The 54,358-nt window shown below is 69.1% G+C and carries 66 protein-coding genes (2 of these 66 cut by a window edge); 4 read left to right on the top strand and 62 right to left on the bottom strand.

All coding sequences use genetic code 11. From position 1 onward, the window contains the following. The 8 genes from rimI to glmS form a co-directional block, all read right to left on the bottom strand. Positions 1-187, bottom strand: partial view of a ribosomal protein S18-alanine N-acetyltransferase gene (gene rimI / locus QRN49_RS08490; RefSeq protein WP_111023299.1) — the 5' end (the start) only. It extends 359 nt beyond the left edge of the window; the window shows 187 of its 546 coding nt (coding positions 1-187); its start codon is at positions 185-187; the stop codon falls past the left edge of the window. Then, on the bottom strand, positions 184-819 hold the full coding sequence (tsaB, locus tag QRN49_RS08485) for a tRNA (adenosine(37)-N6)-threonylcarbamoyltransferase complex dimerization subunit type 1 TsaB (RefSeq protein WP_284755125.1): 636 nt from the start codon (positions 817-819) through the stop codon (positions 184-186). The genes rimI and tsaB overlap by 4 nt, the downstream gene beginning before the upstream one ends. A gap of 31 nt (positions 820-850) precedes the next feature. After that, a complete protein-coding gene (locus QRN49_RS08480) occupies positions 851-1,897 on the bottom strand; it encodes a Fic family protein (RefSeq protein ID WP_258366982.1) in 1,047 nt (348 codons plus the stop codon). 273 nt (positions 1,898-2,170) lie between these two features. Next, positions 2,171-2,680, bottom strand: a complete 510-nt coding sequence (gene tsaE, locus QRN49_RS08475; protein ID WP_284755124.1) for a tRNA (adenosine(37)-N6)-threonylcarbamoyltransferase complex ATPase subunit type 1 TsaE — start codon at positions 2,678-2,680, stop codon at positions 2,171-2,173. After that, complete coding sequence (alr, locus tag QRN49_RS08470) at positions 2,677-3,843, bottom strand: alanine racemase (RefSeq protein ID WP_164941159.1); 1,167 nt, start codon at positions 3,841-3,843, stop codon at positions 2,677-2,679. The genes tsaE and alr (QRN49_RS08470) overlap by 4 nt, the downstream gene beginning before the upstream one ends. After that, on the bottom strand, positions 3,840-4,943 hold the full coding sequence (alr, locus tag QRN49_RS08465) for an alanine racemase (RefSeq protein ID WP_182709125.1): 1,104 nt from the start codon (positions 4,941-4,943) through the stop codon (positions 3,840-3,842). The genes alr (QRN49_RS08470) and alr (QRN49_RS08465) overlap by 4 nt, the downstream gene beginning before the upstream one ends. Then, a complete protein-coding gene (locus QRN49_RS08460; RefSeq protein ID WP_284755123.1) occupies positions 4,940-5,335 on the bottom strand; it encodes a holo-ACP synthase in 396 nt (131 codons plus the stop codon). The genes alr (QRN49_RS08465) and QRN49_RS08460 overlap by 4 nt, the downstream gene beginning before the upstream one ends. Before the next feature lie 8 nt (positions 5,336-5,343). Beyond that, on the bottom strand, positions 5,344-7,191 hold the full coding sequence (gene glmS, locus QRN49_RS08455) for a glutamine--fructose-6-phosphate transaminase (isomerizing) (RefSeq protein WP_284755122.1): 1,848 nt from the start codon (positions 7,189-7,191) through the stop codon (positions 5,344-5,346). A 116-nt stretch (positions 7,192-7,307) separates the two neighbouring features. Between glmS and QRN49_RS08450 the strand changes: the two genes are divergently transcribed. From QRN49_RS08450 to coaA, 3 genes are all read left to right on the top strand, one after another. Continuing rightward, positions 7,308-8,495, top strand: a complete 1,188-nt coding sequence (locus QRN49_RS08450; protein WP_111032253.1) for an ATP-binding protein — start codon at positions 7,308-7,310, stop codon at positions 8,493-8,495. 10 nt (positions 8,496-8,505) lie between these two features. Beyond that, complete coding sequence (locus QRN49_RS08445; protein WP_071245463.1) at positions 8,506-8,991, top strand: glutathione peroxidase; 486 nt, start codon at positions 8,506-8,508, stop codon at positions 8,989-8,991. Between the two features lie 105 nt (positions 8,992-9,096). Beyond that, entirely contained in the window at positions 9,097-10,041 is a 945-nt protein-coding gene (gene coaA, locus QRN49_RS08440; protein ID WP_111046473.1) for a type I pantothenate kinase, read from the top strand. A 93-nt stretch (positions 10,042-10,134) separates the two neighbouring features. Here coaA and glmM read toward each other — a convergent pair whose 3' ends face one another. From glmM to infA, 13 genes are all read right to left on the bottom strand, one after another. After that, positions 10,135-11,508, bottom strand: a complete 1,374-nt coding sequence (gene glmM / locus QRN49_RS08435; protein ID WP_071406153.1) for a phosphoglucosamine mutase — start codon at positions 11,506-11,508, stop codon at positions 10,135-10,137. Positions 11,509-11,530: 22 nt separating this feature from the next. Next, positions 11,531-12,016, bottom strand: coding sequence for a 30S ribosomal protein S9 (gene rpsI / locus QRN49_RS08430; protein ID WP_027466716.1), 486 nt, complete (start codon positions 12,014-12,016; stop codon positions 11,531-11,533). A gap of 37 nt (positions 12,017-12,053) precedes the next feature. Further along, on the bottom strand, positions 12,054-12,500 hold the full coding sequence (gene rplM / locus QRN49_RS08425; protein ID WP_027466717.1) for a 50S ribosomal protein L13: 447 nt from the start codon (positions 12,498-12,500) through the stop codon (positions 12,054-12,056). 329 nt (positions 12,501-12,829) lie between these two features. Continuing rightward, entirely contained in the window at positions 12,830-15,925 is a 3,096-nt protein-coding gene (locus QRN49_RS08420) for an ExeM/NucH family extracellular endonuclease (protein ID WP_284755121.1), read from the bottom strand. A gap of 84 nt (positions 15,926-16,009) precedes the next feature. Continuing rightward, a complete protein-coding gene (locus QRN49_RS08415; RefSeq protein WP_111092225.1) occupies positions 16,010-16,753 on the bottom strand; it encodes an MBL fold metallo-hydrolase in 744 nt (247 codons plus the stop codon). Then, on the bottom strand, positions 16,750-17,658 hold the full coding sequence (gene truA, locus QRN49_RS08410) for a tRNA pseudouridine(38-40) synthase TruA (protein ID WP_284755120.1): 909 nt from the start codon (positions 17,656-17,658) through the stop codon (positions 16,750-16,752). The genes QRN49_RS08415 and truA overlap by 4 nt, the downstream gene beginning before the upstream one ends. Positions 17,659-17,734: 76 nt before the next feature. After that, the gene (locus QRN49_RS08405) at positions 17,735-18,871 is read right to left on the bottom strand and encodes an FUSC family protein (protein ID WP_181243000.1); all 1,137 of its coding nucleotides are present in this window, start codon (positions 18,869-18,871) and stop codon (positions 17,735-17,737) included. A gap of 122 nt (positions 18,872-18,993) precedes the next feature. Then, the gene (rplQ, locus tag QRN49_RS08400; protein ID WP_284755119.1) at positions 18,994-19,572 is read right to left on the bottom strand and encodes a 50S ribosomal protein L17; all 579 of its coding nucleotides are present in this window, start codon (positions 19,570-19,572) and stop codon (positions 18,994-18,996) included. Positions 19,573-19,635: 63 nt separating this feature from the next. After that, positions 19,636-20,631, bottom strand: coding sequence for a DNA-directed RNA polymerase subunit alpha (locus QRN49_RS08395; RefSeq protein ID WP_017885506.1), 996 nt, complete (start codon positions 20,629-20,631; stop codon positions 19,636-19,638). Positions 20,632-20,836: 205 nt separating this feature from the next. Beyond that, positions 20,837-21,235: a 30S ribosomal protein S11 gene (gene rpsK / locus QRN49_RS08390; protein WP_017885507.1), complete on the bottom strand. Its 399-nt coding sequence runs from the start codon at positions 21,233-21,235 to the stop codon at positions 20,837-20,839. 9 nt (positions 21,236-21,244) lie between these two features. Next, a complete protein-coding gene (gene rpsM, locus QRN49_RS08385; RefSeq protein WP_017885508.1) occupies positions 21,245-21,619 on the bottom strand; it encodes a 30S ribosomal protein S13 in 375 nt (124 codons plus the stop codon). Between the two features lie 186 nt (positions 21,620-21,805). Continuing rightward, positions 21,806-21,922 (bottom strand): 50S ribosomal protein L36, encoded by a 117-nt coding sequence (gene rpmJ / locus QRN49_RS08380; RefSeq protein ID WP_022903266.1) that lies wholly within the window; start codon positions 21,920-21,922, stop codon positions 21,806-21,808. Positions 21,923-21,992: 70 nt separating this feature from the next. Then, on the bottom strand, positions 21,993-22,214 hold the full coding sequence (gene infA / locus QRN49_RS08375) for a translation initiation factor IF-1 (protein WP_017885509.1): 222 nt from the start codon (positions 22,212-22,214) through the stop codon (positions 21,993-21,995). A 294-nt stretch (positions 22,215-22,508) separates the two neighbouring features. Here infA and QRN49_RS08370 point away from each other — a divergent pair, with 294 nt between their 5' ends. After that, positions 22,509-23,804, top strand: coding sequence for an LCP family protein (locus tag QRN49_RS08370; protein WP_284755118.1), 1,296 nt, complete (start codon positions 22,509-22,511; stop codon positions 23,802-23,804). Between the two features lie 143 nt (positions 23,805-23,947). Here the strand turns inward: QRN49_RS08370 and map are convergent, their stop codons facing one another. The 41 genes from map to QRN49_RS08165 all read right to left on the bottom strand — a co-directional run. Next, the gene (map, locus tag QRN49_RS08365; protein WP_502868993.1) at positions 23,948-24,781 is read right to left on the bottom strand and encodes a type I methionyl aminopeptidase; all 834 of its coding nucleotides are present in this window, start codon (positions 24,779-24,781) and stop codon (positions 23,948-23,950) included. Positions 24,782-24,786: 5 nt separating this feature from the next. Then, positions 24,787-25,377: an adenylate kinase gene (locus QRN49_RS08360; protein ID WP_110863215.1), complete on the bottom strand. Its 591-nt coding sequence runs from the start codon at positions 25,375-25,377 to the stop codon at positions 24,787-24,789. Next, positions 25,374-26,696, bottom strand: a complete 1,323-nt coding sequence (secY, locus tag QRN49_RS08355; RefSeq protein WP_027466722.1) for a preprotein translocase subunit SecY — start codon at positions 26,694-26,696, stop codon at positions 25,374-25,376. The genes QRN49_RS08360 and secY overlap by 4 nt, the downstream gene beginning before the upstream one ends. Positions 26,697-26,843: 147 nt before the next feature. Next, the gene (gene rplO / locus QRN49_RS08350) at positions 26,844-27,308 is read right to left on the bottom strand and encodes a 50S ribosomal protein L15 (RefSeq protein ID WP_027466723.1); all 465 of its coding nucleotides are present in this window, start codon (positions 27,306-27,308) and stop codon (positions 26,844-26,846) included. Then, the gene (rpmD, locus tag QRN49_RS08345; RefSeq protein WP_017885515.1) at positions 27,305-27,490 is read right to left on the bottom strand and encodes a 50S ribosomal protein L30; all 186 of its coding nucleotides are present in this window, start codon (positions 27,488-27,490) and stop codon (positions 27,305-27,307) included. The genes rplO and rpmD overlap by 4 nt, the downstream gene beginning before the upstream one ends. After that, positions 27,490-28,338: a 30S ribosomal protein S5 gene (gene rpsE, locus QRN49_RS08340; protein ID WP_071406161.1), complete on the bottom strand. Its 849-nt coding sequence runs from the start codon at positions 28,336-28,338 to the stop codon at positions 27,490-27,492. The genes rpmD and rpsE overlap by 1 nt, the downstream gene beginning before the upstream one ends. After that, positions 28,335-28,709, bottom strand: coding sequence for a 50S ribosomal protein L18 (gene rplR / locus QRN49_RS08335; protein WP_284755117.1), 375 nt, complete (start codon positions 28,707-28,709; stop codon positions 28,335-28,337). Before rplR ends, rpsE begins: the two co-directional genes overlap by 4 nt. Positions 28,710-28,711: 2 nt before the next feature. Continuing rightward, complete coding sequence (gene rplF, locus QRN49_RS08330; protein ID WP_017885518.1) at positions 28,712-29,248, bottom strand: 50S ribosomal protein L6; 537 nt, start codon at positions 29,246-29,248, stop codon at positions 28,712-28,714. A 6-nt stretch (positions 29,249-29,254) separates the two neighbouring features. Further along, complete coding sequence (gene rpsH, locus QRN49_RS08325; RefSeq protein WP_017885519.1) at positions 29,255-29,653, bottom strand: 30S ribosomal protein S8; 399 nt, start codon at positions 29,651-29,653, stop codon at positions 29,255-29,257. A 153-nt stretch (positions 29,654-29,806) separates the two neighbouring features. Continuing rightward, positions 29,807-30,397: a 50S ribosomal protein L5 gene (gene rplE / locus QRN49_RS08320; RefSeq protein WP_042537502.1), complete on the bottom strand. Its 591-nt coding sequence runs from the start codon at positions 30,395-30,397 to the stop codon at positions 29,807-29,809. After that, the gene (gene rplX, locus QRN49_RS08315; RefSeq protein ID WP_017885522.1) at positions 30,397-30,756 is read right to left on the bottom strand and encodes a 50S ribosomal protein L24; all 360 of its coding nucleotides are present in this window, start codon (positions 30,754-30,756) and stop codon (positions 30,397-30,399) included. The genes rplE and rplX overlap by 1 nt, the downstream gene beginning before the upstream one ends. A 3-nt stretch (positions 30,757-30,759) precedes the next feature. Further along, positions 30,760-31,128, bottom strand: coding sequence for a 50S ribosomal protein L14 (rplN, locus tag QRN49_RS08310; RefSeq protein WP_017885523.1), 369 nt, complete (start codon positions 31,126-31,128; stop codon positions 30,760-30,762). A gap of 31 nt (positions 31,129-31,159) precedes the next feature. After that, a complete protein-coding gene (gene rpsQ, locus QRN49_RS08305; RefSeq protein ID WP_017885524.1) occupies positions 31,160-31,444 on the bottom strand; it encodes a 30S ribosomal protein S17 in 285 nt (94 codons plus the stop codon). Next, the gene (gene rpmC, locus QRN49_RS08300; RefSeq protein WP_017885525.1) at positions 31,444-31,764 is read right to left on the bottom strand and encodes a 50S ribosomal protein L29; all 321 of its coding nucleotides are present in this window, start codon (positions 31,762-31,764) and stop codon (positions 31,444-31,446) included. The genes rpsQ and rpmC overlap by 1 nt, the downstream gene beginning before the upstream one ends. Further along, on the bottom strand, positions 31,764-32,183 hold the full coding sequence (gene rplP, locus QRN49_RS08295; RefSeq protein WP_017885526.1) for a 50S ribosomal protein L16: 420 nt from the start codon (positions 32,181-32,183) through the stop codon (positions 31,764-31,766). Before rplP ends, rpmC begins: the two co-directional genes overlap by 1 nt. Positions 32,184-32,185: 2 nt before the next feature. Next, positions 32,186-32,998: a 30S ribosomal protein S3 gene (rpsC, locus tag QRN49_RS08290; protein ID WP_017885527.1), complete on the bottom strand. Its 813-nt coding sequence runs from the start codon at positions 32,996-32,998 to the stop codon at positions 32,186-32,188. Then, positions 32,998-33,390 carry a 50S ribosomal protein L22 gene (gene rplV, locus QRN49_RS08285; protein ID WP_035809257.1) on the bottom strand — a complete coding sequence of 131 codons (393 nt, stop codon included), beginning with the start codon at positions 33,388-33,390 and terminating at the stop codon, positions 32,998-33,000. The genes rpsC and rplV overlap by 1 nt, the downstream gene beginning before the upstream one ends. 25 nt (positions 33,391-33,415) lie before the next feature. Next, complete coding sequence (gene rpsS, locus QRN49_RS08280) at positions 33,416-33,697, bottom strand: 30S ribosomal protein S19 (protein ID WP_017885529.1); 282 nt, start codon at positions 33,695-33,697, stop codon at positions 33,416-33,418. An 11-nt stretch (positions 33,698-33,708) separates the two neighbouring features. Further along, the gene (gene rplB / locus QRN49_RS08275) at positions 33,709-34,548 is read right to left on the bottom strand and encodes a 50S ribosomal protein L2 (RefSeq protein ID WP_027466728.1); all 840 of its coding nucleotides are present in this window, start codon (positions 34,546-34,548) and stop codon (positions 33,709-33,711) included. 18 nt (positions 34,549-34,566) lie between these two features. Beyond that, positions 34,567-34,866 carry a 50S ribosomal protein L23 gene (rplW, locus tag QRN49_RS08270; protein ID WP_027466729.1) on the bottom strand — a complete coding sequence of 100 codons (300 nt, stop codon included), beginning with the start codon at positions 34,864-34,866 and terminating at the stop codon, positions 34,567-34,569. Further along, positions 34,863-35,522 (bottom strand): 50S ribosomal protein L4, encoded by a 660-nt coding sequence (gene rplD, locus QRN49_RS08265; RefSeq protein ID WP_027466730.1) that lies wholly within the window; start codon positions 35,520-35,522, stop codon positions 34,863-34,865. The genes rplW and rplD overlap by 4 nt, the downstream gene beginning before the upstream one ends. Positions 35,523-35,524: 2 nt before the next feature. Then, a complete protein-coding gene (gene rplC, locus QRN49_RS08260; protein ID WP_027466731.1) occupies positions 35,525-36,181 on the bottom strand; it encodes a 50S ribosomal protein L3 in 657 nt (218 codons plus the stop codon). Positions 36,182-36,193: 12 nt separating this feature from the next. Next, the gene (gene rpsJ / locus QRN49_RS08255; protein ID WP_017885534.1) at positions 36,194-36,502 is read right to left on the bottom strand and encodes a 30S ribosomal protein S10; all 309 of its coding nucleotides are present in this window, start codon (positions 36,500-36,502) and stop codon (positions 36,194-36,196) included. Positions 36,503-37,022: 520 nt separating this feature from the next. After that, positions 37,023-37,850 (bottom strand): DarT ssDNA thymidine ADP-ribosyltransferase family protein, encoded by an 828-nt coding sequence (locus QRN49_RS08250; protein WP_084741336.1) that lies wholly within the window; start codon positions 37,848-37,850, stop codon positions 37,023-37,025. Positions 37,851-37,930: 80 nt separating this feature from the next. After that, the gene (locus QRN49_RS08245) at positions 37,931-38,908 is read right to left on the bottom strand and encodes a DNA topoisomerase IB (protein WP_284755112.1); all 978 of its coding nucleotides are present in this window, start codon (positions 38,906-38,908) and stop codon (positions 37,931-37,933) included. Between the two features lie 173 nt (positions 38,909-39,081). Beyond that, positions 39,082-40,269, bottom strand: coding sequence for an elongation factor Tu (gene tuf, locus QRN49_RS08240; protein ID WP_027466734.1), 1,188 nt, complete (start codon positions 40,267-40,269; stop codon positions 39,082-39,084). A 147-nt stretch (positions 40,270-40,416) separates the two neighbouring features. Continuing rightward, entirely contained in the window at positions 40,417-42,534 is a 2,118-nt protein-coding gene (fusA, locus tag QRN49_RS08235) for an elongation factor G (RefSeq protein WP_027466735.1), read from the bottom strand. An 87-nt stretch (positions 42,535-42,621) separates the two neighbouring features. Next, the gene (gene rpsG, locus QRN49_RS08230; protein WP_017885539.1) at positions 42,622-43,092 is read right to left on the bottom strand and encodes a 30S ribosomal protein S7; all 471 of its coding nucleotides are present in this window, start codon (positions 43,090-43,092) and stop codon (positions 42,622-42,624) included. A gap of 5 nt (positions 43,093-43,097) precedes the next feature. Then, entirely contained in the window at positions 43,098-43,466 is a 369-nt protein-coding gene (gene rpsL / locus QRN49_RS08225) for a 30S ribosomal protein S12 (protein WP_017885540.1), read from the bottom strand. Positions 43,467-43,694: 228 nt separating this feature from the next. Then, entirely contained in the window at positions 43,695-44,900 is a 1,206-nt protein-coding gene (locus QRN49_RS08220) for a hypothetical protein (protein WP_284755111.1), read from the bottom strand. Between the two features lie 37 nt (positions 44,901-44,937). Then, complete coding sequence (locus QRN49_RS08215) at positions 44,938-45,453, bottom strand: DUF6121 family protein (protein ID WP_209129698.1); 516 nt, start codon at positions 45,451-45,453, stop codon at positions 44,938-44,940. A gap of 27 nt (positions 45,454-45,480) precedes the next feature. Next, positions 45,481-46,056, bottom strand: a complete 576-nt coding sequence (locus QRN49_RS08210; RefSeq protein ID WP_284755110.1) for a CBU_0592 family membrane protein — start codon at positions 46,054-46,056, stop codon at positions 45,481-45,483. A gap of 176 nt (positions 46,057-46,232) precedes the next feature. Then, the gene (locus QRN49_RS08205) at positions 46,233-46,943 is read right to left on the bottom strand and encodes a hypothetical protein (protein WP_284755109.1); all 711 of its coding nucleotides are present in this window, start codon (positions 46,941-46,943) and stop codon (positions 46,233-46,235) included. A gap of 1 nt (position 46,944) precedes the next feature. Continuing rightward, positions 46,945-47,721 carry a PilN family protein gene (locus tag QRN49_RS08200; RefSeq protein WP_111038485.1) on the bottom strand — a complete coding sequence of 259 codons (777 nt, stop codon included), beginning with the start codon at positions 47,719-47,721 and terminating at the stop codon, positions 46,945-46,947. Next, entirely contained in the window at positions 47,718-48,770 is a 1,053-nt protein-coding gene (pilM, locus tag QRN49_RS08195) for a type IV pilus assembly protein PilM (RefSeq protein WP_209080914.1), read from the bottom strand. The genes QRN49_RS08200 and pilM overlap by 4 nt, the downstream gene beginning before the upstream one ends. A gap of 59 nt (positions 48,771-48,829) precedes the next feature. Next, positions 48,830-49,687, bottom strand: coding sequence for a prepilin peptidase (locus tag QRN49_RS08190; protein WP_284755108.1), 858 nt, complete (start codon positions 49,685-49,687; stop codon positions 48,830-48,832). Between the two features lie 2 nt (positions 49,688-49,689). Further along, positions 49,690-51,558, bottom strand: a complete 1,869-nt coding sequence (locus QRN49_RS08185; RefSeq protein WP_194653249.1) for a hypothetical protein — start codon at positions 51,556-51,558, stop codon at positions 49,690-49,692. After that, complete coding sequence (locus tag QRN49_RS08180) at positions 51,555-52,208, bottom strand: PilW family protein (RefSeq protein WP_259570534.1); 654 nt, start codon at positions 52,206-52,208, stop codon at positions 51,555-51,557. The genes QRN49_RS08185 and QRN49_RS08180 overlap by 4 nt, the downstream gene beginning before the upstream one ends. Then, entirely contained in the window at positions 52,208-53,551 is a 1,344-nt protein-coding gene (locus tag QRN49_RS08175) for a prepilin-type N-terminal cleavage/methylation domain-containing protein (protein WP_284755107.1), read from the bottom strand. The genes QRN49_RS08180 and QRN49_RS08175 overlap by 1 nt, the downstream gene beginning before the upstream one ends. An 89-nt stretch (positions 53,552-53,640) precedes the next feature. Then, entirely contained in the window at positions 53,641-54,069 is a 429-nt protein-coding gene (locus tag QRN49_RS08170) for a type II secretion system protein (RefSeq protein ID WP_276514721.1), read from the bottom strand. Between the two features lie 185 nt (positions 54,070-54,254). After that, on the bottom strand, positions 54,255-54,358 hold the final stretch of the coding sequence (locus tag QRN49_RS08165; protein WP_111023277.1) for a type II secretion system F family protein. 1,129 nt of this gene lie beyond the right edge of the window; 104 of the gene's 1,233 nt are visible here — the last part of the coding sequence; its start codon lies off the right edge, out of view; it ends in the stop codon at positions 54,255-54,257.

Below are 54,358 nucleotides of genomic sequence, written 5' to 3'. Positions count from 1 at the left end.
CCAGCGGCGCGGACGTGTCGTCGGCCGTCTCGATCACGACGTAGTACCCGTGCGGTGAGTACAGCTCACCGGACATCTGCGACGCCGACCAGGCGTCCGTCGGGAACGAGACGTGCTCGAGCCACATGATGTCGTCGAGGTCCTGCGGGTGTGCTCGCCGCAGGCGGAGCCCGTCCGGCAGGGTCACTGCTTCACCCGCTTGGGCGCACCCGGCACCGTGACGTCGGGGTCGCGCAGGTACAGGGGCGTGTCCTGGTCGAACGCCGCACCGGACGCGAGCCGGTCCGCGGCGAGCGAGCCGAGCCTCCAGGCCGGGATGGACGCGACCGTCACGCGGTCCCAGCCCACCGCTGCGGGCCGGGAGTCGCGGATCGCGTCGTCGAGATCGGCGGGCTTGGCGAGTCCGGGGCCGGCCACGCGGACGCCGTCGGCATCGTAGGCGCTCCAGTAGACCTCGCGGCGGCGTGCGTCCGTGAGGACGACGAACGGTCCGGCGGTGCCCGAGTCGCGCTGGTCGAGGGCCACCGCGTCGTGGCTGACGATGGGCAGGACGGGGACGCCGCGGGCCGCGGCGAAGGTGCGGGCGGCGGCGATGCCGACGCGCAGGCCGGTGAAGGGGCCCGGGCCCATGCCGGCGACGACCCCGGTGACGTCGGAGCCGGTGATGCCGGCCTCGGCGAGGGTCTCGGCGAGGAACGGGCCGATCACCTCGGCGTGCCGGCGGCTGTCCTCGGTGTCGCGGGTCGCGAGGGCCTGGCCGGTGGCCGGGTCGACGACGGCGACGGAGGTCCCGGCGGAGGTGTCGATCGCGAGCAGCACCCGTCCATCGTAGGCGGGGCGGGGCAAGGCGTCAGTCCTCGTCGAGACTGCCAGCGACCGCGTTCCAGATCTCGTCGGCACGCCAGCGCTCGCGACCGCCTCTGCCCGCTCGCCCGAGTGACCGGAGCCAGCCGTACTCCTCGGCTCGACGGAGCAACGCGGATGCCGTCGGCTGTGACACGCCGAGCGCCCTCCGGACCGACGCCACCGTGAGGACGGGGTTCTTGAAGATCACGTCGACGAGCCCGGGGAGCGCCGAACGCTCCGTCCGCGCAGCGAGGCGGTACCGCTCGCGGATCTCCACGAGCTTCCGGATCCGCTCGGCGCTGTCATTCGCTCGGACGGTCACCGCCTCGGCGAAGAACTGGATCCACTCGTTGACCTCTCCGCGCTCCCGAACGGCCTGCAACCGCTCGTAGTACTCGGTTCGGTGTTGTTCGAAGTACCCCGAGATGTGCAAGATCGGCGCGGGCAGGATGCCGTCTGCGATCAGCGAGAACCCGATCAGGAGGCGCCCGATCCGACCATTGCCGTCGAGGAACGGGTGGATCGTCTCGAACTGGTAGTGCATCAGGGCGCACTTCACCGTGACCGACATCGAGTCCAGTGGTGCGTTGACGAAACGCTCCCAGTCGTCAAGGGTCTCGGGAAGGTGGTCCTGGTGCGGCGGGATGAACCGGGCAGTCTCCGGTCGAGCGTTCGGAGATCCGATCCACACTGGTGAGCGACGAAGCTCACCGGGCGACTTCTCGTCCCCACGGACCTCCCGCATCAGGGTCTCGTGGAGCGAACAGATGAACCGTTGGGTGATGGGGAGATCTGCGAGGAGCGCCACTCCTTCGCGGGCGGCCCGGAGGTAGTTGTCCACCTCGCGGAGATCCTCGTCGAGGATCTCGTCGTCGTTCTCGACGCTGAGCACATCGCTCAGTGACGCCTGGGTTCCCTCGATGCGCGAACTCGCCAGCGCCTCCTGCGCCATGGACGGGCCGAGCAGGAGTTCTGGTTCCTGGATGAGCTGCCCGAGCCCGGCAAGCCGACCGATCGCGATGTCCGCGCGGGACACTGCGGCGTTCGTCATCGGCTCGAGGACGAGCTCACGTGGTAACGGCGCGGGGAGGAAGTAGGCGTGTGGCCACTCCGACAACGGACGCGTGGCGAGTGTGCCGAAGCGTTCTGATCGGAAGTCTTCTCGGCGCATCCTGTCATCATAAGCAAAATGGGCTTTGAGTTATAAGTTCCGACGGAACTTCCAATAGTTGCGCGTTGTCCGTCGTGATCGCACGGCGAACGATGTCGACGTCGCTGGCGACCTCTTGGATCGTCGGCACCACGCCTGGTCATCGGTACTGGGTCAGAAAGCCACGCCTTCCCAGCGAGGACCGGTGGCGGTGACGACGACGCGGCGGGGCTCGTCGGGCACGTCGTCCGGGTCCGTGTCGTCGGCGGCTGCGTCATCGGCACCGGTGGCACGGGTGATCTCGACGTCGAGCACGCTGTCGCTGATGCCGTCGACCATGCCGCGGCCCCACTCGACGACGACGATGGCGGCGTCCCATTCGAGGTCGAGGTCGTCGAGCTCGACCGGGTCGGACAGACGGTAGGCATCGACGTGCACCAGGTCGGGGCCGGCGGTCGTCGGGTGCGTCCGGGCGAGGACGAAGGTCGGGCTGGACACCTGGCCGCGCGCGCCGAGTGCGGCCCCGAGCCCGCGCGTCAGGGTCGTCTTGCCGGCACCGAGCGGTCCGGTCAGCACGACGAGGTCCCCCGCGCGCAGCACGGCGGCCAGCCGGGCACCGAGCTCCCCCATCGCCTCGGTGCCGTCGACGGTGGTGTCGAGCAGGACGCGCGCCGACTCGGTCACGGCCGCTCGCCCCGCAGGTACTCCCCGACCCGTCCCTCGATGTCGTGGCCCTCGTAGAACCGGGGCACACGGCTGCCGATCCGGCAGACGATCTCTTCACCGATGGTCTCGAGCGCTGCGCCCCACTCGAGCACGGTCATCTCGTCGTGCTCGCCGGTGCCGAACAGCACGACGGTGTCGCCGGTCTGCACGTCGTCCTCGCCGACGTCCACCAGGAACTGGTCCATCGCGACGCGGCCGGCGATCGGGTAGCGCTTGCCGCCGATCGCGACCTCGATGCGTCCCTGCGCCAGACGCGGGACCCCGTCGGCGTACCCGACGGGCACGAGCGCCAGGGTCGTCTCGGTCGCCGTGCGGTACGTGTAGTCGTAGGAGACGCCGGTGTCGACGGGGACGCGCTTCGTCTTCGCGACCGACGCGGTCAGGGTCATCACCGGCTCGAGTCCGAGGTCGGCCGCCGAGACGCCGTCGGCTCCGGGGATGCCGAAAAGGTTCGCACCCATCCGGACCATGTCCTTGCGGAACTCCTTGCGCTCCAGCCCCGCGAGCGACGCGGCGACGTGCTCCATCGGGACGTCGAGCCCCAGGTCCTCGGCGATCTCGATCGCGGCGTCGAACACGGCGACCGCGGCGCTGTCCTCGTGGTCGGACGCCTCGGCCAGGTGCGTGTACGCGGCGACGACCTCGATGCGGCCGTTCCGCTGGGCGTCCCGGGCGAGCTCGACGAGCGCCGGCCAGTCCGCCGGGGTCGCGCCGTCGCGGTGCAGGCCGGAGTCGACGCCGAGGTGCACCCGGGCCGGTCGCTGGTCGACGGCGTCGATGATGCGCTGCAGCTCGGCGACGTTCGAGACGCCGAGGTCGACGGCCGAGTCGATGGCGTCACGGAAGTCCAGGTCGGGGTCGTGCTGCCAGGTGAACAGGTGGACGTCCTCGCCGACGCCGATCGAGCGCAGGCGCAGGGCCGCGGGCACCGTCAGCACACCGATCCAGCGGATGCCGGCGTCGACGGCGGCGAGCGCGATCGGCTCGAGGCCGTGCCCGTAGGCGTCGGCCTTCATGATCGCCATCACGGCGACCGGGTCCATCCACTCGCGGACACGGTCGAGGTTGGCCCGGTAGGCGTCGAGGTCGATGCGCGCCTGACGCAGCGGTGCGGAGCTCACGTCGTCCTCCGTTCCACGCTGCGGCCGATCCGGGCGACCACCTCATAGTTGATCGTGCCGATGGCGTCGGCCCAGTCCTCGACGGCGGGGTCGCCGTTCGCGGGGTCGCCCCACAGCACCGCCTCGTCACCGACCTGGACGTCGGCGTCGCCGATGTCGACGTGCATGGCGTTCATCGCGACGCGTCCGACCACCGGGAACGTCCGGTCGCCGATCCGCACCGAGACCCGGTTGCCGAAGTCGCGGTCGAAGCCGTCCGCGTAGCCGAGGCCGATCACGGCGAGACGGGTGTCCGTCTCGGCGCGCCACGTGTAGCCGTAGGAGACGCCGTCGCCCGCGGCGACCGGCACGGTGCGGAGCACAGCGGCGGTGACCCGCATCGCGGGGCGCAGCCCCAGATCAGCAGAGGTGCGACCGTCGAAGGGGCTCAGCCCGTACAGGGCGAGTCCGACACGGGACAGGTCGTGGCGGGTCTCCGGCACGGCGATGCTCGCGGCACTCGCGGCGAGGTGCACCACGTCCGGCACGATGCCGTTCGCGGCGAGGCCGTCCAGCGCCCGCTGCAGTGCGGCGTCCTGGTCGAGGTCGTCGGTGCGCGACGCGTTCGACAGGTGGGACATGAGCCCCTCGACCCGGGTGCGGTTGCCGCCGCGGGCCAGGGCGCCGGCGGTCGCGAAGAGCTCGGCCCACTCGGACTCGACCGCACCGTTCCGGCTCAGGCCGGTGTCGACGCACAGGTGCACGGCGCGGACGTCGGAGTCGGCTGCTGCGGAGAGCTGCTCGACGCTCGACACCGCGGGCGTGACGTCGAACTGCGCGGCGCGACGGAAGTCCTCGTCGGGGGCGTGCAGCCACGCGAGGATCCGGACCCCCTCGTCGATGCCGCCCTGACGGAGCGCGACGGCCTCGTCGATGTCGGCGACCCCGAGCCACTCGGCACCGGCGTCCACGAAGGCCTGCGCGGCGTCGAGGGCCCCGTGGCCGTAGGCGTTCGCCTTGACCACCGCGATGACCCCGGCCGGGGCGACCCGCTCGGCGATCGTCGCGTAGTTCTCGATCAGGGCTCCGCGATCGACGGTGATGCCGGTGAACGCACTCACCGGGGAGTTCCTTCCAGGACCACGTCTGTTCCTTCCAGGACCACGAACGCGGTCGCGATCCCTCCATCATGCGAGAGCGACAGGTGAACGCTCGTCACGCCACGCGCGTCCGCCACCTGCCGGGCCCCCTGGTGCAGGGTGAGCGACGGGTTCCGCTGGTCGTCGGACACGACCTCGAGGGCCTGCCAGCTCAGCCCGGCACTCGACCCGAAGGCCTTGATCAGGGCTTCCTTGGCAGCGAACCGTGCGGCGAGGGACGCGATCGGCCGGGGTTCGCCGTCACGGACCTGCTCGGACGGCGTGAACAGCCGCGCCCGCATCGCCGGTGTGCGCTCCAGCACCCGTTCGAACCGCTCCAGGTCGACCACGTCGACCCCGATCCCGATGATCACCGTCGCGACTACTCGACGGTGACCGACTTCGCGAGGTTGCGTGGCTGGTCGACGTCGAGGCCCTTGGCCGCGGCGAGCTCCATGCCGAACATGTGCAGCGGTGCCACGGCGAGCAGCGGCTCGAACAGCGGGGTCGCCAGCGGGATCCGCAGGACCTCGTCGGCGAACGGCAGCACCGCGGCGTCGCCCTCTTCTGCGATCGCGATCACCCGGGCACCGCGTGCGCGGATCTCCTGGATGTTCGAGACGACCTTCGGGTGCAGCGATCGGGGGTCGCGCGGCGAGGGCACGATGACGAAGACGATCTGGCCCGGCTCGATCAGGGCGATCGGGCCGTGCTTGAGCTCACCGGCGGCGAAGCCCTCGGCGTGGATGTACGCGAGTTCCTTGAGCTTGAGGGCGCCCTCGAGTGCGATCGGGTAGCCGACGTGGCGGCCGAGGAACAGCACGCTCCGGGTGTCCGCCATCCAGCGCGCCAGGTCCTTGATGCCGGCGGCGTCCTCGATGGTCTGCTGCAGCTTCGGGGCGAGCCCCTCGAGCTCGGCCACCTGCTCGGCGATCTGCTCGGAGGTGAGCGTGCCGCGCAGCGTCGCCAGGTGCAGCCCGAGCAGGTAGAGCGCGACGCCCTGGGCGATGAAGGCCTTGGTCGACGCGACGGCGACCTCGGGTCCGGCGTGCGTGTAGATCACGGCGTCGGACTCACGCGGGATCGTGGCGCCCTGGGTGTTGCAGATCGACAGGACCTGCGCGCCCTGCTCGCGGGCGTACTTGACGGCCATGAGCGTGTCCATGGTCTCGCCGGACTGGCTGATCGAGACGACCAGGGTGCGCTCGTTCAGCACCGGGTCGCGGTAGCGGAACTCGTGCGCGAGCTCGACCTCGACCGGGATGCGGGCCCACTGCTCGATGGCGTACTTGCCGAGGATGCCGGCGTAGGCGGCGGTGCCGCAGGCGATCACGATGACGCGGTCGACGGTCGCCAGGCGCTCGGCGATCGGGTCGAGGTCGGTCAGCGTGACGGCGCCGTCGTGGACGCGACCGAGGATCGTCTTCGCGACGGCCTCGGGCTCCTCGCTGATCTCCTTCGCCATGAACGAGCTCCAGCCGCCCTTGTCGGCGGCGGAGGCGTCCCAGTTGACCTCGAACTCGGTCGGCGTGGCCGGGGTGCCGTCGAAGTGGATGACGTCGACGCCGTCGGGGCGGATCGTGGCGATCTCGTCCTGCCCGATCGACAGCGCGCGCTGCGTGTAGGCGACGAAGGCGGCGACGTCCGAGCCCATGAAGTTCTCACCGTCGCCGAGCCCGACCACCAGGGGCGAGTTGCGACGGGCACCGACGACGACGCCGGGCTGGTCGGCGTGCACGACGAGGAGCGTGAAGGCCCCTTCGAGCCGGTGCACGGCCTGCTGCATGGCTGCGGTCAGGTCACCGGTGTCGCGGAAGGCCCGTCCGACCAGGTGCGCGGCGACCTCGGAGTCGGTCTCGCTGCGGAACTCGATGCCCTCGGCCTGCAGTTCGGCGCGGAGCTCGGAGAAGTTCTCGATGATGCCGTTGTGGATGAGGGCGAGCTTGTCGCCGTCGGCCAGGTGCGGGTGGGCGTTGCCGTCGGTCGGGCCACCGTGGGTCGCCCAGCGGGTGTGCCCGATGCCCGTCGTGCCGTCCGGGATGGGCGACGACTCGAGCTCGTCGACCAAGGCCTGGAGCTTGCCGGCCTTCTTGGCCGACACGAGGTCTCCGGCTGGGTCGACGACGGCGATGCCCGCCGAGTCGTAGCCGCGGTACTCGAGGCGACGGAGGCCACCGAGGAGGACGTCCTGGCTGCTGTTGCTGCCGACGTAGCCGACGATTCCACACATGGAACCGATCCTACGGTCTGCCTGGACGCCGACCCTGCGAAGCGACCGAGGGGAACGACTCGAGCACAGTCGGAGCCATTCTGCGGAATCCGTTAGACAAGCGTAGAATCTCCTCGATGCACGCCGCACTGAACCCGTACTCGCCAGGCGCCGGCCTGCGCCCTCCTGAGCTGGTCGGGCGCGACGCTGAGATCGAGGCGTTCGACCTCGTCGTGGCACGGTCGCGGCGCGCGCTCGGAACGCGGAGCATGATCCTCCACGGGCTGCGTGGGGTCGGGAAGACCGTCCTCCTGAACCAGTTCCGCATGCAGGCTGACGCCGCGGAGTGGTTGGTGGTCGACGTCGAAGGGCAGACGAGCGTGTCCGGCCGAGAGGGTGCTCGACGGAGGCTCGCGCGAGAGATCGCGCTCGCAGCACGTCGCCTCGCCCGCGGCCGCTCGGTCAGCGCAGCCGTGCAGCGCGCGCTCGGCACGGTCACGTCGTTCGGTGTGCACTTCGGGAACATCGGCTTCGACCTGGGGTTCTCCGCCGTCGAGGGTCGCGCGGACTCCGGCGTCATCGAGATCGATCTCGAGGAACTCGTCGAGGACCTCGCCCCCGCGCTGCGGGAGCAGAACCGGGCGCTCGCACTCTTCATCGACGAGGTCCAGGACCTCGACCTCGAGTTGCTCTCTGCGCTGTTGTCCGTCCAGCATCGGGCCGGACAACGTGGCTGGCCGTTCGTGATGGTCGGGGCCGGTCTGCCGAACGTACCGGCCAAGCTGACGGCGGCCCGGTCCTACGCCGAGCGCCTCTTCGACTACCGGGAGATCGGGTCGCTCCCGTCGGGAGCAGCCGCTGACGCGCTCACGGTTCCGGCCGCCCGCTCCGGGGTGACTTTCGACGCCGCGGCGCTCGATCTCCTCATCGATGCCTCGGGCGGGTACCCGTACTACCTCCAGACCTACGGGGCGGCGGCGTGGGACCTCGCGGCCGACCGACGGATCACCCACGATGACGCAGCTGCTGCCGTCGACCGCGGCAACGCAGAACTCGACAGCGGTTTCTTCCCGGCCCGCTGGGACCGTGCCACGCCTGCGGAGCGGCAGTACCTCGTGGCGATGTCGGACGATCCGGCCGGCGTCTCCGGGACTGCCGTCGTGGCATCGCGCCTCGGCGCGGAACCGAAGGGAACCAGCCCGGCACGACAGGGACTGATCGAGAAGGGCATCATCTACGCGCCCGAGCGCGGCAAGGTGGCGTTCACGGTGCCGAACATGGGCGAGTTCGTCCGCCGTCAGGCCGATCTCGACATCGTGGACTAGCGTCCGGGCCATGGGACGCTTCGACGACATCGCCATCACCACGCTGCACGGCGAGGACACCACGTTCGGCGCCTACGCCGACAAGGCCGTACTGGTCGTGAACGTCGCCTCCCGGTGCGGCCTCGCCCCGCAGTACGAGCAGCTCGAGGCCCTGCAGAAGCAGTACGGCCCCCGCGGGTTCACGGTGCTGGGTTTCCCGAGCAACCAGTTCCTGCAGGAGCTCGGCTCGTCCGAGGCGATCGACGAGTACTGCTCCACCACGTGGGGCGTGACGTTCCCGATGTCCGAGAAGGTCAAGGTCAACGGCAAGAGCGCCCACCCGCTCTACCAGGCCCTCAAGGAGACCCCGGACGCCGACGGCAAGGCCGGTCGGGTCGCCTGGAACTTCGAGAAGTTCCTCGTCGCCCCCGACGGCACCGTCACGCGCTTCCGCCCCACCACGAAGCCGGACGCCCCCGAGGTCGTCGCCGCAATCGAGGCGGCCCTCCCCGCCTGACGCGTCGCGTCCTGCGGACGCGCACCGAGCACTGGACTGGAGGCCCGGGGCACGTGAGCCGGTCGGCTCACGTGCCCCGGGCCTCCCGTCTGTACGCTCGATCCCATGCCGTTCTCGGAGACCGCCGTCGCGCACCCGACCCCGTTCGTGGAGATCCCGCGTGACGAGTGGTCCCAGCTCGCCCCGAAGGAGCACCTGTCGCTCACCGAGACCGAGATCGTGCAGCTGCGCGGTCTCGGCGACCGGTTGGACATGCAGGAGGTGCAGGAGGTCTACCTGCCGCTGTCCCGCCTGCTCACGCTCTACGCGGCCGGCGCGCGGAACCTGCACGCCGAGACGAGCCGGTTCCTCGGGGAGCGCGCCGGGCGCACGCCGTTCGTCATCGGCGTCGCGGGCTCCGTCGCGGTCGGCAAGTCCACGGTGGCCCGCCTGCTGCGCGAGCTGACGAAGCGCTGGCCGGACACCCCTCGGGTGGAGCTCGTGACGACCGACGGCTTCCTGTACCCGAACGCCGAGCTCGAGCGCCGCGGGATCATGGACCGGAAGGGCTTCCCGGAGTCGTACGACCGCCGCTCCCTGCTGCGCTTCGTGAGCCAGGTGAAGAGCGGGGCGACCGAGGTCCGCGCGCCGTACTACTCGCACCTGGTCTACGACATCGTGCCCGATGCCGAGATCGTCGTCCGGCAGCCCGACGTGCTCATCGTCGAGGGCCTCAACGTGCTGGCGCCGCCGGTGCACGGGCGGCTCGCGCTGTCCGACCTGTTCGACTTCACGATCTACGTGGATGCGAAGACGAAGGACATCGAGTCCTGGTACGTCGACCGGTTCCTCGCCCTGCAGGAAGAGGCGTTCTCGAGCCCCGACTCGTTCTTCCACCGGTTCGCCTCGCTCTCGCGTGAGGACGCGGTCCGGACGGCGACCGAGGTCTGGCGGGCGATCAACGAGCCGAACCTGCTCGAGAACGTGCTGCCCACGCGCTCCCGCGCCACCCTGGTGCTGAAGAAGGGCGCGAACCACAAGGTGAACTCGGTACTGCTCCGCAAGATCTGAGCGGAGACGCCCGGAACCAGGTTCCGGACACCACACCACGGAAGAACGCGGTGCTGTGTCCGGAACCTGGTTCCGTGAGCGGCGGAGGGGAACCTACGCGGCGTCGAGCGCCAGGCGGTCCTGCACGACGGCGGCGAGCTCCTCGGCGATGCGCTGGGCGTCGTCCTGCGAAGCGGCCTCGACCATCACGCGCACGACCGGCTCGGTGCCCGACGGGCGGAGCAGCACGCGGCCGCTGTCCCCGAGCGCCTCGCTGGCGGCAGCGATGGCGTCCTGCACGCCCTGGTCGGCCAGCCCGTGACGATCGACGCCCCGGACGTTGAGCAGCACCTGCGGGAACACCGTCATGCACGAGGCGAGCTCCTGCAGGGTCTTGCCCGTGCGCGCCATCTCGGCGACCAGGTGCAGCCCGGTCAGGATGCCGTCACCCGTGGTGGCGAACTCGTTGAAGATGATGTGGCCGGACTGCTCGCCACCGATGGAGTAGTCGCCCTCGGTCATCTTCTCGAGCACGTAGCGGTCGCCCACGCCGGCCTCGATCACGGTGATGCCCGCGTCGGCCATGGCGCGCTTCAGCCCGAGGTTCGACATGACCGTCGCGACGAGGGTGTCGTCCTTCAGCCGTCCGCGCTCCTGCAGCGACAGCGCGAGGATCGCCATGATCTGGTCACCGTCGATCGCGTTGCCCGCGGCGTCGACCGCCAGGCAGCGGTCCGCGTCCCCGTCGTGCGCGATGCCGACGTCGGCACCGTGCTCGAGCACCGCGCGGGCGAGGTTGTCGATGTGGGTCGAACCGACGCCGTCGTTGATGTTCCAGCCGTCGGGGTCGGCGCCGATGAGCGTCACGCGGGCTCCCGCGTTGACGAAGACCTCGGGCGAGACGCCGGCGGCGGCACCGTTCGCGCAGTCGAGCACGACGTGGATGCCGTCGAGCCGGTGCGGCAGCGTGCCGAGCAGGTGCACCACGTAGCGGTCCTCGGCGTCGGCGAACCGCGAGATGCGCCCGACGTCGATGCCGGTGGGGGTGGGTGCGGAGTGGTCGTGCATGGCCGCTTCGATGCGGTCCTCGACCTCGTCCGGCAGCTTGCGACCACCCGTGGCGAAGAACTTGATCCCGTTGTCGGGAGCGGGGTTGTGCGATGCGGAGATCATCACGCCGAAGTCGGCGTCGATGTCCGCGACGAGGAACGCCGCGGCGGGGGTGGGGATGACCCCGGCGTCGAGCACGTCGACGCCGGCCGAGGCGAGCCCGGCCGCGACGGCGGCACCGAGGAACTCGCCGGAGACGCGCGGGTCACGCGCGAGGACCGCGCGCGGGCGCGGTCGACCCGACGCCCGGCGGGCGTCGGCATGGTGTCCGTGTGTGAGGACGGCCGCGCTCGCCTGGGCAAGACCCAGTGCGAGCGCGGCCGTCAGCTCGCCGTTGGCGAGACCACGAACCCCGTCGGTACCGAACAGACGCGGCATTGCGATCTTCAGCCGGTGACGTCTAGCGCTTCGAGAACTGCGAAGCCTTGCGGGCCTTCTTGAGACCGGCCTTCTTGCGCTCGATGACGCGGGCGTCACGGGTGAGGAAGCCGGCCTTCTTGAGGGTCGCGCGGTTGTTCTCGCGGTCGATCTCGTTCAGGGTGCGGGCGATGGCGAGGCGGAGCGCGCCGGCCTGACCCGAGGGGCCACCACCGGTGATGCGGGCGACGACGTCGTACGAGCCGAGGAGCTCGAGCACCTTGAAGGGGTCGTTGATGAGCTGCTGGTGCAGCTTGTTCGGGAAGTAGTCCTCGAGCGTGCGGCCGTTCACGACGAACGTGCCGGAGCCCGGGACGAGCCGGACGCGCGCGATGGCCTCCTTGCGGCGCCCGACGGCACCGCCGGAGACGTTGAGGATCTGACGGGGAGCGGCCTCGGCAGCGGCGGGTGCGCTCTCCGTGGTGAAGCTCTCCGGGGTCTGGTCGAGGGAATCAGCGATCTGAGCCATGAGTTTTTTCGTGTCCTTGAAGTCGTCGTGGCCGGAACTACTGTGCGACCTGGTCGAAGATGTACGGCTTGGGCTGCTGCGCGGCGTGCGGGTGCTCCGCGCCGGCGTAGACCTTCAGCTTCTTGAGCTGCTCGCGGCCGAGGGTGTTCTTCGGCAGCATGCCGCGGATCGCCTTCTCGACGGCGCGGGTGGGGTGCTTCTCGAGCATCTCCGGGTAGGAGGTCGCCGTCAGGCCGCCCGGGTAACCCGAGTGACGGTAGTAGACCTTCTTCGCGAGCTTCGAACCGGTCAGGGCGACCTTGTCGGCGTTCACGATGATGACGAAGTCACCCATGTCCATGTGCTGGGCGAAGGTGGCCTTGTGCTTGCCGCGCAGGAGCGCCGCGGCGTGGGTGGCGAGACGGCCGAGGACGACGTCGGTGGCGTCGATGACGATCCAGTCGTGCTGGACGTCTGCCGGCTTCGGTGAGAACGTGCGAGTCACAGGAGTGCTGCTTTCGTGTCGAGGTGAGGAGTCCGTGAATCCCACTCCGGTCGGGAGTTCCACGGGCAGAAGCACGGGGAACACCTCGGTTGGAGGGCTCATCTGACTGTCCGCGCGCGGGGCGCACAGACCAAGGTGAGAGCCTAGCCGACGCGGGGTCCGTCGGTCAAACGCGGCCGACTGCCGGCCTGGAGGCGCGGGGCGGCCCCGCACCGCGCCTCCCGTCCGCCCTGGGGCACCCCCACCGCCCATCGTGAGCAGCAATGGTCGGGTCCGCTGTGCGAACCCGACCATTCCTGCTCACGAAGTGCCCCCGTGGGGCGTGGGGACTACTCCGCAGCCACAGTCCGACGTCGGCGACGCACGATCAGCACGCCCGCTCCCGCCGCGAGCAGCAGGAACGCCACCAGCGCACCGGCACCCATCCCGGCGGCGCCCGTGAACGCGAGCTGCCCATCGGTGGTGATCGTGATCGGGGTCCACCCGATCAGGCTCCCGTCAGCAGCCGTCACCGCCAGCCGATGCGCACCAGCGACGGTGTCCGCCGGGATCGTGACGCGAACCGTCCCGTCAGCAGCCACCACAGCCGTGCCGATCAGCGTCGGCTCCGAGAACAACCACACGTTGACCGTGTCACCGGCCGAAGCCGAGCCCACCGTCACCGTGATCGTCTCCCCCGCACGAGCGGTCGCCGGAGCCGACACCCCGCCACGGCTCGCCTCCGTCAACAGCGACTCCGACGGCGCCACCGGAGCACTCGGCGGGGTGATCCCGTCGACCGGCGGCACCGGAGTCGGGGTCGGCGTCGGAGTCGGCACCGGCGTCGGCGTCGGCACCGGCGTCGGCGTCGGCCCCGGCGTCGGGTCCGTGCCCGGGTCGGTGCCCGCGGCGTCCAGGTCGAACCCGACCAGGATCGGGTCGTGGTCGCTCGCCCGGTACACGTCGTCGGTGTACAGGTTCGTCGCGTTGTAGTTGTAGCGGCTGTACTCCAGGCCCACCGACTCGACCGAGTTGATGTTCCAGATGTCCACGCCCGTGACCGTCTCGAGCGCGGCCTTCGACGCGAACACGTGGTCGAGCGAGCCGCTCAGGCCGGAGAACACGTACGAGTACTCGGAGCTGTCGAGCGCCGGGCCGAGGTCGGTGTAGCCGGCCTCGTCGAGGACCACCACCGGGTCCTCCTTGCTGTAGGCGTTGAAGTCGCCGAGCATGAACACCTTGTCGGTGCCGTACTGCTCCTGCATGTCGGTGGAGAAGGTCACGAGGGCCTTCGCCTGCTCGACGCGGTCGGCGTTCGACGCTCCCTGCCCGTCACCCTGGTCGGCGTTCTCGCCGGTGCCGGAGCCCTTGGACTTGAAGTGGTTCGCGATCACCAGGAAGTCGTCGTCCGCGGTGCCGCCGACCGGGCGGAACGCGTCCGCGACGGGCTGGCGGGCGTTCGTGAACGCGTCGTCGAGCAGGATCGTCGACTCGCCGACGGGCTCGACGCGGTCCTTCTTGTAGATGAGGGCGAGGCGGATGACGTCCTCGCTCGCGGGCACGACGGCCGGGGACTTCGCGTAGGCCCAGGTGTCCTGGCCGGTCGCGGCGTTGAGCGCGTCGACCAGGGTGGCCACGGCGGCGTCGCGGTCCTGACCGAAGCGGACGGAGTTCTCGATCTCCTCGAGTGAGACGACGTCGGCGTCCAGCCCGTTGATGGCCTTCACGATCTTGACCTGCTGGCGCAGGAAGTCCTCCTGCTCGGCGGCGCCGCGGGCGTCGCAGCCGGAGTTCACCGTGACGGGGTCACCGGCGCGGTCCGTGTAGTACTTGCAGCCGGTGAGCTCGTCGCCCGTGGTCGGGAAGTAGTTGAGCACGTTGAAGCCGGCGAGCTTCAGGTCGCCTCCGACGTCCTGCGGTGCCGGCTGGCGCACCTTCGAGAACGACGCCGGCAGGTCGGCGGCCGGGGTCGCACCCGTGATCGGCGCGGTCGGCTGGAACTTCCACCCGTTGTTGCGGTAGTCGAGGACGACCGGCTCGGTGAAGGTGGCGGCGGCACCGACGGTGACCGGGCCCTGGGTGAGCCACGACACCGGGATGCCCTGGTTCGCCTGGGTCAGGAAGTTGGTGCTCGCACCGTCGTCGAGCGTGACCTTGCGCGCGGCGTTGTCGGCCTCGACGGCCTTCGCCTCGGCGCTGCCCGGGCGACTGACCTCGGTCGGCTGGATCAGGCGCTTCGTGCCGCTGGCGAGCACGACCTCGCCGTACTGGTTCGTCGTGTAGTTGTCGGCGACCGTGTACGCGCCCTGGGGAGCGACGAGCATGCTCTCGAGCGACTCGCGCTGGGCGTCGGACGACGGGAATGCGACCGCGGCGGGCTGCGGTGCCGCGACGGTGTCGTCGAGCTGCTGCAGCGACGCGGCACCGGACACCGTGAGCTCGGTCAGGCCGAAGTACTCGGACACGGCGCCGGTGACCCGCACGTGGTCGCCCTCGTGCACCAGGCCGGCGGTGGCGGACGAGAAGACGAACACCGCGTCGGACGCGGTGTGGGCGCCGAGGTCGATGGCGCCGCCGGTGCCGGGGGTCTGGATCGTGTAGCCGTTGAAGCCGCCGGGGCCGTAGACCGCGGTGACGACGCCGTCGGTCGTGACGCTCTTGCCGGCGTACGGCGAGGTGTCCGTGGTGCCCTGCAGCTGGGCGATGGTCACCGTCTCGGCGGGTGTGCCGGGCGTGGGGGTCCCGCCGTCACCCGGGTCGGTCGGTTCCGTGGGCTCGGTCGGTGCCGTCGTCTCGCCCGCGGCGTTCCGCGGGGTGAGCGTCGTCGTCACGGAGAAGTCCGCACCGTTGACGTCGGTGTCCGTGGTGCCCTGGCGGACCAGGCCGTTCGGCACGGAGTTGTCCCCGGTCACGGTGCGCACGGCCGACTCGAACGTGTTCGAGGCGCCGTAGCCGAGCAGGTCGACCACGCCGTCGGTGCCGGTGGTGACGGGTCCGGCGGCGAGCGCCAGGGGTGCCGTGGCGTCGGACAGCACGAGCGTGCCCGTGGTGCCCGACGGGTTGAGCGTCGCGGTGTCGTCGGCGGCGGGCAGGTCCTCGCCGGCCGGGGTGGCCCCGCCGTTGCCTGCCATCGACACCAGGAAGGTGCCCTTCGCCGGCACGATGCCCTGGAGTGCACTGGCCGAGAACGTGCCGGTACCCGTGGCGGAGCGGTACTGGAGCGACCACCCGGCGAGCGACACGGCGGCGTCGGTCGGGTTGCCGATCTCGACGAACTTCTCGTTGTAGAAAGCGCCCTTGCTCCCCGCCTTCAGGTAGGCCTCCTCGATGACGAGGTCGGTCCCCTCGGGGTTCGCGGTCGCTGCGGTGACGGTGACGAGTGGGGCCGCGAGGAGCGTCGCGGCCGCCGTGGCGCACAGCAGAGTGCGCCCGAGGGTGTTGGCCATGCCCGCACGCTACCGACCTGCGGGGTCGTTCAGGTTGCGTCGAGGTAAATGATTGCGTTCGGCAACATCAGCCGATCGGCAACATCAACCGATCGGCAGCCAGGTCCCGCCCACACGTCGGACGGCCGGTCCGTGTCCCGGCAGCACGAGGGCCGGGAACGGCAGCGCCCGTGCCGACTCGAGCGCGCGGTCCTGATCGGCGGTGAAGAACGGTGTGATCATCCGCGGCCGCGGGGCCCACGACCCGGGCTGGGTGTCGTGCCGGCTGACGACCGCGTCGCCCGTGACGATCGCGTCCGCCGCGGGCAGCAGGTACGCCGTCGAGCCGTCGGTGTGGCCGACGGCCGGGAACGGTGCGATCGCCCGGCCTGCGAAGTCCGCACCGGTGAACGCCCGAGCGGACGGGACGGTGGTCGGTCGGAGGGCGTCGGAGCGGATCGCCCGTGCCAGCCAGGCGAGCACGCGGGGGCTGGCGAGCCGGCCGCCGATCTCCGCCGGGGTGACCTGCTGCCGCTCGGGTCCGCGCACGTTGGCGAGCTCGTCGGCGTGGGCGAGCACCTCGACGTCGGGGTACCGCTCGAGGATCCCGGGGATGCCGCCGACGTGGTCCACGTGTCCGTGCGTCACGTAGACGCGACGGAGGTCGGCCGGGTCGTGCCCGGCGGCGCGCACGGTGTCGAGCACGAGGTCGGTGTCGGCCGGGTACCCGGCGTCGATCAGCGCGACGCCGTCCTCCTCGGCCAGCACCACCCAGTTGGACACGGGGCCCTCGACGAAGACGACTCCGGGGGCGACGGACACGACGGAACGGGGTTCGCGCGGGCTCATCCCTCGACGGTACCGTCCGCCGACCGTCGGGCCCGGGTCTGCTCCGCCCGCTCCGCGAGCTCGGCGTCCGCCGGGTAGCCCACCTCGGTCAGGGTCAGTCCCTTCGCCGGCGCCGTCTTGAAGGCGCTCGTGCGTTCCTCGGCGACGCGCAGTTCCTCGAGGCGGTCCGGGCCGAAGCGGCCCTCGCCCACGGCGATGGTCGCGCCGACCATGGCCCGCACCATCGAGTGGCAGAAGGCGTCGGCCTGGAGGCGCGCCACCAGCACGCCGTCCGGCTCGCGGTCCCAGCGGAACTGCTGCAACGTCCGGATGGTCGTCGCCCCCTCGCGCGGCTTGCAGAACGTCGCGAAGTCGTGCAGCCCGAGCAACGTCAGCGCACCGCGCTCCATCGCTGCCGGATCGAGCCGTGCCGCGTGCCAGACCGTGTGCCCACGTCGACGTGGATCGCGCGGGGCGTCGGCGTCCGCGATCCGGTACTCGTACCGGCGCCAGAGCGGCGAGAACCGCGCGTCGAACCCGGCGGGCGCCACCGAAGCTCCGGTGACGACGACGTCCCCCTCGGGTGCCGCGATGCCGTTGACCCGCTTGAGCAGCCCGTCGAGCGGTGACCGGCCCGACCCGCGCTTGGTGGTCAGCGCTGCCCACTGTTCTGCCGACAGGTCCAGGTGCGCGACCTGCCCGGTGGCGTGCACCCCGGCGTCGGTGCGTCCGGCGACGGTGAGCAACGGCGGTTCGCCCCAGCGGGTGAACACGGTGGCGAGTGCGGCCTCGAGGGCGCCCTGGACGGTCCGGAGTCCGGGCTGCCGGGCCCACCCGGAGAACGCCGCCCCGTCGTAGGCGATGTCCAGCCGGAGCCGCACGTCGCCCGTGCTGTCGGGGTCCTGGAAGCCGACCGTCTCGTCCACGTGACCACCGTAGCGGGGGTGATCCGTGCCTCCCGGCCCGCGCTCGGTCTGCCGGACGGCGGCCGCCCGTACCCGCTCAGCCGCGCGGACGGCCGAACGCCGACGGACCGGTCCGGGTGTCGAGGTCGTCGGTGGCGCGTCGCTCGGACTCGACGATCCCGCGCAGGGCGACGAGCGCGGCCGAGGTGACCGCGACGTGCGAGGGGTTCTCGCGCGATGCGTCGAGCGCGCTCTCGAGTCGTGCGATGGCCTCTTCGGCCTGGTCCTCCGGGGAGTCGCCGCGGATCGTGCTGGCGATCTTCCGCAGTGCCTCGGCGATGGGGGTGGCGAACGCGGGGTCCGGACGCCCGACGCCCTCGGACACCGGGCCGGAGCGTGCCACGAGCTCGGTGAGGTCGGTCGTGTACCAGGCGACCCGCTCCAGGGCCCGGAAGCGTCCGCCGTCCTTCTGGAGCCGCGCTCGCGACCCGCGCAGGGCACCACGGGGGTTGAGTCGGCGGCTCTCGTGCGCGATCGCCACCCGCGACCGGACGTCCGCGATCGCGCGGTCCAGGCGGTCCTGCTGGTGGTCCCACGCCTTCTCGTCGCGCTTGCCCTCCTCGAGCACGGCTGCCAGCCCGTCGAGGTGGTCCGCCAGCACACCGTTCACCGCGTCGATGCGGTGTTCGGCGTCCCAGAAGTGCAGCGGCGGGAACACCAGGAAGTTGACCAGCAGCCCGATCACGACGCCCACGGCCATCTGCACGAGGTACCCGAGCGAGTACCCCTCGGCGTTGGCGCCGCCGACGAGCAGGACGAAGAGCGCCGCGGTGGACACCCACGAGCTGCCCTCGCCCAGCACGCGGAACCCGCCGACCAGCACCCCGACGCCGACCGCGAGCGCGATCGCGAGGAAGCCGGGATCGCCGACCCACATCGTGAACGCGGCGATGAGGATGCCGAGGGCGATCCCGACCAGGGTCTGCACACCGCTGCGGATGCCCGCGAACACCGTCGTCTGCATCGCGACGACGGCGCCGAGTGGTGCGTAGTACGGGTACTCGGCCGCGACGCCCGGGATGTGCCGCGCCACGAACCAGGCGATCACGGCGGCAGCGGCGGCCTTGCCGGCGTGCAGCAGGCGCGGCTGTGTGCCCGAGGTCCGGCTCCACCGCCAGACCCGGGTCCCCAGACCCGTAACGTGCTGGAACGCCATGACTTCCTTCCGTCGCACCCGGCCCGTGACGGTACGCCGAGCAGTCGGTGTGCACGACCAGCCTCGGGCGCGAGGAAGCCCCCGCGACCTGGGTCGCGGGGGCTTCCTCGTGGTGGTGCAGCGCCCCGGAGGGCACCGGACTACTTGGTGTCGGCGTCGTCCGACTTCTCGGCGGCGTCGGCCTCGACCTCGGCAGCAGCCTCGGTCTCGGACTCGGTCTCGACCGGGGCGGACTCCTCGGTGGTCTCGGTCTCCTCGACCGGGGCCTCCGCGGTGGTCTCGTCGGCGGCGGGCCCGTCGACCGGGGCGGCAGCAGCGGCCGGAGCCGAGTTGCGCTTGACCGGAGCGGGCGTGCTCGAGACGGGCTCGAGGACGAGCTCGATCGACGCCAGCGGGGCGTTGTCGCCCTTGCGGAAGCCGAGCTTCGTGATGCGGGTGTAACCGCCCTGGCGGTCCTCGACCTGGGGGGCGATCTCGGTGAACAGCGTGTGCACGACGGACTTGTCGCGCAGGATGCTGATCACACGACGACGAGCGTGCAGGTCGCCGCGCTTCGCGAACGTGATGAGACGCTCGGCGACCGGGCGGAGGCGCTTGGCCTTCGTCTCGGTGGTCGTGATGCGACCGTGCGTGAAGAGGGCGTTGGCGAGGTTGCTCAGGAGCAGGCGCTCGTGGGCGGGACCGCCACCGAGGCGGGGGCCCTTGGTGGGCTTCGGCATGTCAGTTCTCCAGTGGTGAAAGTGGTGCGCGCGGTGTCAGCGCGCTTGCGCGTGAGCGCGAGGTCAGTTGTTGGACTCGTCCTCGTCGTACCCGCTGTAGAAGTGGGCGCCGTCGAATCCGGGGACGGTGTCCTTGAGGGACAGGCCGAGCTCGGTGAGCTTGTCCTTGACCTCGTCCACCGACTTCTGACCGAAGTTGCGGATGTTCATGAGCTGCGTCTCCGACAGGGCGACGAGCTCGGACACCGTGTTGATGCCCTCCCGCTTCAGGCAGTTGTAGCTGCGGACCGACAGGTCGAGGTCCTCGATCGGGGTCTGCAGTTCGTTCGAGAGCACGGCGTCGACCGGCGCGGGGCCGATCTCGATGCCCTCTGCCGCCGTGTTGAGCTCGCGAGCGAGCCCGAACAGCTCGACCAGCGTGCGACCGGCCGACGCGATGGCGTCGCGCGGCGTGATGGCCGGCTTCGCTTCGACGTCGACGACCAGGCGGTCGAAGTCCGTGCGCTCACCGGCACGCGTCGCCTCGACGCGGTAGGTGACCTTCAGGACGGGCGAGTAGATCGAGTCGATCGGGATCTGACCGGCTTCGCTGAACTCGGAACGGTTCTGCGTCGCCGAGACGTAGCCACGGCCACGCTCGATCGTGAGCTCGAGCTCGAAGCGCGCGGTGTCGTTCAGGGTCGCGATGACGAGTTCCGGGTTGTGGATCTCGACGCCGGCCGGAGCGGAGATGTCCGCCGCGGTGACCTGACCGGCACCCTGCTTGCGCAGGTACGCCGTGATGGGCTCGTCGTGCTCGCTGGAGACGACCAGGCTCTTGATGTTGAGGATGATCTCGGTGACGTCTTCCTTGACACCGGGAACGGTGCTGAACTCGTGGAGGACGCCGTCGATGCGGATGCTGGTGACAGCCGCGCCGGGGATCGAGGAGAGGAGCGTGCGGCGCAGCGAGTTGCCGAGGGTGTAACCGAAGCCCGGCTCGAGCGGCTCGATGACGAAGCGCGAGCGGTGCTCGGAGATCGGCTCCTCGGTCAGGGTGGGGCGCTGTGCAATGAGCACTGTGGGATTCCTTTCGGCGAAGTGTCCGCTATATGACACTTGGCGGTACGACGGGGCCGCATGGGCCCCGACGGGTCTGTTGAGTTGTGATCACGCGCACACACGTGCGCGATCGAACGACCAGGAATGGCCGCGGGCCCTGCCCGCCCTCGCCGGAACGGATCCGGTCAGGGGACGAGCAGGGCGCGGCCGGTTGCTCCTCGCGTCAGACGCGACGGCGCTTGGGCGGGCGGCACCCGTTGTGCGCCTGCGGCGTGACGTCGTTGATCGAGCCGACCTCGAGGCCAGCGGCCTGGAGGGAACGGATCGCGGTCTCGCGACCCGAACCCGGGCCCTTCACGAAGACGTCGACCTTCTTGACGCCGTGCTCCTGCGCCTGACGCGCAGCGGACTCGGCAGCGAGCTGCGCCGCGAACGGCGTCGACTTGCGCGAACCCTTGAAGCCCACGGCACCCGAGGACGCCCAGCTGAGGACGGCACCCGACGGGTCGGTGATGCTGACGATCGTGTTGTTGAACGTGCTCTTGATGTGGGCCTGGCCCACAGCGACGTTCTTCTTCTCCTTGCGGCGCGGCTTGCGCGCGGCAGTCTTGGGGGTAGCCATCGGGGTCTCCTATCGAGCCTTCTTCTTGCCTGCCACGGTGCGCTTCGGTCCCTTGCGGGTACGAGCGTTGGTCTTGGTGCGCTGACCGCGCACCGGGAGACCACGACGGTGGCGAAGACCCTCGTAGCTGCCGATCTCGACCTTGCGGCGGATGTCGGCGGCGACCTCACGGCGGAGGTCACCCTCGACCTTGAAGTTGCCCTCGATGAAGTCACGGAGGGCGACGAGCTGGTCGTCGGTCAGGTCCTTGACGCGGATGTCACCGGAGATACCGGTCTCCGTCAATGCCTGGACGGCGCGGGTACGGCCGACGCCGTAGATGTACGTGAGTGCGATCTCCACGCGCTTCTCGCGCGGGATGTCGACGCCTGCTAGACGTGCCATGTGATGGCTGCTCCTGTTGTCGATGGAGGTGTGGCGCAGTACCGGTGCTCGGGCCTCCGCCCCGAGGTGTCCCCCGGTCGTCGTGCGACCGGGTTCTGGTACTGCGTTGTCGATCTTCAGTTGTGGGTCGTGCTCGAGCAGCCTGGTGTCCGAGGGACACCGTCGGCGCCGGTCACGCGCCCGGGACTAGCCCTGGCGCTGCTTGTGACGCGGGTTGCTCTTGCAGATCACCATGACGCGGCCCTTGCGGCGAATCACACGGCAGTGTTCGCAGATGGGCTTGACGCTGGGGTTGACCTTCATGGTTCTTTCCTCGTGCTCGCTGGCTTCGTGCTCGGCAGGATTGCCGTGCCGTTCCTTTCCAGCTCGCGGATCACTTGTAGCGGTAGACGATCCGGCCGCGGGTCAGGTCGTACGGGCTCAGCTCCACGATCACGCGGTCCTCGGGGAGGATGCGGATGTAGTGCTGGCGCATCTTCCCGGAGATGTGCGCGAGGACCTTGTGTCCGTTCGTCAGCTCAACGCGGAACATCGCGTTGGGCAGAGCTTCGAGCACCGAGCCTTCGATCTCGATGACGCCGTCTTTCTTGGCCATAGCCTCACTGTCGCTTGGTTGTGGAACAGGTGTGATCCCCGAACCGGTCTGCGGGTCGGTCGCCACACCCGAGAGGGCATGACACACCAAAGATCGATCTTATGTGGTAAACCCGCAATTGCCAAGTGGGGACGCGGAACACCCCACGTCTGGGGCTTCCGGGGCCGTGCCTGAGCGTTGCACAGTGGTTTGTCGGCGCGCTCCGGGCGCGCACATGCGCGCGAACCGTAGTTTTGCTCCGCAGCCACGTCCGCCGCACCAGCAGCTCGCGCCGGACCACCGAACGGAGAACACGTGCCCGACGCCACCCGACGCCCCTTCGCCAGCCACGGCAAGCAGGCCCGTCGCCGGGGCTGGGGCACGCTCGTCACCGTCGTCGCGTCCGCGGTCGCCGTCCTGCTCGTCAGCGGCACGAGCGTCGCCGCGATCGCCGGGGCCCAGCTCGCCACCGCGCCGCAGACCGTCGCGCTGAGCACCGACGACCAGAGCACCGCGAAGACGGCGGACATCTCGGCGATCAAGGGCGGGGCGAACATCCTGCTCATCGGGAGCGACACCCGGGTCGGCCAGTTCGACTCCGACGAGGACGTCGAGGGCGCCCGCAACGACGTCACGATGCTCATCCACATCTCTGCGGACCACCAGCAGCTCACCGCGGTCAGCTTCCCCCGTGACCTGATGGTCCCCATCCCGGCCTGCACGAACCCCGCGACCGGCACGACCTACCCGGCGTCCACCTCGGCGATGTTCAACACCGCGCTCGGCAACGGCGGTGTCTCCTGCGTCGTGGACACGGTGGAGAACCTGACCGGTCTGAGCATCCCCTACGCCGGACTCATCACGTTCGACGGCGTGATCGAGATGTCGAACGCCCTCGGCGGCGTGGACGTCTGCGTCGCCGAGCCGATCGACGACACGTTCACCGGCCTGCACCTCACGACGGGCTCGCACTCCCTCGAGGGCTCGGACGCCCTGGCCTTCCTGCGCACCCGCCACGGGGTCGGCGACGGCAGCGACCTCGCCCGCATCAGCTCGCAGCAGGTGTTCCTGTCGGCGCTTCTCCGCAAGGTCACCTCGGACGGCACGCTCTCGAACCCGATCACGCTCTACAAGCTGGCCGGCGCCGCCCTGTCCAACATGACGCTGTCCGACGGCCTGGCCCAGACCGGCACCCTCGTCAAGCTCGCGGCAGCCCTGCGTGGGATGAGCACGGCCAACATGCTCTTCGTGCAGTACCCGGTGGCCGACGACCCCGCCGACAGCGCCCGGGTGATCGTCGACCAGGAGACGGCCCACACCCTGAACGTGGCGCTGCAGAACGACGTCCGGTCCTCACTGAGCGACTCGAGCACCGGTCGCGCGTCCGAGGAGTCGCCGTCGAGCGGCGGGACGTCGAGCGGCACCGGGTCGTCCGGCTCGTCGGGGTCGTCCGGCACCTCGGGGTCGTCCGGGACCTCGTCGTCCGGCGGCACGCCGTCGGCGACGCCGAGCGCGACCGCCACGCGGACGCCGACCGCGTCGGCGACGCCGCTCCCCTCGTCGATCACCGGGCAGAGCGCCTCCGAGGAGACCTGCTCCGTCGGCAACTGACGCGACGTCACGGCGTGGGCCCGACAGTGGTCGGGAGGGTCCACGCGACGCCATCGACGCGGCGGACGCCAGCCGGGCCTCCCGGCCGTCGCATCGAGCGGAGACGCCCAGCGTGGGCACCGTGTGCGGACTGGAGGCCCGTCCTACGGGATCGGGACGGGCGTCACACCCAGCGGGGCCAGGCCCCGAGCGCCGCCGTCGGCGGCCGTGAGCACCCAGATGCCGGCCGCGTGCACCGCGACGCTGTGCTCCCAGTGCGCGGCGTCGGAGCCGTCGAGCGTCCGGACCGTCCACTCGTCGTCGTCCGTCGAGCTGTCGATCGCGCCGGCCGTGACCATGGGCTCGATGGCGACCACCAGCCCCGGCTTGACGGCAGGTCCGGCACCGCGCACGCGGTAGTTGAAGACCGGCGGTTCCTCGTGCATCGACCGACCGATGCCGTGGCCGGTGTAGTCCTCGACGATGCCCCACGCGCCGGTCTCGTCGATCGCGTCCTCCACGGCGGAGCCGACCTCGTGCAGGTTCTTCGCGTGGGCGAGCGCGGCGATGCCGTGCCAGAGCGACCGCTCGGTCGTGTCGCAGAGCGTCTGACGGGCTGCGGTGACCGCAGCGTCGCCGCCGGGGACGACGGTCGTGAACGCGCTGTCGCCGTTCCAGCCGTCGACCTCGGCACCGGCGTCCACCGACACGATGTCGCCGGGCGCGAGCACGCGCGCACCGGGGATCCCGTGCACGATCTCGTCGTTCACCGACACGCACAGCGTGTGGCGGTACCCGGGCACGAGCTGGAAGTTCGGGACTCCGCCGCCGTCACGGATGGTGCTCTCGGCGATCGCATCGAGTTCACCGGTGGTGATCCCCGGACGGATCGCTGCACGGACGGCGTCGAGTGCCTCGGCGGTCAGCAGACCCGGCCGGACCATCGCCCGGAGCTCGTCCGGGGTCTTGTAGATCGAGGGCTTCTTGAACCGCACCACGCTGGTCAGACGGTCGCGGAGAGCCCGCGGCCCGCCAGTGCCGTCTGGATGCGGTCGCCGACCTCGTCGATGGCACCGAGGCCGTCGACGTCGACCACGAGGCCACGCTCGCCGTACGCCGCCACGATGGGCGCCGTCTGCTCGGCGTAGACCTGCTGGCGACGACGGATCGTCTCCTCGTTGTCGTCGCTGCGGCCCTGGTCCTCGGCGCGCTTGAGCAGGCGACCGACGAGCTCGTCCTGGTCGGCGACGAGCTGCACGACGGCGTCGATCCCGGTGCCCTGCTCAGCGAGCAGTGCGTCGAGGTACTCGACCTGACCGACCGTGCGCGGGTAGCCGTCCAGCAGGAAGCCGTGCTCGGCGTCGGGCTCCTGCAGGCGGGACTTCACGAGCTCGTTCGTCAGGGAGTCCGGCACGTAGTCGCCGGCGTCCATGATCGCCTTCGCCTGCACACCGAGGGGCGTGCCCTCTGCCACGTTCTTGCGGAAGATGTCCCCGGTCGAGATCGCGGGGATCCCGAAGGAGTCGGCGATGCGGCCGGCCTGGGTGCCCTTCCCGGCTCCGGGAGGTCCGACGATGATGAGACGTGCGCTCAACGGAGAAGCCCTTCGTAGTGACGCTGCTGCAGCTGCGAGTCGATCTGCTTCACGGTCTCGAGACCGACACCCACGATGATGAGGATGCTCGCGCCACCGAACGGGAAGTTCTGGTTCGCGCCGAACAGCGCCAGTGCTGCCAGCGGGATGAGCGCGATGAGACCGAGGTAGAGCGAACCGGGCAGCGTCACCCGGGTGAGGACGTAGTCGAGGTACTCGGCGGTCGGACGACCGGCACGGATGCCGGGGATGAACCCGCCGTACTTCTTCATGTTGTCGGCGACCTCTTCGGGGTTGAAGGTGATCGCCACGTAGAAGTACGTGAACCCGACGATGAGCAGGAAGTACAGGACCATGTAGAACCAGTTGTCACCCGAGGTCAGGTTGTTCTGGATCCACGTCACCCACGCGGCCGGCTCGGAGCCGTCCGAGGGCTGGTTGAACTGCGCGATCAGGGCCGGCAGGTACAGCAGCGACGAGGCGAAGATGACGGGCACGACGCCGGCCATGTTCACCTTGATCGGGATGTAGGTGTTGTTGCCGCCGTACGTCCGCCGCCCGACCATGCGCTTGGCGTACTGCACGGGGATCCGCCGCTGTGACTGCTCGACGAACACGACGGCCATCATGATCACGAGTCCGACCAGGATCACGAACAGGAAGAGCTCGAACGACTGCGACTGCTCGATCGCCCAGAGCGCCGACGGGAACTGCGCCGCGATCGACGTGAAGATCAGGAGCGACATGCCGTTGCCGATGCCGCGCTCGGTGACGAGCTCGCCCATCCACATGATGAGACCGGTACCCGCGGTCAGCGTGACGACCATCAGCATGATGGCGTACCAGCTGTCGTTCGAGATGATCGACGTGCAGGACGCGGAGGCGTTGGTGCCGAACAGGGCGCCGGAGCGGGCGACCGTGATCAGGGTCGTGGACTGCAGCACACCGAGCGCGATGGTGAGGTAGCGCGTGTACTGCGTCAGCTTCGCCTGGCCCGACTGGCCCTCCTTGTAGAGGGTGTCGAAGTGCGGGATGACCACGCGCAGGAGCTGCACGATGATCGACGACGTGATGTACGGCATGATGCCGAGCGCGAAGACCGAGAGCTTCAGCAGCGCGCCGCCGGAGAAGAGGTTGATGAGGTCGTAGAGACCGCCGGAGGACGACGCGCTGGCGAGGCAGCTCTGCACGGCGGCGTAGTCGACGAACGGTGCCGGGATGTACGACCCGAGACGGAACAGCGCGATGATCGCGAGGGTGAAGCCGATCTTCTTGCGAAGATCAGGGGTGCGCATGATGCGCGCGACCGCTCTGAACACGATGACTCCGAACTTGTGGGACCGGGGCCGTCGATCGCGGCCGGACCGGTTTCGGTCGGCAGGGCCGACCCGGCTGGCGGATGCCGGCCACTGTCAAGGAAACCGTAACGGCGGCCCGTGCGCAAACGCACGGGCCGCCGACGGGGGTTACTGGGAGACGGTGCCGCCAGCAGCCACGATCTTCTCGGCGGCGGACGCCGAGACCTTGTCGACCGTGACCGTGATCTTCACGGTGATGTCACCCTGACCGAGAACCTTGACCTTCTCGTTCTTGCGGACGGCGCCCTTGGCGACCAGGCCCGCAACGGTGACGTCGCCACCATCGGGGTAGAGCTCCGAGATCTTGTCCAGGTTCACGACCTGGTACTCGACCCGGAACGGGTTCTTGAACCCGCGGAGCTTCGGGGTGCGCATGTGCAGCGGCATCTGCCCACCCTCGAAGCCGACCCGGACCTGGTAACGGGCCTTCGTGCCCTTGGTACCACGCCCAGCGGTCTTGCCCTTCGAGCCCTCACCGCGACCAACACGGGTGCGGTCCTTCTTGGCGCCCTCTGCAGGACGGAGGTGGTGCAGCTTCAGCACCTGCACGCGCTCGTTCTTCTCGTCGCTCATGCGTCGACCTCCTCGACCTTCACGAGGTGCGCCACCGTCGCGATGTACCCGCGGTTCTGGGAGTTGTCCTCACGCTCGACCGAACGGCCGATGCGCTTGAGGCCCAGGCTGCGCAGGGTGTCGCGCTGGTACTGCTTCTCGCTGATAACGGACTTGATCTGCGTGATCTTCAGCATCGCCATCACGCACCTGCCTTCTCGGTCGCGGCACGCAGGGCTGCGGCCTCGGCCTGGAGCAGACGGGCCGGGACGACCCGCTCGACGTCGAGGCCACGACGGCTCGCGACGGCGCGGGGCTCCTCGAGCTGCTTCAGGGCCTCGACGGTCGCGTGCACGATGTTGATGGTGTTCGACGAGCCGAGCGACTTGCTCAGGACGTCGTGGATGCCGGCGCACTCGAGCACGGCGCGGACCGGACCACCGGCGATGACACCGGTACCGGGGCCGGCCGGACGCAGGAGGACGACGCCAGCGGCGGCTTCACCCTGCACCGGGTGCGGGATCGTGTTGCCGACGCGGGGGACGCGGAAGAAGTTCTTCTTCGCCTCTTCGACGCCCTTGGAGATCGCCGTGGGGACCTCCTTGGCCTTGCCGTAGCCGACGCCCACGAGGCCGTTGCCGTCACCGACGACGACGAGCGCCGTGAAGCTGAAGCGACGACCACCCTTGACGACCTTCGAGACGCGGTTGATGGTCACCACGCGCTCGAGGAACTGGCTGTCGCCACCGCGGTTGTTGCGGTCGCGGCCCTGCTGACGGTCACGACCGCCACCACGACGGCCACGGTTGTCAGCGGAGTCGCGGTTGTTGGACGCGGAGCCCGCGGCGGTCTCGACCGGACGCTCGGCGACGGCAGGTGCCTCCGCCTCCTTGCCGGTCTTGGCGCCCTCGGTGGTCGCCTCGGCGGTTGCGTCGGTGGCCGTGGCCTCCGTGCTCGCCTCGGTGGTCTCCGTGGTCTCGACAGCCTCGGTCTCCGTGGCCTCGACGGCCTCGGTCTTGGCGTCTTCGTTGGTGTTCGCGTTGTCGCTCACAGGTTCAGCCCTCCTTCACGGGCACCATCGGCGATCGCGGCGACGCGACCGGCGTACTTGCTGCCACCGCGGTCGAAGACCACGGCATCGACGCCAGCCGACTTCGCGCGCTCGGCGAGGAGCTCACCGACGCGACGGGCCTTGGCGGTCTTGTCGCCGTCGAACGAGCGGAGGTCTGCCTCCATCGTCGAGGCGCTTGCGAGGGTGTGACCCTTCGAGTCGTCGATGACCTGCACGAACACGTGACGCGACGAGCGGGTGACGGCGAGACGGGGACGAGCCTCGGTGCCGGTGATCTTCTTGCGGAGACGGTTGTGACGACGCGCCTTGGCGGCCGCCTTGCTCTTGCCTCGTGTCTTGAGGAGTCCCATGATCACTTACCTGACTTTCCGGCCTTGCGGCGCACGTTCTCGCCGGCGTAACGGACACCCTTGCCCTTGTAGGGCTCGGGCTTCCGGAGCTTCCGGATGTTCGCGGCGACCTCGCCGACAGCCTGCTTGTCGATACCGGCGACGGTGACCTTGTTGTTGCCCTCCACCGCGAAGCTGATGCCCGCCGGCGGCTCGACCGTGATCGAGTGGGAGTACCCGAGGGCGAACTCGAGGTTCGAGCCCTTGGCCGCGACACGGTAACCCGTACCGACGACCTCGAGGCCCTTGGTGTAGCCCTGGGTCACGCCGATGATGTTGTTGGCGATGAGGGTCCGGGTCAGTCCGTGGAGCGAACGCGACTCGCGCTCGTCGTCCGGACGGGTGACGAGGACCTGGTTCTCCTCGACCTTGGCCTGGATGGGCTCCGCGATGACGAGCGCGAGCTCGCCCTTCGGGCCCTTGACCGCCACGTTCTGACCGTCAACGGAGACGGTGACGCCGGCGGGGATGTCGATGGGGAGACGTCCGATTCGTGACATTGTCGATCACCACACGTAGGCGAGGACTTCCCCACCCACGCCCTTCTGCTCGGCTTCGCGGTCGGTCAGGAGGCCGGAGGAGGTCGAGAGGATCGCCACGCCGAGGCCACCGAGGACCTGGGGGATCTCCGTCGACTTCGCGTAGACCCGGAGGCCCGGCTTCGAGACGCGCTTGATGCCGGCGATCGAACGCTCGCGCTCGGGGCCGTACTTCAGGTCGATGGTGAGGGTCTGCCCGACTCGGGCGTCCTCCACCTTCCACTCGCTGATGTAGCCCTCACGCTTGAGGATGTCGGCGATGTTCTTCTTGAGCTTGGAGCTCGGGAGCGCGACTGCGTCGTGGTGCGCGGAGTTCGCGTTCCGCAATCTGGTCAGCATGTCTGCGACCGGATCGGTCATCGTCATGATGTTCGTCCATTTCTCGCCTGGTTTCGACACCCGTTCCACGAATGCCGACCTGAGCGATCGAGTGATCCCAGGGCGGTTCCCCGAGATCGGTGTGTTCGTGCGTGCGGGCCGGAGGACGTGAATCCTCCGGCCCGCACCGCCCGAAGTAGTTTAGACCGTCTGCTCGTTGGAGCGGAACGGGAAGCCGAGCTGGCGGAGCAGCGCGCGTCCCTCGTCGTCCGTCTTCGCGGTGGTGACGACAGTGATGTCGAAGCCGCGGACACGGTCGATGCGGTCCTGGTCGATCTCGTGGAACACGGACTGCTCCGTGAGACCGAACGTGTAGTTGCCGTTGCCGTCGAACTGCTTGTCGCTGAGACCGCGGAAGTCGCGGATGCGGGGCAGTGCGAGCGTCACCAGGCGGTCCAGGAACTCCCACGCGCGGTCACCGCGGAGGGTGACGTGCGCGCCGATGGCCTGACCCTCGCGCAGCTTGAACTGTGCGATGGACTTGCGGGCGATGTTGACCTGGGGCTTCTGACCCGTGATCGCCGTGAGGTCCTTGATGGCCCCCTCGATGATCTTGGAGTCACGAGCGGCCTCGCCGACACCGGTGTTCACGACGACCTTGACCAGGCCGGGGACCTGGTTGACGTTCGCGTAACCGAACTGCTCGGTGAGGGCCGTCTTGATCTCGGCCAGGTACTTCTGCTTGAGGCGCGGCTGGATCTTGCCAGCGGGCGCAGCAGTCGTGTCAGTCATCAGAGCTTCTCACCAGACTTCTTCGCGTAGCGGACACGGACGGTCTTCTTGACGCCGTCCTTCTCCACCTCTTCGGTGCGGAAGCCGACACGCGTCGGCTTCTTCGTCTTCGGGTCGACGAGTGCGACGTTCGAGACGTGGATCGAGGCTTCGTGCTGCTCGATGCCGCCGGTCTTCGAACCACGCTGCGTCTGACCGACGCGGACGTGCTTCGTGACGAAGTTCACGCCCTCGACGACGACGCGGTTCTTGTCCTTGAGGACCTCGATGACCTTGCCCTGCTTGCCACGGTCGCCGCCACGCTCCTGCGTCGCGCCCGTGATGACCTGGACGAGGTCACCCTTCTTGATGTTCGCCATGGCTTACAGCACCTCCGGCGCGAGCGAGATGATCTTCATGAACTTCTTGTCACGGAGCTCGCGACCGACCGGACCGAAGATGCGCGTACCGCGCGGGTCGCCGTCGGCCTTGAGGATCACTGCCGCGTTCTCGTCGAACTTGATGTAGGAGCCGTCCTGACGACGGGTCTCCTTCTTGGTGCGAACGATGACTGCCTTGACGACGTCACCCTTCTTCACGTTGCCGCCGGGGATGGCGTCCTTCACCGTGGCGACGATGACGTCACCGAGACCGGCGTAGCGACGACCCGAGCCACCGAGCACGCGGATGGTCAAGATCTCCTTGGCACCCGTGTTGTCGGCGACCTTCAGGCGGGATTCCTGCTGAATCACTGCTGTCTCCTATTCCGAAGCAGGCCGAGGCCTACTTGGCCTTCTCGAGGATCTCGACCAGGCGCCAGCGCTTGGACGCGCTGAGGGGACGGGTCTCGCTGATCACGACGAGGTCGCCGACACCAGCGGTGCCGAGCTCGTCGTGGGCCTTCACCTTGGACGTGCGACGGATGATCTTGCCGTAGAGCGCGTGCTTCACGCGGTCCTCGACCTCGACCACGATGGTCTTGTCCATCTTGTCGCTCGTCACGTAGCCGCGACGCGTCTTGCGGTAGCCGCGAGTGAGGGCGGCGGAGTTCTTCTCTTCGTTCGCCATTACTTCTCCTCGGCGGTCTCGGCCTCGGTCGACTCGGCCGGCTTGTCAGCCTTCTTCGTCGTCTTCTTGGCCTTGGGGGCGGTCTCGACGGGCGCGGGAGTGGCACGGATGCCGAGCTCGCGCTCGCGGAGGACGGTGTAGATGCGGGCGATGTCGCGCTTGACGGCACGGAGACGACCGTGGCTCTCCAGCTGGCCGGTGGCCGACTGGAAGCGGAGGTTGAAGAGTTCCTCCTTGGCCTTCTTCAGCTCGTCAGCGAGACGCTCGTTCTCGAACGTGTCGAGCTCCGTCGGACGGAGCTCCTTGGAACCGATCGCCATTATGCGTCGCCCTCCTCGCGCTTGATGATGCGTGCCTTGAGGGGCAGCTTGTGGATTGCACGAGTCAACGCCTCACGGGCGATCTCCTCGCTGACGCCGGAGAGCTCGAAGAGCACCCGGCCCGGCTTCACGTTCGCGACCCACCACTCGGGCGAACCCTTACCGGAACCCATGCGGGTCTCGGCGGGCTTCTTGGTCAGCGGACGGTCCGGGTAGATGTTGATCCAGACCTTGCCACCACGCTTGATGTGACGCGTCATGGCGATACGAGCGGACTCGATCTGACGGTTGGTCACGTACGCCGGGGTGAGGGCCTGGATGCCGTAGTCGCCGAAGCTGACCTTGGTACCACCGGTGGCCTGACCCGAACGCTTCGGGTGGTGCTGCTTGCGGTGCTTGACTCGACGGGGAATAAGCATGGTTACGCCTCAACTCCTGCGCCGGCCGGCGCGTCCTGCGGGGCCTGCTGCGGACGACGGTCACCGCGGTCGCCGCCACGACGGTCGCCGCCACGGTCGCCACGCTCACCGCGCGGGCCGCCACGACGCTCCGGGCGCGACGAACGCTGGTTCGCCTGCTCGCGAGCGAGCTCCTTGTTCGTGATGTCGCCCTTGTAGATCCAGACCTTCACGCCGATGCGGCCGAACGTGGTCCGGGCCTCGTAGAAGCCGTAGTCGATGTTCGCGCGGAGGGTGTGCAGCGGCACACGGCCTTCGCGGTAGAACTCCGAACGCGACATCTCGGCGCCGCCGAGACGACCCGACACCTGGATGCGGACACCCTTGGCGCCGGCGCGCTGTGCACCCTGCAGGCCCTTGCGCATGGCGCGACGGAACGCGACACGAGCGGAGAGCTGCTCGGCGATGCCCTGCGCGACGAGCTGGGCCTCGGTCTCGGGGTTCTTGACCTCGAGGATGTTCAGCTGGATCTGCTTCTTGGTGAGCTTCTCGAGCTCACCGCGAACGCGCTCCGCCTCGGCGCCGCGGCGGCCGATGACGATGCCCGGACGAGCCGTGTGGATGTCCACGCGGACACGGTCACGGGTGCGCTCGAGCTCGATGCGTGCGACGCCGGCGCGGTCGAGGGTCTTCTTCAGGTACTCGCGCACCTTGATGTCCTCGGCCACGTAGTCGGCGTAGCGCTGACCGGCCTTCTTGCTGTCGGTGAACCAGTGCGAGACGTGGTCCGTCGTGATCCCGAGACGGAAGCCGTACGGGTTGACCTTCTGGCCCATTACTTGCTCGCCTTCTTGCTCGTCGCGGCAACCTCGGCCTCGTCGGGCGTCGCGAGGACGACCGTGATGTGGCTGGTGCGCTTGTTGATGCGGAAGGCGCGGCCCTGGGCGCGCGGCTGGAACCGCTTCAGGGTCGTGCCCTCGTCGACGAAGACGCGGCTCACGTAGAGGTCGCGCTCGTCGAGGAAGCTGTTCGTCGAGTCCGCCTTGACCCGTGCGTTCGCGATCGCCGAGGCGACCAGCTTGTACACGGGCTCCGAAGCGCCCTGGGGGGCGAACTTCAGGATGGCGAGGGCCTCGTGGGCCTGCTTGCCGCGGATCAGCTCGATGACGCGACGGGCCTTCTGAGGCGTGACGCGGATGTGTCGCACGCGTGCGATCGACTCCACCATTTCGTTCCTCCTCTGCGTCGCCGCCTCAGCGGCGACGGCCCTTCTTGTCGTCCTTCACGTGACCACGGAAGGTGCGGGTCGGCGCGAACTCGCCGAGCTTGTGACCGACCATCGACTCGGTGACGAACACCGGGATGTGCTTGCGGCCGTCGTGGACGGCGATCGTGTGCCCGAGCATGTTCGGGACGATCATCGACCGACGCGACCACGTACGGATCACGTTCTTGGTGTTGGCCTCGTTCTGCGTGACGACCTTGCGGAGCAGGTGCTCGTCGACGAAGGGGCCCTTCTTCAGACTGCGTGGCATCTTCTGAACTCCTACTTGCGCTTCTTGCCGGCGTTACGGCGACGGACGATGAGCTTGTCGCTCGGCTTGTTCGGCTTGCGCGTACGGCCCTCGGACTGACCCCAGGGGCTGACCGGGTGACGACCACCGGACGTCTTGCCCTCACCACCACCGTGCGGGTGGTCGACCGGGTTCATGGCGACACCACGGACGGTCGGGCGGACGCCCTTCCAGCGCATGCGGCCGGCCTTGCCCCAGTTGATGTTCGACTGCTCGGCGTTGCCGACCTCGCCGATGGTGGCGCGGCAGCGTGCGTCGACGTTGCGGACCTCGCCCGACGGCAGACGGAGCTGCGCGTAGGGGCCGTCCTTGGCGACGAGACGCACCGAGGCGCCGGCGGAGCGAGCCATCTTGGCGCCGCCACCGGGGCGGAGCTCGATGGCGTGCACGACGGTACCCACGGGGATGTTGCGCAGCGGCAGGTTGTTGCCGGGCTTGATGTCGGCGCCGGGGCCCTGCTCGATGACGTCGCCCTGCTTCAGCTTGTTCGGCGCGATGATGTACCGCTTCGTGCCGTCCACGTAGTGCAGGAGCGCGATGCGCGCAGTGCGGTTGGGGTCGTACTCGATGTGCGCGACCTTGGCGTCGACGCCGTCCTTGTCGGAGCGACGGAAGTCGATCACGCGGTACTGGCGCTTGTGGCCACCACCGATGTGACGCGTGGTGATACGGCCGGAGCTGTTGCGACCACCGGTCTTCGGCAGCGGACGAAGCAGTGACTTCTCCGGAGTCGAACGGGTGATCTCAGCGAAGTCGGCGACCGACGAGCCGCGACGACCGGGGGTCGTCGGCTTGTAGTTACGAATAGCCATGATTTATCCCTCTGGTCCTCAGCCGACAGCCGTGAAGATGTCGATCGAACCGGACTTGAGCGTCACGATGGCGCGCTTGGTGTCCTTGCGCTTGCCGAGACCGAACTTGGTGCGACGGGTCTTGCCCGGGCGGTTCAGCGTGTTGATGCTCGCGACCTTGACGTCGAAGATCTTCTCGATGGCGAGCTTGATCTCGGTCTTGTTCGAGCGGGGGTCCACGATGAACGTGTACTTGCCCTGGTCGATGAGCGCGTAGCTCTTCTCCGAGACGACCGGCGAGATGATGACGTCGCGCGGGTCCTTGTTGAAGCCGCTCATGCGGTGATCTCCTTCGCGGTCTTCGACGCGATGAAGGCGTCGAGGGCGCTCTTGCTGAAGACGACGGCGTCCGAACGCAGCACGTCGTAGGCGTTGAGCTGGCCGTACGAGAGCGCGTGGACGTTCGACAGGTTGCGGATCGACTTGAGCGTCAGCTCGTCGTCCGTCTCGAGCACGACGAGCACGTTCTTGACGGGCGCGACCTTCTCGAGGAGCGTGCGGGCGGTCTTGGTCGACGGCAGTTCAGCCGCGACGAAGCCCTCCACAGCGGAGATGCGGCCACCGCGGGCGCGGTCCGAGAGCGAGCCGAGCAGAGCAGCGGCGATCATCTTCTTCGGGGTGCGCTGCGAGTAGTCGCGCGGGGTCGGTCCGTGGACGACGCCACCGCCGGTGTGCTCCGGAGCACGGACGGAACCCTGACGGGCGCGGCCGGTGCCCTTCTGCTTGAACGGCTTGCGACCGGCACCGCGGACTTCGCCACGGTTCTTGGTCTTGTGGGTGCCCTGACGCGCGGCTGCGAGCTGCGCGGTGACGACCTGGTGGATCAGCGGGACGTTGGTCTCGACGTCGAAGAGAGCTGCGGGGAGCTCGACGGTGCCGGACTTGGCACCCGATGCGTCGAGGACGTCGATCGTGGTTGCGGTCGTGGTGGCCATGATCACTTACCCTTCACGGCGGTGCGGACGAAGACGGAGCGGCCACGAGCACCGGGGACGGCGCCCTTGACGAGCAGCAGACCCTTCTCGGCGTCGACGGCGTGCACCGTGAGGTTGAGGACGGTCACGCGGTCGCCACCCATACGACCAGCCATCCGCATGCCCTTGAAGACGCGCGACGGGGTCGAGGAAGCACCGATCGAGCCGGGCTTGCGGTGGTTGCGGTGCGCACCGTGCGAGGCGCCGACGCCGTGGAAGCCGTGGCGCTTCATGACACCGGCGAAGCCCTTGCCCTTGGACGTACCGACGACGTCGACCTTCTGGCCCGCCGTGAACGTGCCGTCCACGGTGAGCTCCTGGCCGAGCGTGTACTCAGCGGAGTCGTTGGTACGGATCTCGGTGAGGGTGCGACGCGGGGTCACGCCAGCGGCCTCGAAGTGGCCAGCGGCCGGCTTGTTGACCTTGCGAGGGTCGATGGCACCGGCGGCGATCTGGATCGCCTCGTAGCCGTCGCGCTCAGCGTTGCGGATCTGGGTGACCACGTTCGGGCCGACCTCGATCACGGTGACGGGGATGAACTTGTTGTTCTCGTCCCACACCTGGGTCATCCCGAGCTTCTTGCCGAGGAGGCCCTTGACGGTCTTGGTTGAGTTCGCCATTGGTCAGCCCCCTTACAGCTTGATCTCGATGTTGACGTCGGCCGGCAGGTCGAGTCGCATGAGCGAGTCAACGGCCTTCGGCGTCGGGTCGACGATGTCGATGACCCGCTTGTGCGTGCGCTTCTCGAAGTGCTCGCGCGAGTCCTTGTACTTGTGAGGGGAACGGATCACTGCGATCACGTTCTTCTCGGTGGGGAGCGGCACCGGGCCGACCACGGTTGCACCGGCACGGGTCACCGTGTCGACGATCTTCCGGGCCGACGTGTCGATGACCTCGTGGTCATACGACTTGAGCCGGATGCGGATCTTCTGTCCCGCCATGTGTCTCTTGTCCTCTCTGCGCCGCGCACCCTCTGGCCGCCTGACGCCGCTCGGTTCCGCATTCCTGCGGACCGTGCTGTTTTCCTGAACCAACCGGCCGCATCCACTGGGGATGACCGCTGTTCACCTGTCAACCTCGCGGGCGACCGTGGCCGTCCAGCGTGGGCAATCGACTGCCTCGTGCTCCGGGCGCAGCAGTGGTGCACCGCGTCCGTCGCCTCCGGGGAGTCGTGTTCTGCTGCCTGCGGCCCAACCCAGCCCTGCTGAACAAGGGGGTTGTGCACTGCCAGAGCAGTGATCCTGTGGGCGTACACCCACGGGGAATTCGGAACCGGACAAGTCTCGCATAGCCCCGGCCCACGTGCAACCCGGGCGTGTCGCGAATTGCCGGGCGTGTCCCGCCGGCTCGCTTGCCCGGATCCACGCGGATCGGACGGCCTGGAGGCCCGGCTCGGCCCCGCAACGCGACGCACCCTCCGGACGGGGTCCGGAGGGTGCGTCGACGCGGGTCAGGAGACCGTCACTCGGCGGTCACCGGGGGCACGAACCACGGCGGGAACACGGCCACTCGTGGAGCGTGTCCACCGTGGTCGGCGAGCACGGCGCGGACGGTCTGCCGGGCCTTGTCGTTCGGCACGCCGATGACCGCGACCGACGTGAACGGCACGCTCGGTCCGGCGAGCAGCTCGAGGCCGTGCATCTCCGGGTCGGTGAAGTCGGTGCGACGGATCAGGTTCGTGCCGGCGTCGGGACCGACGGCGAACCGGACGTCGTCGGCGTCGGCGTCCTGGTCGGCGACGATCACCGAGGCTCCGAACGCGGAGACCGGCACGACGAGCACGACGTAGTCGATGGCGCGGGTGCGGCGGGCGGCGTCCGACCAGCGCTCGCCCTCGGCGCCCGTACGGAGCTCGTCCCAACGGGTGGCGTCGGGCGACAGCGTGAACGGCACGTGGCCGGCGATCGAGGAGCCGTCGGGCGCCTCGGCCTCGGCGCGGGCGGCGCGGGTGTCGGCGGAACTGACGTCCACGACCGGCTCGGCCTGGTCGGACGCCAGGATGGCGCCGGCACCGACGATGCCGTCGAGGTTGTCGATGTGGGTGACGTGGTGGGCGCGGAGCGCTGCGAACTCACGTGCTTCGGGCAGGTCGGCGGACGACGAACGGAGCGACGTCGGCGACCGGAGCGACGTCCCGGGCCCGGAGGCCGGCGGGTCGACGCGCAGGTTGGTGGTGATGCGGGTCCGGCGGGGTGCCGGGGTGGCTGGGATCTCCGACGCCTCGCGCTGCCGGGGTGCGCAGATGTCGCAGAGCTCGGTGGGGAATCCGTGGATGCACTCGTCGGTCACGACTGTTGTGGGTCCTTCCGTGCCGTGTGGGGGTGGTCCGGCACGTCGACCAACGCTACGTCATCCGGACGGCCCCCGGGTCATTGTCGGTAGAGCAGTGCCCGGACCTCGGCCTCGGCGGACGCCAGGCGGTTCGGATCGATGGTCTCCCCGTGGTCGTACGCGTCGAGCAACCGGGGGTCGATGTAGCTCTGTCGGCACACCGTCGGGGTGTTGCCGAGCTCGTCGCTGGCGGCCTTCACGGCGTGCGAGACGGCCTTCTTCCGCTTGGCCTGGGACGACTGCGGTCCGGTCCTCGCCAGGTCGACCGCGGCCGCGACCGTGCCGTGCAGCGTCCGGAAGTCCTTCGCGGTGAACTCGTCGCCCGCGCGTTCCTTCACGTACGCGTTGATGTCCTCGGCGGAGAGCGGCTCCCACTCCGCACCGCGACGCTCGCGGAACGAGAGCAACCGCGCGTTGGGCCCGCGACGCTTCATGCCGGCGATGACCCGCGCCAGGTCGTGGTCGTGGATCGACGACGACCACTCCTGCCCGCTCTTGCCGGGGAAGTCGAGTTCGATGTCGTCGCCCGACACGTGGGCGTGCGCGCAGAGCAGCGTCGACAGCCCCCGACTGCCGTGCTCGGTGGCGTACCGCTCGGACCCGACTCGGAGCGACCCCTGGTCGAGCATGCGGAACGCTGCGGCCAGCGCACGGCGGCGGTCCGGCTCGGGGCGACGGAGGTCCTGCGTGACGCCGCGGCGGGCGACCGGCAGGGACTCGGCCAGTGCCAACGCACGGTCGTACTTGATCCGGTCCATCCGTTCGCGCCAGGACGGGTGGTACATGTACTGGCGGCGCCCCGCACCGTCCGTACCCGTGGCCAGGATGTGGCCGTTCGCGTACGGGGAGATCCAGACGTCGTCCCACGCCGGCGGGATCACGAACTCCTCGAGTCGACGGCGCTCGTCCGGATCGGTCACGGTGTTGCCGTCGGGGTCGCGGAACGAGAAACCGCGTCCGGAACGGACGCGGTGGTAGCCGCGACCGGAGGTCGCGGATCTGCGGAGGCGGGTCACGCGGTCGAGCCAACTCCGTGACGCCTGTGACGGGTCACGGGGCGGACAGGAGGCCCGTGGCGGGCGCCGCCCCGGGCCTCCTGTCCGGCGCCCTGTACGGCCCGCCAGTGGCCGCGTACGACGAAGCGGGGCCGGGCCCGAAGGCCCGACCCCGCTGTCGCAAGGAACCGGAGTTACTTGATGATCTTCTCGACCGTACCGGCGCCGACCGTGCGACCACCCTCACGGATGGCGAAACGGAGGCCCTCTTCCATGGCGATCGGCTGGATCAGCTCGACCGTCATGGCGACGGTGTCACCGGGCATGACCATCTCGGTGCCCTCGGGCAGCGTGATGACGCCGGTGACGTCCGTGGTGCGGAAGTAGAACTGCGGGCGGTAGTTCGCGTAGAACGGGTTGTGACGCCCACCCTCGTCCTTGGTCAGGATGTACGCGTTCGCCTGGAACTCGGTGTGCGGCGTGACCGAACCCGGCTTCACGACGACCTGGCCGCGCTCCACGTCCTCGCGCTTGAGGCCACGGATGAGCAGACCGGTGTTGTCACCGGCGACCGCCTGGTCGAGCAGCTTGCGGAACATCTCGATGCCCGTGACGGTGGTCTTCTGCGTCGCGCGGATGCCGACGATCTCGACCTCGGCGTTCAGGTTGAGCGTGCCACGCTCGACGCGACCGGTGACGACCGTGCCACGACCGGTGATCGTGAAGACGTCCTCGATCGGCATCAGGAACGGCTGGTCGGTGGCGCGCACCGGGTCCGGCACGTGCTCGTCGACCTGGGCCATGAGGTCCTGGACCGACTTGACCCACTTCTCGTCGCCCTCGAGCGCCTTGAGCGCCGAGACCTGCACGACGGGGGCGTCCTCGTCGAACTGCTGCGAGCCGAGGAGCTCGCGGACCTCGAGCTCGACGAGCTCCAGGATCTCCTCGTCGTCCACCATGTCGGACTTGTTCAGTGCGACGACGATGTAGGGGACGCCGACCTGGCGGGCGAGCAGGACGTGCTCACGCGTCTGGGGCATCGGGCCGTCGGTGGCGGCGACCACGAGGATCGCGCCGTCCATCTGTGCCGCACCCGTGATCATGTTCTTCACGTAGTCGGCGTGACCGGGGGCGTCGACGTGCGCGTAGTGACGCTTCTCGGTCTGGTACTCGACGTGCGAGATGTTGATCGTGATGCCGCGCTGGCGCTCCTCGGGAGCGTTGTCGATCTGCGCGAAGTCGCGGGCCTCGTTGAGGTCCGGGTACTGGTCGTGCAGAACCTTGGTGATCGCCGCCGTGAGCGTGGTCTTGCCGTGGTCGACGTGACCGATGGTTCCGATGTTGACGTGCGGCTTGGTGCGCTCGAACTTGGCCTTGGCCACTGTGGGTCCTCCTCAGGACTCGGAAGCGTCACCCCCGGCCGGCCCTGGATGGGCTCGGGACCGTTGGTGCGCGGTGTGTGTCTGTACTTTACTTGGTGGCGAGGGGCCCGTCGCCGGGCGCCCCCGCCTGTGGAGAAGCGCTGAGCGCTACTCCCCCGCGTTCTTCGCGATGATCTCCTCGGCGACCTTGGCCGGGACCTGACTGTAGGTCTCGAAGGTCATCGAGTAGACCGCACGACCAGAGGTCTTCGACCGCAGGTCGCCGACGTAGCCGAACATCTCGGACAGCGGCACGCTCGCGCGGACCACCTTGACGCCCGAGGCGTCCTCCATCGAGGCGATCTGGCCACGACGGGAGTTCAGGTCACCGATGACGTCGCCCATGTACTCCTCAGGAGTACGGACCTCGACGGCCATGATCGGCTCGAGGATCGCCGGACCGGCCTTGCGAGCCGCTTCCTTGTAGGCGATCGAGCCGGCGATCTTGAACGCCATCTCGGACGAGTCGACGTCGTGCGCCGCGCCGTCCTTGAGGATGGCCTTCACGCCGACCGTCGGGTAGCCCGCGAGGATCCCGACCTGCATGGCGTCCTGGATACCGGCGTCGACCGACGGGATGTACTCGCGCGGGACACGGCCACCGGAGGTCGCGTTGACGAACTCGTAGACCTTCTCGCTCGTGACCTCCATCGGCTCGAGCGCGATCTGCACCTTCGCGAACTGGCCGGAACCACCGGTCTGCTTCTTGTGGGTGTAGTCGTAGCGCTCGACGATCTTGGTGAGCGTCTCGCGGTAGGCCACCTGGGGCTTGCCGACGCTCGCCTCGACGTGGAACTCGCGCTTCATGCGGTCGACGAGGATGTCGAGGTGGAGCTCGCCCATGCCCTTGATCGTCGTCTGACCGGTCTCGGCGTTGAGCTCGACGCGGAACGTCGGGTCCTCTTCGGCGAGCTTCTGGATGGCCGTGGAGAGCTTCTCCTGGTCGGCCTTCGTGTTCGGCTCGATGGCGACCTCGATGACCGGCTCCGGGAACGTCATCGACTCGAGGACGACCTGGTTGGTCGGGTCGCACAGGGTGTCACCGGTGGTGGTGTCCTTGAGGCCGATGACCGCGTAGATGTGGCCAGCGGTCACGTTGGCGACCGGGTTCTCCTTGTTGGAGTGCATCTGGAAGATCTTGCCGATGCGCTCCTTCTTGCCCTTGGTCGAGTTGATGACCTGGGCACCGGACTCGATCGAGCCGGAGTAGACGCGCACGTAGGTCAGACGACCGAAGAACGGGTGCACCGCGACCTTGAACGCGAGGGCCGAGAACGGCTCCGACGCGTCGGGCTTGCGGATGATCTCCTTCTCCTCGTCCTTGACGTCGTGGCCGATCATCGGCGGCACGTCGAGCGGGGACGGGAGGTAGTCGATGACGGCGTCGAGCATCGGCTGGACACCGCGGTTCTTGAACGCGGAACCGCAGAGGACCGGGTAGAGCGTGCTGCTCACGGTGAGGGCACGGATGGCTGCCTTGATCTCGGCGACCGAGAAGTCGGTGTCGCCCTCGAGGTAGCGCTCCATGAGGACGTCGTCCGCCTCGGCCACGCGCTCGATGAGCTTCTCGCGGTACTCGGCGGCACGGTCCTGCAGGTCGGCCGGGATCTCTTCGATCTCGTACTTCGCGCCCATCGCGACGTCACCCTTGGCGTCACCGCGCCAGGTGAGTGCACGCATCTGGACGAGGTCGACGACGCCTTCGAACGAGCTCTCGGAACCGATCGGCAGCTGGAGCACGAGGGGCTCCGCGCCGAGGCGGTTCACGATGGTGTCGACGGTGTAGTAGAAGTCGGCGCCCAGCTTGTCCATCTTGTTGACGAAGCAGATGCGCGGGACGTCGTACTTGTCGGCCTGACGCCAGACGGTCTCGGACTGGGGCTCGACGCCCTCCTTGCCGTCGAAGACGGCGACCGCACCGTCGAGGACGCGGAGCGAGCGCTCCACCTCGACCGTGAAGTCCACGTGACCGGGGGTGTCGATGATGTTGATCTGGTTGTTGTCCCAGAAGCAGGTCGTCGCGGCCGACGTGATCGTAATGCCGCGCTCCTGCTCCTGCGCCATCCAGTCCATCGTGGCAGCGCCGTCGTGGACCTCACCGATCTTGTGCGTGATGCCCGTGTAGAACAGGATGCGCTCGGTCGTCGTGGTCTTGCCGGCATCGATGTGCGCCATGATGCCGATGTTGCGGACCTTGTTCAGGTCGGTGAGCACGTCCTGTGCCACAGGGTTCCTCCGGAAGAGTTGTAGGAGAGGTTGGCGGCCGTCCGGGCGCCGGGGTTCTTGACCACCGGCGCCCGGACGGTGCCGGGACTACCAGCGGTAGTGGGCGAAGGCCTTGTTCGACTCGGCCATCTTGTGCGTGTCCTCGCGGCGCTTGACCGCGGCACCGAGACCGTTCGACGCGTCGAGGATCTCGTTCATGAGACGCTCGGTCATCGTCTTCTCGCGACGGGCCTTGGCGTACGAGGTGAGCCAACGGAGCGCGAGGGTGTTCGCGCGGTGCGGCTTGACCTCGACCGGGACCTGGTAGGTCGAGCCACCGACACGGCGGCTACGGACCTCGAGGGTCGGACGGACATTGTCGAGCGCCTTCTTCAGCGTCACGACGGCGTCCTGCTGGTTCTTGGCGGAAACGCCCTCGAGTGCACCGTAGACGATGCGCTCGGCGAGGCCCTTCTTGCCGTCGAGCAGGATCTTGTTGACGAGCTGGCTGACGATCGGCGCACCGTAGACCGGGTCGGCGACGACGGGACGCTTGGGGGCGGGACCCTTACGAGGCATCTAACTCAACCCTTCTTCGCGCCGTAGCGGCTACGAGCCTGCTTACGGTTCTTGACTGCCTGGGTGTCCAGGGCGCCACGGATGATCTTGTACCGCACACCCGGGAGGTCCTTCACACGACCGCCGCGGACGAGCACCATCGAGTGCTCCTGGAGGTTGTGGCCCTCACCGGGGATGTAGGCCGTGACCTCGGTGCCGTTCGAGAGCTTGACACGAGCGACCTTGCGCAGTGCCGAGTTCGGCTTCTTGGGGGTGGTGGTGTAGACGCGGGTGCACACACCACGCTGCTGGGGGTTCGCCTTCAGGGCGGGCGCCTTGGTCTTGGTGACCTTCGGCGTACGACCCTTGCGAACCAGCTGCTGAATAGTAGGCAACTGTTCTCCTGGTTCTTCGCTCGTGCTCTCTGGCCGGCGCGTTCCGCCGGCTTCCTCGTCCCACGCTGAGCACCGCCGGACGGCGGGTGTTCGAGTGGGGGACGGAGTGGTCCGGCTGGGCGATCCCGCTCGCCGGACTTTTCGGGCGCGCCCGAGGGCGCACACCCGGTAGAGACTACCCGCGTAACGGGACGAAATCAATCCGGGTCACCCCGGGAACCGACACCGTCATGAGCCGGTGTCGGACGACCCGTTGCCCACCGCCGAGCGGAACGTGGCGCCGTCGCTCGAGAAGCCCGTGACGTACCCGCTCGCGTTCACGTTGAGCGGCCCCGCGGAGGCCGTCCCGGTGCCGGCGGCACCCGAGATGTCGGCCGTGTACTTCGCCCGGCCGGGCGCCGTCGTCGTGATCAACCAGCCGTTCGTCGTCCAGCTGCCGACCCGGACCGTCGGCCGCGTCTCGAGCGTCCACTTCTGGTTCGAGTACGTGTACGCGGGGTTCTGCCCGTACGCGTAGAAACTGCAACCGGCGGGGGCGGCGTCGGTGGAGGCGATGCAGCCGTCCACCCAGTCGTCCACAGCCCGCTTGGCGGCCTGCTGCCCGGCGGTGGTCAGGGTCGTGGTCATCTGCACCGGGGTCGAGGTCGACCGACCGAACCCGCTGACGCTCGCCGACCCCCCACGCGCCGTGGTCCACTTGCCACCGTCGAAGGCGACGTCGTACGTGCCGGGCAGTGCACGGAGGCTCACCGTGCCGTCCTTCGCGGTCTTCACGTTCCGGCCGGCGACGGTGACCGCCGCACCGGACGGCCCCCGCACGGCGACGGCGACCGACCCGAGCTCGGGGGCCTGCAGCTCCCAGATCGGGAACACACCCCAGTCCGTCCCGGTCTTGTCCAGCGTGAAGGTCGCAGCGACGTCCTGCCCGCCCTGGCGCAGGTACGCGCGGACCGTCGCGGTGTCGCCGTCCGTGCGCGTCGCGGCGACGCGGTAGCCGGTGACCTTGTCCGATGCCTTCGCGTAGGCGGCTTCGCCGAGCAGCACGTCGGTCTTCTCGCGTTCGATGCCCGCGTCGTCGAGGGCATCGGCCACGCGTCCGGCCGTCAGGTCGTCGAGGAACGCCCGCACCGGGCGGTCCGCCGAGTGCGAGGAGGAGCCGACCGAGTACCCGACGACACCGGCCACGAGCAGCAGGACGACCGCCGTGCCGCCCGAGATGATGCCGATGAGCTGACCGCGGCGGAGCTTCCGGCGAGGACGCTGGGGCGCCGGAGCGGGCATCCCGGGGAATCCGGGGGCTCCTGCGCCGGGACCCGGACCGAACCCCTGGGCCGCTGCCCCGGACGTTCCGTCGGTTCCACGGATCGAGGCCACCGGCGGGACGGCACCCCAGCCGCCCTGCTGGTCCGGATCCTGCGCGTGCTGGTCGCTCATCGTTCCCCCGTTGCGTGTGCGTCGTGCCCTGCGAACACTACCGTCCGGCGGGTTCCTCGCCCGCGTTCGTCCGGTCGTGCCCGGAGCGCTCGTCGGGCTGGTCCAGACGCGCCGTCCCGGCCGCGCCCGAGCCTCCGCCGGTCCGTACCTGGTGGCGAGCCATCGTGATCCCACCGAGCACCGACAGGAGCGCCACCACGACGGACCCGACCACGAACGGCCCGAGGGCGTAGCCCGCGGGGAAGACGAGGAGCTCCGTCGCGTCCGAGCGGACGAGCGCGTAGCCCACGGCTCCGACGCCGAGCATGACCAGGTAGACCGTCGCTGCGGCCACCAGCGCGGTGACCCCGGGGTTGCCGTCGCGCACGCCGGCCGCGGTCGCGAGGAAGACCACCACCGCGCCACCGACCACCATCGCGGGCCCGAGGTACGGGGTGGCGTCGGGCTGCGAGATGACCTCGACGTCGGCGAGCAGGGCTTCGAAGCCCGTGACGGCGATCACGAGCGCGATGAAGAGGACCGACGTCATCGTCGCGATCAACCACCGGGACATGCGCCGATCGTATCGCCGACCGGCTGGTCAGCGAGCGGGTTCGGCGTGGTCCGTGTCGTCCGCGTGCTCGCGACGGTCCGCCCGGTCGGACTGCTCCTGCGCTGCGGCGACCAGGGCGAGCGCGATCGTCGCCGTGATGATCGGGACGGTCTCCGTCATGGGGGCGGGCGCGGAATCCGGCATCGTCGCGGCCGTCTCGTCCGTCGCGTCCGTCGGGTCGGACTGGAGGCCCGTGGTGGCGTCCGCCTCGGCGGTCCCCTCCGGCTCGTGGTCACGCAGCGCCGGGCCGATGACCGGCAGCACCCCGGTGGTCGCGGCCGGCTCGGCATGCAGGACCGGCGGCTCGCTGGACACGGATCCGTCGCGCTTCGCTGCGCGGCGCGCTCGGCCCATCTTCACCAGGACGACGACGGCGACGATCGCCCAGATCCCGTTGACGATGGTCGAGGGGACGGCGTGGTGCGCGGCGACGTTGATGGCCACCGCGAGGCCGCCGACCAGGTTGAACAGCTGGTAGAGCGGGCCGTTCGGGATCTTGCCGGTGGAGAACAAGATGTAACCAGCTAGAACGGTTACTGCGCCGAACCAACCGAGGAATTCCACGATTCCGACCAACACGCGCGACTCCGGGCACGACGAGGAACGGCCGGTTCGAGCCGACCGTTCGAGAGGGGATGAGCAGCCGCGATCACGGCGCTTGGTGCATCGTAATCACAACGACGGGTGTCGCGGAAGTGGGGTCGGCGTGGCGCGGCCGACCCCAGTCCGTGGGGGTCGGGTCAGCCCTTCGCGGCCGTGTCCGAGTCGGCGGTCAGGACGTACACGTAGCCACCGAACGTCCACGTCGTCGCAGCCGCCGCGGCCGGGTCGGTCGAGTCCTGCGAGATGGAGGACGACACCGTGGTGACCAGGAAGAGTCGAGCGCCGTCCTGCATGCCCCCGACGAAGGACAGGGCCTGGTCGAACGACCCGTCGACCGACACGGAGACGGGGATGGCCGAGAAGTTCGCGGCCGAGATCGCCGGGTCGGTCACGGGCACCGTCGCGGCGCCTGTGGATGCCGCGGTCGGCTCGGGCGTCGCCTCGTCCGTCACGGAGGCCGACGAGTCCTCGGTGCCCGCGGCAGTCGAGGCTGCGACGGGGGCGGTGTACGACACAGCGTCGGACGTCGTGATCGCGGACACCTTCACGCCAGCCCGGGCTGCCACGCCGTCGACTGCGCCGTAGAACGAGGACATGTTCGCACTCGACGGCACCGAGGTGGTGAGCTCCGCGAGTTCCGCCTTCATCGCCGGCAGGGACTTCGCGCGGTCCTTGAGCCGGGCGAGTTCCGCCGCCGTCGTCCGGTTCGTCGCGTCCACCGACACTTGGTCAGCACGGTCGCTCGCGGCCTGTGCGAGATGTGGCTGCACGCCGAGGAAGAACCCCGCGAGTGCCACCACGACCATCGCCACGACGGCGAGGAGCATGTTGAGTCGGTTGCGGGTCATCTCACTCGCCCTTGTCCTGGTACTTGCCGTCGAAGGCGGCCTGGTCGACGTGGATCGTCATGTTCACCGTGTACGTGCCCGTCGTCGGGTCGAGCGTGACCGAGTTCGCGGTCGCGTCGACGAAGCCCTTGAGCCCCTTGACGGCATCGAGCCATGACGGAACGGACGGCAGCGTCGGGCTCTGCGCGTCGATGGTCAGGGTCGCGACACGCTGCCCCTGAAGCGGGGTGTCAGCCTGCGCGTAGGTCTCCAGCGGCGTGGCCGAGTCGATCGCGACGCCGGTGATCTCGACTCCCGCCGGGAGCGATGCCTTCAGCGAAGCGAGGTACGGCTGCCAGGCGATCTCCGTGGCCCCGCCGACCGACTGCGCGGCTTCACGCAGCGCGGTACCGGCCTCCGTGTCCCGGACCTCGCGGTAGTTCGCCTGCTGCTGCAGGAGCGACAGGGTCTCGTCCTGCGCGTGGGTCAGGTCGTCGTGGGCCTGGCTGGACAGGAGGCTGGCTCCGGCGGTCGCGATCCCGACCACGATCGCCACGAGGACGACGCCCGCCCACATCCGACGGACGACGCGGCTGCTGCGTCGGTCGGCGAGGACCTCGGTGGGCAGCAGATCGACACTGGGGCGGCCCCCGACGACGATCTCGCTGGGGGTGGTCCGACGCTGACGTTTGACTCGCTCCGCGGTCTCGGCGGCGACGCGCAGTGCGGGGTCGGGCGCCGCTCCTCGGCGGCGACTCCGTCCAGAGCGCGAGGGCTTCGACTTGGTCGACTGGCTCATGCTGCCTTCCCTCCCGCGGCGAGTCCCCATGCCACGGCGATCGATGCGCCGTGCGCGTGCAGGTCCTCGACGCGGATCGACTTCGCGAGCGCGACGTTCGCGAACGGTGCCCCGAACCGGACGGGCGTCCGGGTGAACTCCGAGAGCGCCGCGGCGAAACCGGGGAGCGCAGCTGCAGCACCGCAGAGCAGGATCTCGCCGACGGGCTCGGCAGGGTGGGTGTTGACGAAGTAGTTGACGGTGTTGCGGAGACTCGAGAGCAGTTCGCCCATCGTCTCGCGGACCGCCGCGACCGCGAGCGCGTCGTCGCCGGTCCGCGCCCGCTCCGGATCCATGCCCAGGTGGCGCTTGACGGCTTCGGCCGCTCCCTCGTCGATCGTCAGCCGGCCGGCGAGGAGCCGCGTGATGTCATCGCCGCCGGTCGGCACGATACGGACGAACTTCGGGACGCCGTCGGTGACGATGACGACGGTCGTCGTGTTGCCGCCGCACTCGACGATGGCCACGGTGCCCGACCGGTTCGACGGCGCGAGGACACGTGCCAGGGCGAACGGGATGAGGTCGACACCGACCGGCTTGAGCCCGGCGTTCTGGACCGCGCGGACGTTGGCGAGCACGGCGTCCTTCACCGCGGCGACGAGGAGACCGCTCACGGTGGGGCCGTTCTCCCCCGTCTCCTCGCTGGTCGGGTAGAAGTCGAGGATGGCGTCGCCCACGGGCACGGGGAGCATGTCCTGCACCTGGAAGGGCAACGATTCACGGATCTGCGCGATGGGGGCCTTCGGGACCGTCAGGTCGCGCGACAGCACCCGCTGGTTGCCCATGCCGAGCACGACGTCCTTCGAGCGGAAGCGCCCGAGCGACCAGAGCTGTCGGAGCGCACCCGCGACGGTGTTCGGCTCGAGCACCTCCCCCTGCTTCGTCGCGCCCGGGGGCACGGGCACCTCGGCGAATCGCAGGATCGTCGGTCTCGGCTTGTCGGCGTCCTGGACCTCGACAGCACGGATCGCGGCGGCGCCGATGTCGACGCCCACGATGCTCTTCGACATGGGTGGTCCTTCCGTGACCGTCTTCGGGTCGGTCTGGTGGGTCAGCGCGCGGCGAGGCGTCAGGCGAGTCCGAGGAGGCGCAGGTAGCCGTCCCAGGCGGGGGCACCGACGGCGATGCCGAGCCACGCACCCGCGAGCATCCAGGGGCCGAACGGGATCCCGCTGCGACGGCCCGCCCGGCGCACGACCAGGAGGACGACTGCGAAGGTACCTCCGAGCAGGAACGCCGCGAAAGAACCCACTGCGAGGGGTCCCCATCCGAGGTACGCCAGCACGAGGCCGAGCACGCCGGCGAGCTTCACGTCGCCGAGCCCCATCCCGCCGGGCACCGCCAGCGCGAGCACGAGGTAGACGCCGCCGAGGACGACCAGGCCGATGAGGCCCCGGAGCGCGGCGCCCCAGTCCCCGGACGCCGCCGACGCCGCCAGCAGGAGCACGGGCAGCACGACGTAGGCCGGCAGCACGATCCGGTTCGGCAACGTGTGGGTGTCGAGGTCGATGAGCGTCAACGAGATGCTGATCGCCATCAGGTACAGGAGTGCGACGAGCAGGATCGCAGCGTGGATCGTTCCGGGGACGCCGTCCGGCCCCGCCAGCGGCGACCACGGAGCGAGTACCGAGAGCAGCGTCACCGCGACGAACAGGAGGCCCGTGGCGGCTTCGACGAGCGGGTACCGGGCCGAGATGGGCGCGCCGCAGTCGCGGCACCGGGCGCGCAGGACGAGCCATGAGATCACGGGCACGTTGTCGCGACCTCGGATCGCGTGACCGCATCCGGGGCAGGAGCTGGCCGGCGCGACGACGGACATGCCCGCGGGCACCCGGTGCACGACGACGTTCAGGAACGACCCGATCGCGAGACCGAGCAGACCGACCAGCGCGGCGACGAGGGGCGCCACCGAAGTGAAGGAAGCCACGGTCACTTCCCCGTCGGAGTGCCGTCGGCGCGGAAGGCCGTGGCCGACTCGGTCTCGGTCGTCACGCCGTACGTGGTCGAGACCGGCTGCAGGAACTTGGGCGGGGCCGAGGACTTGAGTCTGCTGTCGTACGAGTACGCCTTCGCGTATCCCGTCAGCAGGCCGTTGCCGTACGAGGTGCGGACCGAGCCGCGGAACTGCTGGGCGATCGATCCGTAGATCGTGAGGATGCCGAGGTTGGACCCGTACTGGCTGTTCTGGACGTTGAACGTGCCGAGGTTGCTGGCGATGGCCGCGTCGATCTCGATGTTCTTGGTCGGCGCCGTGTTCGTCGAGTAGGAGCTGCTGCCCGTGTTGCACACCGTGTTCGACCAGCCGGAGTAGCTGGAGCACGACACGGGGTTGTAGACGGAGACCGCCTTCTGCCCGACGAGCCCGAGCATGTCGTCGGAGGTCCGGCCGTTCTGGTAGACGATGTTCCCGGTCACGTACAGGAAGTTCTCCGCGGCGAGGGTCATCTGTCCGCCGAAGGATCCGGACACGAAGGCATCACCGCTGCGGCACCCGTAGTACCCGGCGTCCCCGCGCGTTCCGGTGAACTCGCCGTTGAGCGGGTACCCCAGGCCGTTGCCGTAGTCCGAAGTCGTCGAGGTCCCCGACTTGACCGTCTGCTGGCAGTAGACCGGCGAACCCGCGTTCACGGTCCCGTTGACCGTGCCTGACGGTGTGGCGCTGGACGCCCAGTAGTTCGGGTCACCGACCGTCGACGGCACGCTCTGCACGTAGACCAGGTTCGCGGGCAGCGTGGGGACGACGGCACCGGTTCCCCGGAGGGCAGCGACCGAGCCGCACAGGGCGTCGTTCCCCGGGCCCGGTGCGATGGCGCTGCCGTTGGCGTTGCCCTTGACCTGTGTGGAGATGGTCCACGGTGAGACCACGCGCATCTTGCCCCCGGCGAGGAACGTGATGGACGTCGGACCGGTGTACAGGCACCCGGGCTTCGCCACCTTCTCGGGGATGTCGGTCCGTGCCTCCTGCTTCATGTTCGCGTTGGTGCTCGGCATGGGGAGCGTCCCGACGTTCTTGATCCTCCCGCTGATGAACTTCGTGGACGAGCGGCAGGCGGAGTCGATGGTCGTCGCCTTGCTCGTGTAGAAGAAGTCGGCGGGCCCCGTGTCCTGCACGCTCGAGTTGAACGTCGCTCCGCAGGCGGTGATGACGTCGTTCGACCGGACCGGCCCGTCGAGGACGTCACCGCTGGCGAACGTGACGGCTTCACAGCTGCTGCTGGAGCTCCAGTCGTCGTCGTTGCGGTGGTTCGAGACGCAGCCGGCGTTCGTCAGGCTCGGGTCCTGGGACTCGTAGTTCGTGAAGTACAGGTAGTTGACGAAGCCGTCGCCGCGGAGGTCCACGACGATGGTCCTCGTCGTGGCACCGGCCTTCCCCGTCACGCGCAGGCGGACCTTGCCGGTCGTCGAGTAGTCGGAGTTGTCGACCTCGTACCGGTAGGACTGGTCGGTGCTCCCGACCACGTTCGCCCACGAGCCGTCCTTCGCGGTGCCGAAGGCCTTGTTCGCCGGATCTGCCGTGTACGTGCTCGTCGACGAGAACGCGGTGCGCACGCCGTACTTGACGTATGCGTTGTCGGCTGCGAGGCGGCCCTGGTAGTCGGAGAGACCCGCGTACGCGGCCGCGATCGCCTTGTTGTAGTTCGTGTCGGTCGTCGCCTTCGTCGCACCGCTCGTCGCGGTGGCGACGACGAGGGACAGCACGATCATGAGCACCGCACCGATCCCGATGACGGCCGCGAGGGCGACCCCGCGTTCGTCGTCTCGGGCACGCAGGCCTCGGAGGATCCGGATGAGCATCATGACTCCGTGGCTGCGCCGTAGTCGAGGTTGCGCAGGTTGATGGTGGCCTGGAACGTGCTGTCGTTGACGGTCACGCCGCCCGTCGACCCCACGGTCAGCGCCACGCGGACGGACCGGATCGTGTCGTAGGTGGCATTCGCCGGCGCGGACACGGGACCGTCGTCCGCGTTGACGTACGAGAAGAGCGTGCCTGCCCGGACCACGTCGGCGAGCCACAGCGTCCGGGTGGCGCCGGTGAACGTGCAGTACCCGCCGGCCGGGCAGTCGCCCCGCTGCAGCTGCATGCGCAGTCGGTTCGACACGACGTCGACCGTCACCTTGGTGAGCCCGGCCCGTGCGCTCGACAGGTCGACGCCCGAGTAGAACTGCACGCTCCGGCCAGTGGCGCTCACGAACGCGGGCGCACTGACCGTCTTGCTCACCTGCCACCGCGAGGCCTCACGCAGGTACCGGCTGAGCTGCGTCATCGACGTGGTGCCCTGTCGGGTGCTGTCGTTGACCGAGGACACCGTGCGCTGCGCCTTCGAGATCGACACGAAGAAGCTCCCGACCAGGGTGAGCAGCAGCGACGTCACGAGCATGGCGACGAGGAGCTCCACGAGCGTGATCCCGCGCTGGTCGCCTCGCAGACGACGGAGGAGCGCGCGCATCAGCTGGCCGGCCTCGGGTCGACGAGGACGACGCCACCGGTGACGGCACCGTTGCTGACCATCGCGGTGTTGGTGGCGGTGAGCGCGAGCGGCGTCGTCGCCGCGCCCGCGGTGCCGCCCGTGAACAGCTTCCAGGTTCCCCACGGCAGGGCGATCGTCATGCTGTCGGACGTCGGCTTCGGGAAGCTCAGGGTCATCCCCTTCGCGCAGCCGGGATCGCCGTTCACGGCTGTGGTGGTCTTCGCGGTGATGAAGAGCGCCTTGTCCGGCTTGGCGAGCGTGATCGCGCCCATGCTGATCGGGATCGGCCCGGTCGCGTCCTTGAACTCCGTCGCCGTCCCCTTCTTGCCTGCCTTGTTGGCGGTCGTCCAGGCGCCTGGTTCCGGGCCCAGGCAGGTCGCTGCGGCGTCGGACGACACGTCAGCGGAGTACAGACCGGCCACCGCCTGGTACCCCGAGGGGAACGGGAACAGGGCCGCGCTCGTCGGGGCGGGGTCCAACACGGTCGTGCCCGACGTCCCGTTGGTGATCGACAAGGGCAGGTTCGTCGGCAGGATCGCGGACGAGGCCGGCGAGGTCACGTACTTGAACGAGTAGGTCGTCACCTTGTCGAAGGTGAAGGCAGCGGCACCGGAGCTCCCGACCGACACCGTCACCGACTGCGACGACGGACTCGGCTGTTGGGTCGAGTCGATGTACCCGGTGCGGGCGACCGACACCTTGTAGGTCCCGGGCGCGACGCCGGCCACGTAGGTGCAGCCCTCCGCGTCCGTCGCCGGGAACGTGACCCCGGCGGGGCCACCGCTCACGGTCGGCACGATCCCGGAGACGCCGATCCCGTTCGCGTTCGTCACGCCGACGAGGATCGAACCCGTGGTGTCCGAGTTGATGTTCGTGAGTGGAGCGATGGCGCTCGACATCTCGACCTGCTGGGTCCCGGACGCTGCAGCGCTGGTCTTCCACCGCACCGTGACCGTCACGGCCTTGTACGACAGGCTGCCGTCGCCCGTGCCGCAGGCGGTGGCCGCGCCGGACGACCGGGTCCACGACACCTTGCGGGTCAGGTCGAAGACCTGGGTACCGACCTTCTTCTGGTCTGTCCCGCTCTTCACGTTGAAGATGCTCGGGGTGTCCCGGAGGTCGTCGATGTCCTCCATCGCGATCGTCGAGGCGACCTCTCGAGCACGGGTGTCCTTCGACAGCACCAGTGAGGCGGCGATCCCGGCGGCGATCCCGGCGGCGATCAGGGCGAATATCGTCATCGCGACCATCACCTCGATGATCGTGAAGCCGTCCTCGTTGTCCCGTGCGGAACGCAGTCGCTCGGCGATGCGCGAGATCATGGCGTCCCTTCTGGATGGAGTGGTCGTTCCGATGCTCGTGAGGGCGCCGGCCTCGACGAGGCGGGCGCCCACACGGTCAGCGGCGAGTGTCAGCAGGCCCCGGCCTTCACGCCGTCCGTCTCGTTGGCGGAGAAGACCTTGGTGGTCGAGCTCGTGCCCTGGACACAGAAGCCGGTCGCGGTCTTCTTGTAGATAAGAGCGGTCGTGCTGGGTCCCTTGGTCGCGCCCGCGGCCTTGTAGGCGTCCGACGTCAGGCTCACATCAGCATCTGCCGGGAACGCCCCGTCGCCGGACGTGACGATACTCACGACAGCGGTCTTCGCGTTCGACACATCAGACTTCACCGACGAGTCCTTCGCGTTGTTCTGCACGCCGATGTACACCGGGATGGCGATCGCGGCGAGGATGCCGATGATGATGACGACGACGAGGAGCTCGATGAGCGTGAAGCCCTTCTCGCCGTCCTTCAGGAGACCCTTGCGGCGAGCGTCGAGCTTGCCCATGAGAGCGAAGTACATGGTTGTTTCCATTCTGCGGGGAATGTCGGGGAAATGATTTCGGGGCTTGCTCGGCCGCCGCAGATCAGCGTATTGGGGACACATCGAGCGGCCAATCCCGAGAACGGGGGCCATGCTGGGCACAAAACACCCCCAGTGCGGGGGAGGGTCGATATCGACAATGCCCCCGCATGGGGGTGGAATGACTAGGAAGCGTTCTGCACGACGTTGGTGATCTGGAAGATCGGCATGTACAGCGCGATGATCATCCCGCCCACCACCACCCCCAGGAACGCGATGAGCAGCGGCT

It is taken from the genome of Curtobacterium sp. ME-Dv--P-122a (assembly GCF_030209645.1).
Lineage (GTDB): Bacteria > Actinomycetota > Actinomycetes > Actinomycetales > Microbacteriaceae > Curtobacterium > Curtobacterium flaccumfaciens.
Note: the sequence above shows the minus strand (reverse complement) of the source record. Positions and strands in the feature narration are given on the sequence as shown.

Excerpts from the sequence above, each read along its gene's own strand:
- rplR (WP_284755117.1), bottom strand. The coding sequence starts at position 28,709 with ATGGGACTCCTCAAGACACGAGGCAAGAGCAAGGCGGCCGCCAAGGCG.
- rpsH (WP_017885519.1), bottom strand. The coding sequence starts at position 29,653 with ATGACGATGACCGATCCGGTCGCAGACATGCTGACCAGATTGCGGAAC.
- rplQ (WP_284755119.1), bottom strand. The coding sequence starts at position 19,572 with ATGCCGAAGCCCACCAAGGGCCCCCGCCTCGGTGGCGGTCCCGCCCAC.
- glmM (WP_071406153.1), bottom strand. The coding sequence starts at position 11,508 with ATGCCGCGTCTGTTCGGTACCGACGGGGTTCGTGGTCTCGCCAACGGC.
- QRN49_RS08205 (WP_284755109.1), bottom strand. The coding sequence starts at position 46,943 with ATGACCCGCAACCGACTCAACATGCTCCTCGCCGTCGTGGCGATGGTC.
- rpsJ (WP_017885534.1), bottom strand. The coding sequence starts at position 36,502 with ATGGCGGGACAGAAGATCCGCATCCGGCTCAAGTCGTATGACCACGAG.
- rpmJ (WP_022903266.1), bottom strand. The coding sequence starts at position 21,922 with ATGAAGGTCAACCCCAGCGTCAAGCCCATCTGCGAACACTGCCGTGTG.
- QRN49_RS08180 (WP_259570534.1), bottom strand. The coding sequence starts at position 52,208 with ATGCGCGCGCTCCTCCGTCGTCTGCGAGGCGACCAGCGCGGGATCACG.
- rpsK (WP_017885507.1), bottom strand. The coding sequence starts at position 21,235 with ATGGCTACCCCCAAGACTGCCGCGCGCAAGCCGCGCCGCAAGGAGAAG.
- rpsS (WP_017885529.1), bottom strand. The coding sequence starts at position 33,697 with ATGCCACGCAGTCTGAAGAAGGGCCCCTTCGTCGACGAGCACCTGCTC.
- rpmD (WP_017885515.1), bottom strand. The coding sequence starts at position 27,490 with ATGGCGATGCTGAAGATCACGCAGATCAAGTCCGTTATCAGCGAGAAG.
- QRN49_RS08450 (WP_111032253.1), top strand. The coding sequence starts at position 7,308 with ATGCACGCCGCACTGAACCCGTACTCGCCAGGCGCCGGCCTGCGCCCT.
- rplX (WP_017885522.1), bottom strand. The coding sequence starts at position 30,756 with ATGGCGAACATCAAGAAGGGTGACCTCGTCCAGGTCATCACGGGCGCG.
- rpmC (WP_017885525.1), bottom strand. The coding sequence starts at position 31,764 with ATGGCGATCGGTTCCAAGGAGCTCCGTCCGACGGAGCTCGACACGTTC.
- QRN49_RS08420 (WP_284755121.1), bottom strand. The coding sequence starts at position 15,925 with ATGGCCAACACCCTCGGGCGCACTCTGCTGTGCGCCACGGCGGCCGCG.
- rpsI (WP_027466716.1), bottom strand. The coding sequence starts at position 12,016 with ATGGCTCAGATCGCTGATTCCCTCGACCAGACCCCGGAGAGCTTCACC.
- rpsC (WP_017885527.1), bottom strand. The coding sequence starts at position 32,998 with ATGGGCCAGAAGGTCAACCCGTACGGCTTCCGTCTCGGGATCACGACG.
- rpsM (WP_017885508.1), bottom strand. The coding sequence starts at position 21,619 with ATGGCACGTCTAGCAGGCGTCGACATCCCGCGCGAGAAGCGCGTGGAG.
- QRN49_RS08185 (WP_194653249.1), bottom strand. The coding sequence starts at position 51,558 with ATGATGCTCATCCGGATCCTCCGAGGCCTGCGTGCCCGAGACGACGAA.
- rplP (WP_017885526.1), bottom strand. The coding sequence starts at position 32,183 with ATGCTTATTCCCCGTCGAGTCAAGCACCGCAAGCAGCACCACCCGAAG.
- QRN49_RS08200 (WP_111038485.1), bottom strand. The coding sequence starts at position 47,721 with ATGAGCCAGTCGACCAAGTCGAAGCCCTCGCGCTCTGGACGGAGTCGC.
- rplE (WP_042537502.1), bottom strand. The coding sequence starts at position 30,397 with ATGACTGACACGACTGCTGCGCCCGCTGGCAAGATCCAGCCGCGCCTC.
- rplB (WP_027466728.1), bottom strand. The coding sequence starts at position 34,548 with ATGGCTATTCGTAACTACAAGCCGACGACCCCCGGTCGTCGCGGCTCG.
- QRN49_RS08415 (WP_111092225.1), bottom strand. The coding sequence starts at position 16,753 with ATGAGCCCGCGCGAACCCCGTTCCGTCGTGTCCGTCGCCCCCGGAGTC.
- glmS (WP_284755122.1), bottom strand. The coding sequence starts at position 7,191 with ATGTGTGGAATCGTCGGCTACGTCGGCAGCAACAGCAGCCAGGACGTC.
- rplW (WP_027466729.1), bottom strand. The coding sequence starts at position 34,866 with ATGAGCGGCTTCAACAAGGACCCGCGCGACGTCATCATCTCGCCGGTC.
- rpsG (WP_017885539.1), bottom strand. The coding sequence starts at position 43,092 with ATGCCTCGTAAGGGTCCCGCCCCCAAGCGTCCCGTCGTCGCCGACCCG.
- QRN49_RS08480 (WP_258366982.1), bottom strand. The coding sequence starts at position 1,897 with ATGACGAACGCCGCAGTGTCCCGCGCGGACATCGCGATCGGTCGGCTT.
- pilM (WP_209080914.1), bottom strand. The coding sequence starts at position 48,770 with ATGTCGAAGAGCATCGTGGGCGTCGACATCGGCGCCGCCGCGATCCGT.
- QRN49_RS08175 (WP_284755107.1), bottom strand. The coding sequence starts at position 53,551 with ATGATCTCGCGCATCGCCGAGCGACTGCGTTCCGCACGGGACAACGAG.
- QRN49_RS08220 (WP_284755111.1), bottom strand. The coding sequence starts at position 44,900 with ATGAGCGACCAGCACGCGCAGGATCCGGACCAGCAGGGCGGCTGGGGT.
- QRN49_RS08215 (WP_209129698.1), bottom strand. The coding sequence starts at position 45,453 with ATGTCCCGGTGGTTGATCGCGACGATGACGTCGGTCCTCTTCATCGCG.
- rplF (WP_017885518.1), bottom strand. The coding sequence starts at position 29,248 with ATGTCACGAATCGGACGTCTCCCCATCGACATCCCCGCCGGCGTCACC.
- rplV (WP_035809257.1), bottom strand. The coding sequence starts at position 33,390 with ATGGTGGAGTCGATCGCACGCGTGCGACACATCCGCGTCACGCCTCAG.
- QRN49_RS08170 (WP_276514721.1), bottom strand. The coding sequence starts at position 54,069 with ATGTACTTCGCTCTCATGGGCAAGCTCGACGCTCGCCGCAAGGGTCTC.
- QRN49_RS08445 (WP_071245463.1), top strand. The coding sequence starts at position 8,506 with ATGGGACGCTTCGACGACATCGCCATCACCACGCTGCACGGCGAGGAC.
- rplO (WP_027466723.1), bottom strand. The coding sequence starts at position 27,308 with ATGAGCGACGAGAAGAACGAGCGCGTGCAGGTGCTGAAGCTGCACCAC.
- rplC (WP_027466731.1), bottom strand. The coding sequence starts at position 36,181 with ATGGCGAACTCAACCAAGACCGTCAAGGGCCTCCTCGGCAAGAAGCTC.
- coaA (WP_111046473.1), top strand. The coding sequence starts at position 9,097 with ATGCCGTTCTCGGAGACCGCCGTCGCGCACCCGACCCCGTTCGTGGAG.
- infA (WP_017885509.1), bottom strand. The coding sequence starts at position 22,214 with ATGGCCAAGAAAGACGGCGTCATCGAGATCGAAGGCTCGGTGCTCGAA.
- rpsQ (WP_017885524.1), bottom strand. The coding sequence starts at position 31,444 with ATGGCGAACGAAGAGAAGAACTCCGCCGCCCTCACTCGCGGCTACCGC.
- rplD (WP_027466730.1), bottom strand. The coding sequence starts at position 35,522 with ATGGCCACCACGACCGCAACCACGATCGACGTCCTCGACGCATCGGGT.